The sequence below is a fragment of the Sphingomonas sp. BRN-1R genome (assembly GCF_057748035.1).
Genome location: NZ_CM173236.1, coordinates 1290001 through 1347671, shown reverse-complemented (window position 1 = coordinate 1347671; position 57671 = coordinate 1290001). Strand labels below are relative to the sequence as shown.

The following is a 57671-nucleotide window of genomic DNA, read 5'->3' as shown; positions in this document are numbered from 1 at the left end:
TCGGTCGGCATGGCAATATGAGCCGGTTCGCGGGCGGAGCAGCATAGGTTTCCGGCGATGCGCAGCATCGTTGGAAAGGCTGCGGAGGGAGGACGATGCTGTGCGTGAGCGTATGCGTGAGATCACGAACGAGAGTCGCCGGTTCGGCTATCGGCGGCTGGCGATCCTGCTCAGGCGAGAGGGGAAAGGCATGAACCTAAAAAAGGTGTACCGGCTGTATCGCGAGCGTCTGGGGTGCGTAAGCGTGGTGGCCGGAAGCGCGCGCTCGGCACGCGGGCACCGATGGCGATCCCGCAGGAACCCAACCAGCGCTGGAGCCTCGACTTCGTGTCGGATGCATTGGCCTGTGGCCGGCGGTTCCGCTTGCTCAACGTCATCGACGACTATAGCCGAATGCTTGGCCTGCATCGTCGACACCTCGCCGTCAGGGCGGCGGGTCGTTCTTGAGCTGAGCGCCATTGCCGAACGTCGCGGGCCGTGCACGGGTGGTCAGCGATAATGGTACGGAGCTGACCAGTCATGCGGTGCTCGCGTGGTGCCAGGACACCGGGGTCGAGTGGCATTGAATCGCGCCGGGCAAGCCGCAGCAGAACGGCTTTGTGGAATCGTTTGATGGTCGCTTGCGCGACGAGTGCCTGAACGAACACCTGTTCCCATCGCTGGCTGCGGCGAGACGGATCATCGAGACATGGCGGACGGACTGTAACACCGTGCGTCCGCACAGCAGCCTTGGCGGGCTGGCACCCGCCGAGTTACGAACCGCCCCCGCCACGGGCATAAGGACACCGAAGCTAACTTATCAGCGGCCTGAAAACGGGGAGCAGGTTAAGGTCACCCCAGATCGCCTTCAGCGCCACCTTCACCTTGGACTTGCCCGTACATGTCTTCCGCGTCATCCTCATTGCCGTTCACCCCTCAACTCAGGGATCGCTTAGCCTCCGGCTTCGATTCACGGGACCACCTCACCTGCCTTAAAAAGACGCGTTGAACCGAACCCCTTGCTCCGCGCCGATCAATTCGTTCATGCCGCCTCATCAAGCCGGTCAGAACGGCTTGGCCATCTTAACAAGCGCCTGCCAAAATTGCGGGTGATGCGTTTCATCGTTGCCGTTGGTGAACTCGGCATCCTTGAAGCCGATATCCGAAGCCCAGAACCGGATCCAGTCGCGATGGAGGAATGTGTCGAGCGTGTTCGCCCAACCATGTTTGCGGAATGCCTCGGCGCGATTTCGAAAAACGCCATGGTGTTTAAGGTCTTCAAACTCCAAAAACGAAAAGATCAACGTTCCGCCGGGTTTCAATGCTCGATATGAATCGTACATGTAAAGATAGCATTCTTCAGGATAAAGATGCGTGAAAACCGACCAATGAAATATCATGTCGAGTGACGCATCCGGTGCGGCCACCGTTAACTCGCGGTGCACGACGGCTTGGTAACCCGGGTTCTTGGACTTCAGGTATTCGACCAATGGCTTGACGATATCTGCGCCTTTGTACTGCCCTCTCCAGCCGGATCGTTGCAGCGCCATTGCGGTACGACCGGATCCGCAACCAAGGTCGTAGATCGACATTCCGTCAGTCAATCCGTGATGGCGCAGCACGGCGACGTGGCCATCACCCTGCTTCACGAACTCTTCCGGCGAAACCGCACCGATCGCCGCCATCATCGCCATATCATAGTCTCCGGGATACCGCCGACGCAGGCGAGCCACCAGCGCGTTGTAGGACCGCACCGAATGCCAGCGATTAGCTCGAAACAGAATTTTCTCGATTGTTCTGCTCACGCGCGCCCCCCACCAAAGCAAAAAGCCGCCCCTTCTTGAACAGCAAATCGGAAGTCAAGTCCGCAAGAAGGATGCGCCTCGGCGCATTCATACCCCATGTCGGATGAGGCTTGCCGAGGCTCCTGCGTGGACCTCAAGCAGCTTGCGGTCACGGGCCGATCGTAGGTTCCGGGCTGCACAATTCAGCGTCCTGATAAGGGGCAAGACCCAGGGTCAGGCACGCGCGACCACACGAACGGGCGGGCAGGCAGCGACGCCAGGTGCGAACGCCACTCCGGCGCGGAGAAGATCCACTATGGCAGAGCGCCGCTCGCCGCGTTAGTGAATCGGCATCTTCGCCGTGCGAGCGGCGAAGCCCCCACCCGCGTCCTTCCAGGAAGCTGCCACCCACTTGCGAGCCGCAGGCGAAAGATACAATGGCCAATATCAGACGTAAGATCAAAAACTTCGTAGGCCCACTCAATCCCAAAAAGCGGCAAGCAAGAGCGAAGAAGAAGCGAGACTATGAGGAACTTCGGAGCCTCGTTATCACAAGTGAAAACCGCGAACTCGGGCTGTTCGACGCCAATTGGTATCATTTTCGAAATCACGACGTTGCCGCGGAAGGCTTTGATGCATTCGATCACTATCGCCTGCATGGCCATCTCGAGTCGCGTGACCCGGGCCCGCAGTTTGACACCAACTTCTACAGACGAACCTACCCGGACGTTGTGGCGGCAGGCGCCAACCCGCTGATACACTATCTACAAAAAGGTCGCGCAGAGGGCCGGATTCCAAATCCGCACAAACTGCCTCCCTCGCAAACGCAGCACGTTCCAAACGGCAACGACGTGCGACACGTCATCGTCAAAGAAATTACCCTGAGACCTAACATGGACGTGGCAGTTCTGGTCACCCATGCACCCGCCGGTCGTCTTAAGCCGCATGTTTTACCGTACATGCAGTTGCTGAACAGCTGCGGTTTCACCGTGTTGCTGGTCGCAGTTGTCGATCAGCCGCTGGAACTGCGCGACGAGGAGCTGGAGACTGCCGCCGGCATCATCGTACGCGATAATGGCGGTTATGATTTTGGTGCTTGGGCGCACGCTTTCAGGCTCGTGCCCGCATTGTACGGTGCGAGCTTGCTGGTCATGACGAATGACAGTGTCATTCCAACTGCTGACACCAAGGTGTTTGCAGCCATGATAGCGCGAACTCGCAATCACCCGGCTGACATCGTCGGCCTTACTGCTAGTCACGAATATGGCTGGCATATTCAAAGCTACTTCCTTGCTTTCAAGCCAAAGGCGCTCAGTTCCTGGGGCTTCCAGCACTTCGTTCGAGACATTCGTCGGATAGACGACAAGGATGAGGTTATCCGCACCTACGAGGTACCGTTTGCAGGTCACATGAAGGCAGCAGGGCTCAGCGTTGCAGCACTCTACACGGGCGTATTTTCCGCAAATCCTACATTCTTCAGCTGGCGCGACCTGATTGAACAAGGTTTTCCGTTCATCAAGCTGCTTATGTTGCGTAAGGAGTTTGCTATCGTTGCTGACTGGCCGGAAGTTCTCCGCGAAGTACAGGAACAATGGCCAGAAGTTCTGGAGAAGGCAGGCTTCGACGTTGGCCTCGTGCGCGCGTCGCTTCGCGCAGCAGAGATTTCGTCTGTCCCGCCCGGTCCTGACCGGGGGCTGCTAGTCGATTCTACTCGGATCGACGCCGTCGCCGACGATCATCCGCTGCGCGTGGCCTACTTCGGTCCGTGGAACTATGACAATGGCCTTGGCTCGGCGAGTCGCGAACTGCTTTGCGCCTTGCGACATACCGACGTGCAGCTCAACGCCTACCCCGTCATGAAACCTTTCCACATTCATCGCCTGATTTGCCCGGCGGTGGAAACAATCGATTTCGCTGGCCGCGCGGATGTCGCCATTGTTCACCTTAATCCCGACTCTTGGAATGTCCTAACGGAGGAGCAGTTGGGAATTATCCGGTCGGCAAAGCGGCGGATCGGATACTGGGTGTGGGAAACCGACAGGCTTCCCCCCGCCTGGCAACAAGAACTGCATTCGGTCGATCGGATCTGGGCGCCGAGCCAATATTGCGCCGACGTGATCGCCCCTGAAGCTCGCGTTCCGGTGGATGTCGTTCGGCATCCCGTTCGCGTACCTGCAAGAATTTCCTCAGATCGGGACAGCGTGTGGCGCCGCTTCGGCGTCGATCCCGCTCAGCGCGTCATTCTCTACATCTTCGACGGCGCGAGCTATCTCGTGCGGAAAAATCCGGAAGCGCTCATTCGCGCGTTTTCAGCCTCCGGTCTCGCGGCGCGGGGCTGGGCGCTGGTGCTCAAGACCAAACACCTCCATGATCGCCCGGAAGCCGGCAGGGCTCTGTCCGCCCTGGTCGAGGCGACACCGGGCGCGCGTATCCTCGAGGTGTCCCTGCACGCTGATGAAGTGGCGAGCCTGATCGCAGCCGCCGACATCTACGCGTCGCCACATTGTTCAGAAGGGTTCGGACTGACCGTTGCCGAGGCGATGGCGGTCGGGAAACCGGTCGTCGCCACCGATTTCGCGGGCACGCGCGATTTTCTCGATGCGAGCTGTGGCTACCCGGTTCTGGCGCATCACTGGACTCTGGAAGAAGATCACGGCCACTATCTCGCCGGGCACTCATGGGCAAAGATTGACGAGCCCGCGTTCGCCGAAGCGCTCGTTCGCGCGGCTGACGCGATCGACGCAGGCGACACCTCGGTCGGGGCCGCAGCAACGGCCAACATCGCGCGGCTGCTGTCCTACGAAGCCATCGCCGACGAGATCAGGGCCAGCATGGCCACGCTGATCGACCCGGCGGAGCATACGGCCGCCATCACGCCCGCAACCCGGTCGGCCGTCACCCCGCCTCCCCCGCCTCAGTTCCCGACCAACCTCAGGGCCGCTCAACGGTTCGAGCAATTGGCCGCTGCTCACGGCGTCATACCCGTTCCTGTCGCGGCCGATCTGTCGTGCGCCGAAGCGGCGATCCCAGCGGGCGAACTCAACGACTGGCTGTTCTTCGCGCCACGCGGCGCAAAAGTGTGCCCCGGCGCGATCAACTTCGTTCTCAGCGCCTCCTCGCAGCGGCCCGATGCGGTCCTGTTCTACGCAGACGACGTTGCCGGCGACGGCGAGTTGCTCGATCGCGTCCGCCTCAAGCCCGATTTCGATCGGACGTTATTGATCGCGCAGGATTATATCGGTGCGCCCGTGATAGTCCGTCGCAAGACACTCAACGATGTCGGCGGCCTCAACACCGCCATGGACACCGCGACCCTGTACGATCTCGTTCTACGGATCGCCCAGGCAGGTGGAACGATCAGCCGCATCCCGCACACTCTGATCGGGTTTGAAGGCCAACGGCCGATCGCGGATGAAGCTGCACGCCGCCGCGCGCTACTTGCGCAGCCGTTCTCCGGTAATGTCGAACTCGTCAGTGGCGGCGCACCGGGATTATTGAACCAGCGCTGGCGTTACCCGAACGGCGATCAGCCGGCGGTCACGATCGCCATACCGACCCGCCGGACGACCCGTCCCGGCGCGCGCGAAGCCTATATCGAGACACTGCTGGAGAACATTGCGCTCGCAAACTGGCCGATGGACCGCGTTACAGTGATCGTGGGCGACGATGTTGCAGGACAACCGGAATGGGCGATTGCCACGTGGCCGTTCAAGCTCAAGCGGGTCGAAACAACGCGCCCCTCGGGAGAGGCATTCAACTACGCAGCTAAGATGAATTCGCTTTGGCGCATGGCCGAGGACGAACAGATTATCCTCATGAACGACGATGCCGTCCCTACCGGTCCCGACTGGCTCGCGGCGCTGGTCGGATTCGCAAGCGATGGCAGCGTCGGGGGGGTTGGTGCGCGGCTCTATTACGAGGACGGGTCGATCCAGCACGCGGGCATGTTCCCCTCGCTCCGCACGATCGTTCATGCTTGGCTGAACTGGCCGGCAGATGCGAAGACGTACCAGGACTGGGCGCTCGCGCAGCGCGAATGGTCGGTCGTCACCGGGGCCGTGTTCGCTACCCGCCGCTCGATCCTCGATCAGGTAAACGGCTTTGACGAGCGGTTCAGCCTGGAGTTCAACGACGTCGATCTGTGCCTGCGCATACGCAATCTCGGTTATCGGATCGTCTATAATCCGGACGCACAGTTCACCCATGCGGAGAAGGCATCGCGCGGCGAGACCATACCGCCGGGTGCGGAAGTGTCGTTGTTCCTATCGCGGTGGGCGCGGTGGCTCGACAACGATCCGGCGTCTCATCCCCAGCTGGGCAAAAACCGGATGGATCTCGTACCAGTGCCTGAACGGGACGCATGGTATCTGGCATGATGGACGTCTAACTTCAGCCATGAACGTACCTAGTGTAAGAGTTCGCATCGCCAGGGAGAATGCAAGTGGAACGACGCTTTCCAGCATTGGCATTCGACGCGAACTTTTACACGGGCACGTTTAGCGACTTAAGCGGCATGAACTCCGCCGAGGCAGCCGCTTATTTTGTGCAGTTCGGCATCAGTGAAGGGCGGCAGGGTCACCCACGCGGATCGCGTCCCACCTTTACCGATTACAGCCGTCGTTTTAACTCGATCCTGGAAATCGGTCCGTTCGCAATCCGACCGTGCGCGGTGAGCATGTTGAGTATCTCGACATGCTCGATGCGGAAGGGTTGCGGGCGCGCGCCGCTAAGCTCGGCATCGACGACAGTGGTTGCCCCGATCGCATCCATTATCTCGGCGACCTTTCCGCCGTCACGCGAACCTTCGACGCGGTCGTGAGCAGCCATGCCATCGAACATCAGCCGGACCTGATTCACCATCTCGCCGGAGTCGCCAACGTGCTGTCGCGCGGCGGACGCTATCTCATGTTCGTACCGGACAAGCGGTACTGCTTTGACCATTTCATTCCCGAGTCGACGTTCGCGGAGGTCGTTCAAGCCCATCGGGAGCGGCGAACGAAACATGTTCTGCGCAGCGTTATCCAGCATCACGCGCTGAACACCCATAACGATCCAGCCCGTCATTGGGGTGTGACCACGAGGTTCAGCATGGCAAACCGCTACCGGACCGAATCCACGACGCAATTAACCTTCACGATAACAGCGAAGGGTACATCGACGTGCACGCCTGGTACTTCACGCCGACGACGTTCGCCACGATCATGAGCGCGCTTGAGGACTGCGGACTTTCGAAGCTGAAGCTGGCGGAAGTCCACGCAACGCGGCGTGACGAACTCGAATTTGTTGCGATCCTGGAACGCCTGTGACCCCGACTATGCAGAAGCAGCCCGACCGTTCGGGGATAGATTGAACCCCGCGACGGGCGCTGCTATGGCGCCTCAGCCATTGCCGGCGACCTCCACGCCCAAGCGGCCAGAGGCAGCTCAGGCACGGGGTCAACACTTCGTTTGAATTGACTATTTTTGCACCCGCCATCATCCAGCCGCAGCGCATGCGGCGTAATTATCAACAAAATAACTACAGAGCCAGGCATTCTGAATGACACATTTCAAGTTACCGCGCCTGCGTTCTTGGTTTACGCTGTTCGTGGTGGTTCCGGTCGCTTTGGCGATCGTTTACTACGGGTTGATCGCGTCAGATCAATACATCTCGGAATCGCGTTTCGTGGTCAAAGGGCGCTCAGATCGACCTAACCAACTGTCTGGATTGGCGAGCCTGGTTCAGGTTAGCGGTCTGTCGTCCGGTCAGGAACAGACCAACGAAGTTATCGACTACATGAAGTCTCGAAGCGCGCTCCAGGCTTTGCAGCATCGTGTCGCTTTTCAGAACAAGTATGCGCTATCCGGAACGGACGCCCTGTCGCGTTACCCGATGTTCTGGCGAAGCGATCACTTTGAAAATCTGTTCATGTATTATCAGAACAAGATCACCACGAAGGTCGATTCCGAAAGTGGCTTGGCCATCTTGACAGTGAAGGCGTTCACGCCCGCGGACGCACAGAAGATCAACTCGACCTTGCTCGATCTGGGTGAGGCGCTGGTCAACCGCCTTAATGCGAAAGCGCGGGATAAGGCGATCTCAGAAGCAGAGGGGCGTGTCGCGGATGCACAGGACCGCGTACGGCGCGCACGGCTTGCCCTGGCTCAATATCGCAATAGCCAGCAGCTTATCGATCCGTTGAAACAGGCCAGCGGCGTCCTCGCGATTTCAGACAAGCTGATTTCGGAACAGGCCGCATTGCGGGCGCAACTCGAACTGATGCTGCGCGTCACGCCGCGCAACCCATCCATCCCCGCCCTCCGCGGGCGGATTGCGGCGATCGGCGAGGCGATCGCGGCGCAAAATGGTCGCGCAGTGGGCAATCCATCCGCTCTATCGTCCAAGATGAGCGGGTACGACGGGTTGCTGCTGGAGCAGGAGTTTGCCGCACAGACTTTGACCGCCGCCAGCGCCGCACTTGAACAGGCGCGCACCGAAGCGCAGAGCCAACAATTCTATTTGGAGCGTGTTGTTGAGCCGAATGCACCGGATATGTCGCGCTATCCGCAACGTTTGTGGCAGATCCTCACCGTTGCCGGCGTTGCGCTGTGCCTCTATTTCATCGGTTGGATGCTTGTGGTCGGCATCATAGAACACTCGCCGGACAACTGATCGATGGCCTCGCTGCAAACCGGTTGGCGCATCCAGACGCGCGTGATCAGGGCGCTGATGATCCGCGAGCTGATTACGCGCTTTGGCAGAGAGAATATCGGCTTTCTCTGGATGATGGTCGAACCGCTGCTGTTCGCAGTGCTGGTCGGCATCATGTGGAGCGTGTTGCGTGCGGACGAACATGGCGTGGCCGTGGTCGCCTTCGTGGTAACGGGATACTTGCCTCTCACGCTGTTCCGCCACGCGGTAGCGCGATCGGTGAAAGCGTTTTCGGTGAATGGCAGCCTCTTGTATCACAGACAGATCAAGATGCTTGATTTCATCGTCGTCCGGTTTGCCATTGAGATGATCGGCGGCATGATGGCCTATGTGTTCATTGCGACCGTTTTGATCGCGCTGAACATGTTCCCGGTGCCCGCCAACATTCTTTACCTCATTCTCGGGTGGCTGCTGTACTGCCTGTTCACCTTCTCGCTGTGTCTGATCCTCGCACCGCTGTCTGAAGTCTCTGAGGTTCTCGAGAAATTTATCCCGGTGACGACCTACATCATGATTCCTTTCTCGGGGACGTTCAACATGATGGCATGGCTGTCGCCGAAGCTGCGCGACGTGCTGTACTGGTCACCGCCGGTCAATGCGATGGAGATGATGCGGTATGGCGTCTTTGGAGATCAAATCACGCCATATTACGACCCGGCAGTGCCGATCGGCGTGTCTCTTGTATTGTTGCCAATCGGGCTGGCACTTTGCCGCCGTATCCGGCGTAGCTTGGTAGTCGAATGATTCATTGCGAGAAACTTTGCAAATCCTACCCGATGGGCCACGGAAAGAAACGTGTGCTCACCGACCTGACTTTCGACGTCAAGCCGGGCGAGCGCATTGGGGTGCTCGGCCGCAATGGCGCGGGCAAGTCGACGCTTATCAAGCTGATCGGCGAGGTCGAACTGCCGACCTCAGGGCGTATCACCCGCAATATGCAAGTATCCTGGCCGCTGGGTTTTTCAGGAGGCTTCCAAGGCAGCCTCACCGGGTATGACAACGCGCGCTTCATCGCCCGGATTTACGATCGAAACTATGCGGAACTCCGTGACTTCCTGGAGGATTTCACCGAGCTTGGTCGCCAACTCAAAATGCCGGTCAAGACTTACTCCTCGGGCATGCGGGCACGGCTTGCCTTCGGACTTTCGTTGGCGATCGAGTTTGACTGCTACCTGATTGACGAAGTCATTCTGGTCGGCGACCAAAATTTCCATCGAAAATGCCATTACGAACTGTTCGAGAAGCGAAGCGATCGCGCACTCGTACTAGCGTCTCACAGCACCGAGTTGATACGAGACGTGTGCAACCGGACCATTTTGCTCCGCGACGGCAAAGGCGAGGTTTACGAAGACGTCAACGAAGGACTGGAGCTATACAACGCCTTGTAATCCGGGCGGCGCCTGCTCTTCAGGTCGCTTTCCGGTACGGCCGCCCCTCGTGTTGCCCGAATTCACGATAATGTTCGCCCGCGTCCATGCCCGAGGCGGCGACGTCCGGATGTAGCCGGTGATATTCGCCACTATCGAAATCCGCGGGGAGCGCCACGGCTTCGGCTTGCGCTTCGTCGCGCCGAAACATGCCGCGCAGACGCTTGAAGCTCTTGGCGCGCGATTTACGCGTTGCGGAACGAACCGCCGGTTCGCCGAGCAACACATTCGGCTCGACCTCCCCATTCGAAACATTGACGATCGACCGGAGGTCAAGTCGGCCGAGCGGCTCGTCTGAGAACGCCGGCGTGTAATAGATACAATCCTTGAAGTAGTAGTGCGTTACCTGCGACCACCGCGTCAGGGTCGGATCGTTCTGCCGACTTCCCCCGTGCAACAGGTTCGCTGCCCAGATGAGCGCCTGTCCCTTTCGTGCGAAAAACAGTTCGGGTTGCACATCAAGAGCGTCGATCATCGCGCGCCAGACGGGCTCGAAGGGAGTCTGTGCGGACGGAGCCTCGCTCCCCCACCCGCGCCGACCGATCATCGCATTGGAAAGGATCGGCCACTTGTGCGAGCCGGGATAATATACCAGCGGGCCGGCATCCGGGTGCATGTCTTCGAACGCCAGCCACACGCCACACATGAAACGCTCGGGCTGGCTGGAGAAATGAACCGCATCGGTGTGTGGGTGTTGCTCCGTTCCGACCGGAAAGTTCAACGTCTGGAACGGGAATGCCTCACGTCCGTACAGCTTCCCGAGCAGCGCCAGCACGCCTGGGTTGGCGGCGATTTCCTTGACATCGGGATCGTTCTTCCACGCATCCTGAACGCGCAAGGCGCCTGGGCTTTTGTGAGACGTTGCATCATTTAAATCGACGCCGAAGTTAGCGGTCAGACGCGCCCTGATCCGATCCATACGCGCGTGGATCTCCGGGTCGGGGAAATCAATAACTGCGTAGCCGCGTTCATGAAGACTGCGCGCGATCTCCACCTCCTGTGCGGTGAAGCCGGCGGCCTCGACCGATGCCGAGAAAAGATGCGATTCAACCAGCGGCACCCCGGGGAGCAAATGCAAAGACGTCGACATTGAAAATGAGCCCCTCTTAAAGCCAGATGCGATACGTCTCGCTGGCACGATCCAGACGAGGGTGGTGCATCGGATCAACAACATCCTTCGTGCCCCACCGCTGCTGGAGCACCGCAAGTTCCCGCCGATACCGTTCGATATGTTGCTGCGACATGTCCAGCCCTCGCGACTTACTCTCGTGATGAACCAGCACGGCCTGGGGCGCATAAACGTTTCGCCACCCCGCGCGGATCAACTTGAGGCAGAAATCGACGTCGTTATAGGCGATTTGCAAGTCTGCCTCGTCCAGCCCGCCCACGGCTGCAAACTTTTCGCGCGCGACGACGAGACAGGCCGCCGTAACAGCGCTGGCGTAATGCGCAACGTGCGCCACCGCGAAATAGCCTTGCTCATGATCCGGCAGGGCGCGATGAGCGTGTCCCGCTGCGTTGCCAAGCCCAGTGACGACACCGGCATGTTGAATGCTACCGTCCGCATAGAGCAGCTTGGCACCCGCTGCCCCGACGTCAGGGCGCACCGCGTAGCGCATCAACGCGGTCAACCAACCCCCATCGGCGATCTCGGTGTCGTTGTTGAGCAGACACAGATAGTCCCCATGCGCTTGGGCAGCTGCATAGTTGTTTATTGCCGAGTAATTATAGGGGTGGTCATAAGCAAGGATGTTGACGCGAGCTTCTGCCTCCATCGTCCGGAACCACGCATGCGTCTGCGGCTCCACGCTGCCGTTGTCGACGATGATGATGTCGTAATTAGGATAGTCCGTTTCCCGTAGCAGACTACCGACACAGGCTTCGAGCAAATCCACTCTGTCGCGGGTCGGGATGATAATCGTTACTGGAGGAGCAGGATCAGGCAAAGGCCAGTGCACCCGCGTGGTTCCGAACGGCCCCGCCTCTACCGCCGCGCCCATTCGCGCGACGTGCCGCGCCACCACGCGCCGGTTTGCGGCCACATCGCTCGTCTCGCCATCCGACGGCATGTGGCAGAGGACGTGCGGGATGTGATGCACCACCGCCCCCGGCATGCTCGCGGCGGCCAGCACCATGGCGTAGCCAGGACGATCCTCTAAATTTCCAGCCGCGACAGCGGCCGCACGTGCGAGCGGTGTCGCGATCGAGCATGCATGCGATATATAGTCCTGCGCGAGGATCATCTCGGCGTTCCACTGCGGCTTGAACCACGGCTGCTGTCGCCGCCCGCGATGGTCGATCGTGTCCTCGTCGCCGTAAAAGATGATGTCGGTCCGGCGCTCGCAAGCGGCTTCGCGATAACGCGCGATCGCCCAATGCGGCAGCACGGCACCCGGAGGCACGATTATAATGAAGTCGCCCGCCGCCTCGCCGAGGGCCGATTGCCAGAGAGGCTCCGCACCCGAGCCAGCGTCTAAGACAAACCGCTCGGCCCGATGCGCCGACGCGACATCGGGCGCATCCCCCAGGACAATGAGTTCATCGCCCGGCCCAAGCTGCGCGCGTATCGATGCAAGCGTTTCGGCAAGCGAGAAATGAGCTCTCCAGCCTGGAGCATGAACCACTACGCTGAACGTTGCTTGGCCCGGTTTGTCCGGCGTGTTCTGCCGTAGCTTGCGCACCTCGCGCTGCTCGACAGCGCCGACCCAGATCTTGTAGACTTCGGGGAGCGCCGACGCGGCCTCGCGCAAGCGGTTGCCCGCGCGCACCCGACGCCGCGTGAGATACCAGTAGGTGACCGCGACCGCGCGATCCGGTCGGCGGCGCGCAACACCCAAAAACAAGAGCAACCAGCTTGGCAACACGCTACGTCGATATCGATGATTATGCATGCGGCTTGGCGATTCATGGTTGGCTGCCAAGGCTGGTCGAAGCCCGAGCAGCCACATTTAACATCAGCGCCCCATAGCCAATTGGCATCGGCGTGCAAAGCCGGTGCGGTGCGATTCACACCGCCCTCCCGGCCTTGCGCGTTGTTGCTTCGGTGCAGCGGTGAGTGTAGGGGCTTCGCCTGCGAAGGCTCGCTTACTGGATGACCGCGACCACATGAACGTTTTCTCGAGTTTCGAAGTTGCTTGCAAGTTCAGGAGCATTTTGCCGGCAGTCGTCGGCGCGATCAGCCTCTCTGCCTGTGCGACCTTGCCATCAAGCGGGCCGACCGGAAAGCAGATCCAGAAGTCGATCACGCAAGCGGGTGGGGAAGAGTCCATCCACTTGGTCGAGCTGACCGACATCAATTCCTTGCCTGTGCCGCATGCACATGCCGCCTCCGTTCTGACGAACTTGGCCCCGCCCCCGACGGATATGATCGGACCGGGGGATGTTCTTGACATCGCGATCTACGAGTCGGGCGTCACGCTGTTCGGCGGCGCGAGCAGATTGTCTGCGGAAACGCCATCGTTCGACTCTTCGGCAAAGGCAGAGAAACTCGCCGGCAATCGCGTCGATGATGCCGGCAACATCTTCGTGCCCTATGCTGGCCGACTGCATGTTGCCGGGCGTACCACCAGTGAAGTGGAAGGCCAGATACGCGCCGCCTTGCGAGGCTATTCGCAGAACCCGCAGGTTATTGTCGGCATCGCTCAGGTCATTACCAATAGCGTGATCGTAGCCGGCGAGGTCGGCAAGCCGGGTCGGCTGGTGCTGCCTACCAATCGCGAAACCGTTTCGGATGCGATCGCGCTTGCCGGCGGCTATCGCGGCGAGATGAAGGATCTTTCGGTGCGTCTGCAACGGCAGGGCGTTACCGACGAGTTCCGCCTGAGCGATGCGATGAACGGCGATCGGGATACTCTGCTGGTATACCCCGGCGATCGTCTGTCGTTGGTACGCTCGCCGCGCTCCTTCTCGGTCATGGGAGCGCCAGGCAGAGTCGATCTCCTCCCATTCGGCGCGGCAAACGTTTCGCTGACCGAGGCAATTGCGCAGGCGGGCGGTTCCAATCCGAACTTCGGAGATCCCCAGGCTATCTTCGTGTTCCGGTATGTTGTCGACGACAAGGGCATCGCTCAGCCGGTTGTCTATCACATCGACATGATGAAAGCAGGCGCCTACCTTCTGTCGCAACGGTTCGTCATGCAGGACAAGGACGTGCTGTATATCGGCAATGCTCGCGCGAACCAGCCGAGCAAGCTTGTCCAGATCATCAGCCAGTTGTTCTCGCCAATCGTCACCGCGACAAGCGCCGCCCAAGCGCTGCGGTAAAGGAAGTGATTGCTGGTGTCGGTCGCACTATCGGTTTCGCTACCGATCGTGCGACCAGTCTGTTCTCGTCGAACCGTCCGGCAAAGGACCTCCGATTAGCCCATGTGGATGACGGCTCAGCGGCTCGCTTCGTTCGGCTCGGGGCAAAGTGCGGTGTTCCGTTCCTGCCAAGCGCATCTTCGCCCGGCATGCAGCGCGCGGGCCGGCGGCAATCAGTTCCGGGCGCCTGGAGGCAAGCATCGCGCAGCTTTCATCCGCGCCCGGCGAACCAGTCGCGCACCGCACTCGTCGGTCGTTAGCGTCTAGAGCTGTGCCCGCCTCACCCACCGGAACCGTACCGCGCGCCTGGCGTACCGTGCTGCGTCTCGCCCTTGCCGCCAACCCTGCGGAAACCTTCCGCAGCTTGGCAACGCTATTGCGCGGACGGAAGGTTCGCGCTTGGAATCATCTCGCTTTGGCCGCCGCTCAACATCCTGCATGGTACGAGGCATGGATCAAGGCTGCCGAGCCGGCACTTCTTACCGCCGGACGCGATCAGGCGCATGAAGTTGGAGTCGTGCTGCTCGATGGTGACACGACTTCGATGCGCGCCACGATCGCGGCGGCTCTCGGGCCGAACGTTCCTGTCTTCGATGGCACCACGGCCGTGCCGTTGGCCAACCGCCCCAAATGGTTGCTGCCGATACGCGAAGGTGACCGTCTGTCGCTTGCATTGGCAACGGTCCTGTCCGAGCGACTGAACGATTGCGCCGCCCCCCTTGTCTATTGGGACGAGGATTGGCAAAGCCATCACGGGCGCGCCGAACCTTGGGTCAAGCCGAGCTGGGATCCGGTGCTTTTCGGCAATCATGATGGTTTGGTCGGCAGTTGTCTGTTGCGCGCCGATCTCGTGCCCGGGGATGTCATTAACGATTGGGCATCGCTGGGTCACAGCTTGGCGAGTGAGGGCGGTGCGCTCCACATTCCGCTGATCCTCACCCATCGCTTCCATCGTCGCACGGCCCGCCCGCGACCTTCCACTACGGCAGTGAAGACCACGATCAGCGTCATCGTGCCGACGCGCGATCGCGCCGACCTTCTGGAAGTGTGTCTCGAAGGGCTGGCGAAGACGGACTGGGTGGGCGGCCTCGAGATCCTGATCATCGACAACGATAGTCGGGAGCCGCGCACCGCAGCACTTTTCGATCGCATCGAGGCATCAGGACGTGCCCACATCATCCGCCATCCCGGGCCGTTCAATTTCGCGGCACTCGTCAACGCGGGTGTGGCGTCGGCGCGCGGTGATCTGGTCTGCCTGCTCAACAATGACATCGAGATTATGAAGTCCGATTGGCTGATGCGGATGGCAGAATTCGCGCAACGGGACGAAGTCGGCGCAGTGGGCGCACGGTTGCTGTATGCCGACGGCGCAATCCAGCATGCAGGCGTAGCGCTCGGCATCGGCGACGCGGCCGGCCATGTCGACAAAGGCGTGATGCCGGTGGCCGGCAATTTTGCGCCCTGGCACGCGGAAACGCGTACGGTCTCCGCCGTTACTGCGGCCTGCCTGCTCGTTTCTCGCGCCAAATTCGAGGCGGTGGGCGGAATGGACGCGCAAAGTTTCGCGATCGACTTCAACGATGTGGACCTTTGTTGCCGCCTGTCCTCTCGCGGCTGGCGTACGATCTACTGCGCTGATGCGATCCTGATCCACCATGAGTCGCGCTCGCGGGGAACGAAGCGCAAGGGCGCCGATCTCGCACGGTTCGAACGCGAACTCGCTACATTGCGGTCCCGGTGGCGGACGATTGGCGCTGTTGACCCCTACAGCAGCCCGCTGTTCCGGCGCCTGTCAGAACGATGTCTGCTGACGTTTTGACGATCAACCTTCCGGACGTGACGCTGCTCGCCGTCACGGATGTCGCCATCGTGGCAACTGCCCGCGCGCTGGCGCGCTCGCAACGCGGCATCTGCTTCGGCGACGTGCGCTTTCTCGGGCAGCGGCCGCCGCCGCCCGGAACACCTGCGGAATGGCATCCCATTCCGCACCTCGGTTCGCGGGCAGCGTATTCGACATTCATGCTGCATGATCTCGCCGCGCATTTCACCACCAGTCACGTGCTTTGCGTGCAATGGGACGGATATGTTCTGGATCCTTCAAGGTGGGAGCCAAGCTTTCTCGATTATGATTATATCGGTGCGCCGTGGCCGCATTTCGCCGACCATATGCGGGTCGGCAATGGCGGCTTTTCGTTGCGGTCTCGACGCCTTGTGGAAGCGTGTCGGACCCTTCCCACGCCGGAGGAGGCGGAGGACGTCGCCATATGCCGCACTCATCGGCGGATTTTAGAAGATCGATTTGCGATTCGGTTTGCACCCGAAGACGTGGCGCGACGCTTTGCCTATGAACGCCATGCGCAGAGCGGCCACGAATTTGGTTTTCACGGCGCGTTCAACATGGTTGGTCGAGTTCCTTCCGCCGAACTCGTTACACTTTTGCGAGGTCTCGAGCCGGGCTTGCTCAGCCGAAGGGAACATCGGGAAATGTATTGGTCGGCCATACGAAACGGCGATTTGAAACTCGCCATGATGCTCTGGAAACGGCTACGCCACCCTGCGGCGCGGCGCTAGCAACCGCAAGCTTCGCGCCTGTCCTGCTAGAAGCTTGGATGCGCAGCCTGCCTGCCGTGTCCTAGCTTTTCTTTCTCAGGCGGCATCGCTGGAATCGCCAGCGGACTCGCCGCCTCCAGCCGCGCGACGACGCCCTGCGTCACTTTGTCGAGCGCCTCGTCGGAGAAGAAACCGCCTGCCACGAGGCAGCGGTCGATCAACACGCGGCGGAAGGCGGCGAACGTCTCGGCGTCTGGCCGGCCGGGGTTGCGCCAGAAATCGTCGAGCCGGCCTTGGAAGGTCACGTCGGGGATGTCGTACACCGCCTGCCCCAGCGCGATCACCGGTACGTCGAGCGCGAGCGCGAGCGTGCCGCTGGTGCTGTTGATCGTCACCACCCCGTCCGAGTCGCGCGCAACCGGCACGATATCGCCCGTTTCGAGATAATCGACGCGCTCGCCGATGGCGTGGAGCCGGGCGAGCGCGGCGGTTTCCATCCGCCAGTCGCGCACGCCGTTGTCGAGCGGATGCTCCTTCACCACCAGCCGCATGTCGGCGGGGGCATGGCTCGCGAACGAGGCGATCACCATGCGCAGCGCATCGGCGATGCCGGCGAAGGAGGAGTGCAGCCGGATCTGCGCGTCCGAATCGAGCTGGAGCGGGAACAGCATGTAACGCGGCCGCGCGCTCGCGAGCGCAGCGAGCACCGCCTGCGAGCGCGCTGCGGCGGCCTTGCGACGGGCGAGCCGGCGCACCCAGCCCATCCCCTCGACCAGCGGGTGCCAGGGGCGATGCGTCTCCCAGAACGGGTAATGCCAGCGCGTCAGCACGTCCGCGACATTGTAGGCGAGCCCCTCCAGCGCGCGACGGCGGAAGGAGGAGGGGACCGGATGATGTTCGGGCGCGGGCGGCAGCGCCGCCGCCTCGCTGCGATACCATTCCGGATCGCGCGGCAAGGTCGAATGGCCGTTCACCCCGCCCAGTTCGAGCGTCACCCAGTCGGGCCGGATATAGCCTTCCTCGAAGACGTGGACCGGGATGTGCAACTCGCGGCACACGGCGGTCGCGGCGATGTGCAGCGGGCGACAATCGCCGAACAGCACGACATCGGTGATCTCGCGCTCGGCGATCAGCCTCGTCAGCGCAGCGGGCCAATCCTCCGCGCTGCCGCGATAGTCGATGCCGTTGGGTAGCCGCCAGAACAGCCGGTCGCCGCCGTTGAAGTTCACCTTGTGAACACCGTAGCCGTCGCGCCTGAGCGCCATGCCGACCCGGCGGAACAGCGGCCCCATCAGCCCTTGCAACAGCAGGACGTTGCGGTTCGCCAGCGGCTGCGCGGCACCGGGAGCCGCGACTTGCGGCATCACCACCGGCCCCCCGGCCAACAGCTTCGACATGCGGCATTCCTCATTCATCGTCGACGAGTCCGACTACACCCGGCTCGCCATATCGGGGCTGCAATATAGATCGCGCCGGGTCTTTCAAGCGCGAGCGGTGACAGTCCCGCCCGCGCCCGCTATAGCCGCCGCGTCGCTTCTCTCCTGTGGACGCGCGGCGTGGCGTAATCGAGGCAAGCAACGCATCCCATTGTGGCGAAGATCGTGATTTCCCTACTGGCGACGCTGATCGTGTCGCTGTTGCTCGACGCGGCCGTTCAGCCGCGCAAGGCGCTGGTCCGGCAAGGGCTGGGCGTGGCGCTCCACCTGCTGGTGATGACGTGCGTGTTCGCGCTGTTCCTCTCCGCTGCCGGGAATGCGGTGATGGCGGCGGTGCTCGCGAGCGCGCTGATGGCGATCTTCACCGCCGCCTCCAACGCCAAATACGCGACCCTCGGCGAACCGGGGGTGTTCTCCGATCTTGCGATGCTTGTGGCGATCGTGCGGCATCCGCGCTTCTATTTCACCGCGATCTCGGTCCGGCAGCGCTGGTTGCTCGGCATCGGGGCGGTTGCCGCGACGGCGATCCTGGTGTCGCAGGTCTCTCCGCGCCTCCCCGCGCATCTCGCCGGCGCGGCGCTGCTGATCGTCGCCGGCGGCGCGCTATGGCTGACGCTGCGCAGCCGATGGGTGCGCAGGGCGATGCAGGCGCCGGATCTGGAGGCGGACGTGGTTCGCTACGGGCTGCTCGCGACGCTGCTGGTGTACCAACGGCGCTGGCGCGAGACCGCCGATCCGCCCGCGCGCACTCCGATCGTGGCGGTGCCCGCGAATCCAGCCCCGCCCGAAATCATCGTTGTCGTGCAATGCGAATCGTTCGCCGATCCGGCCGCGTTGACCGGCGATGCGGGACTGGTGCTGCCGAACCTCGACGCCGCGCGCGCGGCGGCGTGGCAGCAGGGCGAACTGGCGGTCAGTGGCTTCGGCGCGTACACGATGCGGACCGAATATGGCGTGCTGTTCGGCCGCAGCGAGGCGGCGCTCGGCTTTCGCCGCTACGATCCGTTCCTAAGCGCGCATGGCGAGGCGTCCTATGCGCTGCCGGCGCGGCTGGCAGGCTATCGCTCCGCCTTCGTCCACCCGCACGACATGCGCTTCTACGGGCGCGACCGGCTGATGCCCGCGGTCGGCTTCGACCGGGTGATCGGCGAGGAGGCGTTCGCGCCGGTTCCGCCTGATGGGGGCCGTTACATCGACGACCGCACGCTCGGCGCGGCGCTGGGCGATCTTGCCCGCGCGGCGGCGGAGCCGACGTTGCTCTATGCGGTGACGATGGAGAACCACGGACCCTGGGATACCGACCGTGATCGTGGCTTGCCCGGTGGCCTCGACGGGTATCTGCGCCATCTGCGCAGCAGCGACGCCATGCTGGGCGACCTCGCCGCGCACCTCGCCGCGGATGGGCGGCCAGCGCTGCTGGTGTTCTTCGGCGACCACCGGCCGAGCATCCCCGGCGTCAGCATGCCCGGCGGCGCGCGGCATACGCCCTATGTGATGCTGCGGTTCGATTCGGGCGGGGTGCCGGTCGGCAGCGGAGCAAGGGTGGACCTCGCGCCGGCCGACCTGCACGACGCGATCCTCGCCTGCGTGGCGTAAGCCTCAGCGCCCGGGCGGGACGAACGAGCGCAGCAGCCGATCGCGGAGCGCGCCGGGCAGCAGGCGATCGAACCAGCGCAGCACGTTGAACTGCCACGGCATCACGACATGCCCCCGCCCCCCCGCCGCCGCGCGCGCGATACGCGCCGCCGCGACGTCCGCGCTCATCACGAACGGCCGCGCTCCGGGCGTCGCACGGCTCGCGGGCGTGTCGATGAAGCCGGGCGAGACCAACGTCACCGCGACGCCATGGGGCTCGACGCCGATCCTCAGCGCATCGGCGAAGCGCGCCAGCCCTGCCTTCGATCCCGCATAACTGCTCGCGAACGGAAGCGCGTGGAAGGCGGCGGCCGAGCCGACCAGCACGATCCGCCCCGTCCGCCGCTGCGCCATCCGTGCCGCGAGCGCCGCCGCCAGCGCGCTCGGCGCGACGAAGTTGACCGTGCCGAGCCGCGCGACTTGCACGGCATCCTCCACCAGCGCGCCGGGCGCGCGGACATCGCCGAGCCCGGATGCGAACACGGCAAGGTCGATCGCTTCGGCCGCATCATCCGCCAGTATCGCGGCAATCGCTGCGGTGACATCGGAGAGGTCGAGCATGCGGATGCTCGCTTCCGCGCCGGCCGCGCGGCACGCGGCGGCGACCGCGTCGAGCCGGGCGCGATCCCGCCCCCACAGCAGCAGCGTCCGCCCCGGCGCGGCGTATTGGCGCGCCAGCGCGCTCCCCAATCCGCCCGATGCGCCGGTGATGAGGATGCGAGTCATGAAGCCGCAACCTGTTTGTGGCTAAGCGCCGTTGAACTGTGGCTTTTGTGCATTCCGTCACGGCCTTATGGGGTTGCGCCGGATTCTGCTGCATTGCAGCTTGACAGAACCATGGGGGCGATGGCCATACCGTCACCTTGCGTTTGCGTCGATCCGGGAAGAGCGAAACTGTCGATGATGAAGTCCGGGGCCGGCCCGCAACGTGTAAGACTGTTTCGCAACGATCTGCTGGAACGGTTCACCTTGATCTCACCGGTCGCGTTCGCGCTGACTTGGGCGGTGTTCCTCGCGATCACGCTACGGGCGAGCTGGGGCGTGACCGGGCTGCTGCCCTCGCTCGGTCTGGTGTTCGCCGGGCTGCTAATCTGGTCGCTGTTCGAATATGCGATGCACCGCTTCCTGTTCCATCTGAAGCTCGAGTCGCGGCTCGGCAAGGCGCTGATCTTCCTTACCCACGGCAACCATCATGTCGTTCCCAACGATCGGATGCGCAACATCATGCCGCCGATCGTCAGCGTGACGATCTCGTGCGGGGTGTGGGCGCTGCTGTATGCGGTGTTCGGACCGGCGGGAACGGTGATCTTCCTCGGCTTCGGCATCGGCTATGTCGTGTATGACAGCGTGCATTACGCCTGCCACCAGTTCCCGATGCGCGCGCCGGTGCTGCGGCAGTTGCGGCGCCACCACATCCGCCACCATTATGCGCGGGAGGAAGGTAATTTCGCGATCACCGCGATCTTCTGGGACTGGGTGTTCCGGACCGAGGTTCCCGCCAAGCGCCGCTGAGCGTCAGCGCTGGACGGCGCGGATCGCGTCGCACACGATCACGATGTGATCCGACCAGCTCGGCGGTGTCCATGCGGACAGGCGCTGCATCTGCGCGGCGTACAGCGGACCGGTGCGCTGGTGATCGAGGATCGCGGCGCGCCACCCCGGCCCGTCGAGCGGGTCGAGGAAATCGGGCGCGTCGCCGCCCGCCTCGCGCAGCGCGGGCAGATCGCTACAGATCACCGGCGTCCCCACAGACAGCGCCTCGGCGACGGGCATGCCGAAGCCTTCAGCGAACGACGGCAGCAGCAGCGCGCGGGCACCGCGCAGCAGATCGCGCAAGGCGCGGTCCGAACAGCCGTTACGCTCCTCGACATGGCCGACCAGCGCGGGGCAACGCTCGAGCATGTCGATCACCTGCTCGTTCTCCCAACCGCGCCGGCCGACGATGACGAGCTTGGGCACCGCCTCGGCCGGCATCGACTCCGCCATTGCGCGCCAGAGGTTGAGCAGGAGGAGATGGTTCTTGCGCGGCTCGATCGTGCCGACGCACAGGAAATAGGGAGCGGCCGGCACCTGCGTCTGCGGTGCGCCGGGTGGCATGTCGTGCGTGCCGAGCAGAGCGACGCGGATATCGACCGAGCGGCCGGTCTTCTCGACCCAAGGCCGCATCGACGCGGCGGTCGCGGCGGAATTGGCGATGATCCCGTCCGCCAGTCGCGCCACCGTTTCGATCCGCCGGCGGTGCAGCGCCGCGCCATCCGGACGGGCATATTCGGGATAGTCGATCGGGATCAGATCGTGGATCAGGCACAGGAATCGCGCCTGCTCCTGCCGCAGGATACGCGCGACCAGATCGGGTTTGGTGAGGTGATGCGGCGAGGCTTGCACATAGACGCTGCCCGGTATCGCGCGCGACGCCTCAGGCAGCAGGCCGAGCAGCGCAGGCAGCACCTGCGGGATCGAACGTGGCCGATCGTCGCCATCCTCCTCCGCCCAGCGCGCTTCGAGCAGATCGAGGAAGCGGAGCGCCTTGTCCGCCGGCAGCCGGCCGTAGCGCCCGAACGGATGGACCAGCGCAAACCGCAGATCCGCGCCGTACCGCGCATGCAGCCCGCGCGCATAGGCCATCTCGACGCGATCGACGCCCGAGGGCGTGTGATGCCGCGCGCGCGACACCAGCCGCGAAATGTCGAGGATCACCGCTTCGCTCACGTCCGCCGCTTCATCAATCGGCCCTGAACCTGCTTCACCCGCGTCACCCAGCCGAGCCGGTTATGCGCCGCGCCGCCTTCCATGCGCCGGATCAGCATTTCGGGCGCGCACGGCAGCCCCGTCACCGGATCGAGGTAGCGCGGATAGGCGATCAGCACGCCCGCGACGAGCGCATCGAGCGCCAGCCGCCGCCCGCGCCGTTCGGGCACGGGCGCGAGATCGCGGGTCAGCCCCCAGCCGGCGTAGAAGGGTATGCCGTGACAGGTCACGTCCCGCCCGCGCAGCAATGCCTCGAAACCGGTGAGCGAGGTGAGGACATGCACCGCATCGACCCGGTCGAGCAGCGCCGCCATGCCGCCGCCGCGCACGATTCGGTCGGCATGGAGCAGCGCATCGGCATCGCGCACCGCGCCGACGCGGTGGCCGGCATCGACATCGGGATGCGGGCGGAACCAGATCTCCGCATCGGGCTCGAGCGCGCGCGCGCGGGCGAGCAGTTCGAGATTGCTGGCCAGCCCCGCCCCGCCCAGCCGCACCGACATATCGTCCTCGACCTGCCCCGCCACCAGCACGAGCGGGCGGTCGCCCGCGCGTTCGGGGAAGACGTGCGCGCCGCCGCTGGCATATTTGCTGATGCCCGCGCGCACGATCGTCTCGCGCAGCCGCGCGGCGCGTTCGAGCAGATCGGGTGGGAAGTCACCGTCGGCCAGCAACGCCTCAAGGTCGCTCGGCCGTGCCGGATCGTAGTGGATGCCGCGCCGGTCGACCGTCACCGAGGAGGGCGGCACGAGGTTGCTGCCCAACCCGACCGAGCGCACGAACCCGTCCTCGACCCGCACCAGCGGCACGCCCTCAGCGGCGGCCTGTGCGATCATCGCCGCCGAGACACGCGAAGGCCATACCGCCACCGCGCCGCCGCGTTTGCGGGCATGTGCCAAGGCATGCCGCTCCGAGCGAAAGAAGCGCAGCGGTTGCGCAGGCGTCCACAGGAAGCGAGCGATCTCGCGGCGTTTCCACCAGCTAAAGCCGCAGCCGGCGACGATGCCGCGATTGTCTTCAAAGATCCCCCGCCAGTCGGCGAGCAGCGCGACCGTCGCGTCGAGGCTCGCGTCCGCGCCGGTGTAGGGATCGCGGCAACGCATCGACGTAAGATCGGCAGCGACGCGCCGGCGCAGCGTGGCCGTGTCCTCCCCCGGCGCGCCGAACCGCCCCGCCGACAGGATGCGCACCGTGCAGCCCGCGATGACGGCGAGCGCGAGCCACGCGTCGTCGCCGTGCGCGACCAAGGTTACGCCTTCACGCATCAAGGACCACGGGTCGATCGCGCCCGACTGCGGCACCACCAGTGCGGCATGGCGTTCATCATCGACAAGGCCCGCCGCATCGGCGCGCGCGCGCACGATCAGGGTCGCGTCGGTACGGGTGGCGGGGGCCGCCCAGAACGCACCGCCGATCCGCGCCGTGCGAATCGCGGCAAACAGCCGCTCGATCGCGTCGGGCGCAAGCTCCGCCGCCGCCCCCCTCCCCGGGCGGGTGACAGCAGCATCGATCCCCGGAAAGGGCGGCGCGCGAAGCAGCGGTGCGTCCACGTGGAGGCTAGGCAAGACGGACGCGGATCATCGCCAGCGCTTTCGAGCAAGCGCCGCCGCGATGCAAGCGCAGCATCACGGCCGCCGGTCCCACTCGATCAGGCGCAGGCCGTCCGCGCCCCGCGCGATCACCCCGTAAGCACCGGTGCGCAGCTTGAGCGACGGCAGCGCCGCCGCCTGCGCCTGCAAGCTCGCATCGGAGCGCAGCGCGAAGCGCGCCGCGCCGTTGCTGGTGACGATCAGCACCCGCCCCGCCCCGCCCGTCCACAGCGCGCGCCAGCCGTTCAGGCGGCGCTCGGCATCGACGATCCAGCCTTCGGGCGCGCATGCCTCGGCATCCCAGGCCGCGAGCGCATCCGCACCGATCCGGGCGATCACCTCGGGCTCGGTGCGGTTTTCGTCGGGACCATGGTCGATCTCGGTCAGCCAGTCCGCCGCCTCGATCGTCGGCGCATCCGGCTGGGCGGCGAGGATCGCCTCGGCAGTCGCGCGCGTGCGCAGCAGCGGCGCGGCCAGCACGCGGTCGAAGCCGCCGAGCACCGCACCCAGCGCCTCCGCCTGCGCAAGCCCGCTGGCGACGAGCGGCAGATCGGTGCGCGCGCCGATCCGGCGCGGCGCTTCGCCGGGCTTGAACGTGTTGCCGTGGCGGACGATCGTGACGATCAGGTCCATGCGAGCTGCGGCTCACCATGCGCGGCGATCAGCGCTTCAGCCATCGCGACATCCTCGGGCGTGTCGATCCCCGACATGGCGTGGCGCGGCGGCGCGACCGTCACCGTCAGGATCTCCTCGCCCGATTCGAGGAAGCGGAGCTGTTCGAGCCCTTCCAGCACCTCATAGGGCGTCGGCGCGGTCTCCTCGAAACGACGCAACGCCTCGAACCGATATGCGTACAGCCCGATGTGGCGCAGCACCGGCGACAGCGCGTCGGTCTCGCGCAGCCTCGCTTCGCCGCGGATCGCGGGGATGACATTCTTGGAGAACCACATGGCGCGGTCGTCGGCGCGGCGCACGCAGGTCGTGCCGCTGAACGGCGAGGCTTGCTTGTGCGCGCGCAACGCATCGAGCGCCGGCCAGTCGAGCCGCACCACCGGCGTCGCCACCGCGCACGCCGATCCGCGCAAGGCATCGATCAGCGCCGCGATCATCGACGGCGCGGCGAACGGCGCGTCGCCTTGCAGGTTGACGACGATCGGCGGCGGCGTCGGCCGGTCGCGCGCAACCGCCCAGGCCCGCCCGGAACCCGAACTGATCGCAGCGTCGGTCATCACCGCCTCGCAGCCGAGGTCGCGGGCATGGTCGGCGATACGCGCGTCATCGGTCGCGACCACCACATCGGCATTGCCGACCCGGGCAGCGCCCTCGCGCGCGATCGCGACGACGCGCGACAACAGGCTCGCCCCCGCGATCGTAATCAACGGCTTACCCGGCAGCCGGGTCGAGCCGTAGCGCGCGGGGATCACGATCAGGTCGGGGGCAACGCCCTCAGGCAACGCCCGCCCGCAGGATGTCGTGGAGGTGGATCGCACCGACCAGCCGCTCGTTCTCGCACACGAACAGCACCGACACCGCGCGCTCGTTGAGGATGCGCAAAGCGTCGGAACTGAGCGTCTCGGGCGCGATCGCGATCGGGGTCGCGGTCATATGGTGGCGGATATCCTCGCCGAGGTGGCGGCTCGCGAAGCTTCGCCGCAGATCGCCGTCGGTGAACGCACCGACCAGCCGGTCGTCCTCATCGACCACGGCGGTGCAGCCGTAGCGCTTGCGACTCATCTCGATCGTCGCGTCGACCAGCGTCGCGCCAAGCCGGACCACCGGCACATCCTCGTCACGCGCCATCAGTTGCGCGACGGTCGCGAGCTGCGCGCCGAGTCGCCCGCCCGGGTGGAAGGTGAGGAAGTCCGACCGGGTGAAGCCGCGCCGCTCGATCAACGCGACCGCGAGCGCGTCGCCCATCACCACCTGCACGGTGGTGGAGGAAGTCGGCGCGAGTTCGTTCGGGCAAGCCTCGCGCACCTGCGGCAGCGCGAGGCAGATGTCCGCCGCGCGACCCGCGGTGCTGTGCGGATGCGCGGTGGCGACGATCAGCTTGACCCCGAAGCGCCGGCAGTACGCGATGATGTCGCCCAGCTCGGTCGTCTCGCCCGACCAGCTCAGCGCCAGCACGGTGTCGTTATGGCCGATCATGCCGAGATCGCCGTGGCTGGCATCGCCGGGGTGGAGGAACATCGCCGGCGTGCCGGTCGAGGTCATGGTCGCGGCGATCTTGCGCGCGACGAGGCCGCTCTTGCCCATGCCGGTGACGATCAGCCGGCCGGCATGCGCGGTGATGACACCGACGGCGGCGACGAAGCTCTCGCGCAGCGGCGGCATGCGCAGCGCATCGGACAGCGCGCGCAGCGCGTCCATCTCGATCCGTGTGGTGCGCAGCGCGGATAGCAGGCCGGATTCTTCGAACTCGTCGGGTGCCGTCGCCTGCATACTCACCTCACCACACATGCCCGCCGGCACGACTCATACTCTAAAACGGCATTGCATTGACTTCCAGCGCTTTCGCGGCGCAGGGAATCACACGCGTCGTCGCAGTCCTAAAGCGACGGAGCTCTCGATATTGCAAGTGCGAAGGGGTGAAAATGCGTCTGTGTGACACGGAAATCGGTCCGGATCGGCAGATGTTCTTCATCGCCGGCCCGTGCGTGATCGAGAGCGAATCCTTCGCACTGGCCACCGCGACGCGGCTGCGCGCGATCGCCGATCGGCTCGGCGTGCTGCTGATCTACAAAAGCTCGTTCGACAAGGCGAACCGCAGTTCGGGCACCTCGTTCCGTGGACCCGGCATCGACGAGGGTCTGCGCATCCTCGAAAAAGTGCGCGCGGAAACCGGCATGCCGGTGCTGACCGACGTGCATGACGAGACGCAGGTGCGCGCCGTCGCACAAGTGGTCGACATGCTTCAGACCCCCGCCTTCCTCGCGCGGCAGAGCGACTTCATCGCGGCGGTGGCGGCGTGCGGAAAGCCGGTCAACATCAAGAAGGCGCAGTTCCTCGCTCCCGGCGACATGGTCCACGTCGTCGCCAAGGCGCGCGCCGCCGCCGAAGCGGCTGGGGTGCCGACCGACGCCTTCACCGTGTGCGAGCGTGGCGCGAGCTTCGGCTACAACAATCTCGTATCGGACATGCGCGGGCTGGCGATCATGCGCGCGACCGGCTGCCCGGTGGTGTATGACGCCACCCATTCGGTGCAGTTGCCGGGCGGTCAGGGCACCACCTCGGGCGGGCAGCGCGAGCATGTGCCGGTGCTGGCGCGCGCCGCCGTCGCGGCGGGCATCTCCGGCCTGTTCATGGAGACGCATCCCGATCCCGCCAATGCCCTGTCGGACGGCCCGAATAGCTGGCCGCTCGACCGGCTCGAGCCGCTGCTCGAACGGCTGCTGGCGATCGACGCGGTGGTGAAAAGCGCGCCGTTCGAGGAAGCCACGCTCGGCGGCTGAGCATGTTCGCGCACGTCCCCGTCTCGATCGGCATACAACTCGCCTGTTGGGCGCTCGGCCGGCGACTCGGCGCGTCCACCAAGGCATCGCTCTGGCTCGGCTGTTTCGCCGCGGCGGCGGTGTGCATCATGCGCGAGATCACGCAGCGCGAATACCAGTGGATCGAACAGTTCGGCGGCGGCCGCCGCGCCAACATGCCCGGCTATGCGGGGCTGGAGGTGTGGGACTGGAACGCGCACTCGCTGTCCGAGACGGTGGTCGCGATCGTGGCTTCCGTCGTACTGGCAGCCGTGGTGACGCGCAGGCGCGGGCTATAACGCATCGCCGTCAGACGCGAACGGGGATCACCGGTGCGGCCGCGAGAACGTCACGTTTCGCACCCGCACATGGCTCCATGTCGTGCGCAGGCCGAAATGGCCGCTGGTGTAGGGCTGATCGTCGGCCAGCGTGAACAGCCGCGCGCCGTCGCGTTCGACCGCGATCGTCTTGCCGTCCGCGATCAGGCGGATGTGCGTCCACACATTGGCGCGCAGCATGTCCCCTGCCCCGCGCCGGTCGTCCTCGGGGCGTAGCGGGCGGTCCCCGGGGCGGCCGATGTAGCGGCGGAAGCGCGTGGTCGTGTTGCGGTTGCCGCCGATGCCGACGTAATAGGTTTCGAGATCGTCATACGCCGCGAACGCGCCGCTGCGCGGATGCGCCAGCACCGACGCGCCGCCGACCTCGCGCGCCATCCAGAAGGCGTTGAGATCGCTCACCTTGTCGTTCGGCCCGCTGGCATCGACCATCATCGCGTCGAACGCGATCACCACCGGCGACGTGAGCGGCTTGCGCCACCACAAGGTGAGGCCCTTGGGCGTGTCGATATCGATGATGCCGTGCCGCTCGCTCACCTTGGCGGGCGATTCGGCTTCGATCGTCCAGTCGGCGAGCTTCGCCTGCCCGGTGACCGGCGCGATTACCGCAGCAAGCGCGAGCCCGGCGTGCAATGCTCTCATGCCATCCTCCTCAAGTCCGCTGGCTGCTTAACGCATTGTGACACGATATTCCACGATATGGTTGTTGTTGCACCTGCCGCTACGATCCGGCACTCTGCGGACAACGACCGCGGAGGATGCATGATGGGTCACATGGCATGACGAGCCGGCGCATGGTGCTGGCCGGCGCGATGGCGGGGCTGCTGCCGATGCCGCTAAGTGCCGCCGACGACGCAGGGCTCACCGTCGAGCGCTTCCCGCTTTGGCCCAAGGCACCGCCGGGTGGCGAGGGCCTGACCGTCGCTGATCAATGGGTGCAGCGATCCGCCACCAAACCCGACCCTGAGGATATCGCCTGGCCGCACGTCGCCACGCCGATGCTGACGGTGGTCAAGCCCGCGCGGCCGGGCGGCGCGGCGGTGCTGATTTGCCCGGGCGGCGGCTATGCGCGCGTCGCGGTCGGGCGGCTGGGCAGCGGCATCGCGCGCGACTTCGCGCGGCGCGGCATCACCGCGTTCGAACTGCTCTACCGCTTGCCCCACGACGGCTGGGCGGCTGGCCCCGACGCACCGCTTCAGGATGCGCAGCGCGCGATGCGGGTGATCCGCGCGGGCGCGGGCACGCGCTGGACGATCGATCCGGCGCGGGTCGCCGTCACCGGCTTTTCCGCCGGCGGTCACCTCGCCGCGCACCTCGCCACACGCTCGGCGCAGGCGGTGTATGCGCCCATGGATGCCGCGGACCGGCTGCCGGCACGGCCGGTGGCGGCGGGGCTGTTCTTTCCGGTCATCACCATGCTCGATGATGGTGTTCACGCGCAATCGCGCCGCGAGTTACTCGGTGCGCATGCGGGCGATGCCGAGTGGCAGCGCCGCTTTTCCGTGCAGCTCGACCTGCCCGCCGACATGCCGCCGACCTGGGTAGCCTGCAACGGCGACGATCCGGTCGTGCCGATGCGCAACAGCGTGCTGATGTACGAGGCGCTCCACGCCGCCAAGGTGCCCGCCGCGCTGACCGTGTACGAACATGGCGGCCACGGCCCGCCCGCCGCGCATAAGGACGGCACGGCGATCGACTGGATGGGCGCGTTCCTCGGCTTCACGCGCGATCACGGCTGGCCGGGCTGAGCCTCCGGTTACGCGACGATGCCGCCCGCGCGCAGCCGCGCGATCTCTTCCACATCCATGTCGAGCACATCGCGCAGGATCGCATCGGTATGCTCGCCGAGATCGGGCGGCGCGTGGGGCGGCGCCATCGCTTCGCCGGGAAACCGGAACGGCCGGTTGACGATCGGAATGCTCCCAAGCGTGCGATGCTCGACCTCCACCACCATCTCGCGCGCGACCGCCTGCGGCTGCGCGAGCGCCTCGGCGATGCCGAGAATCGGCGCGTGCGGCACCTGATGCAGCGTGAACAGCTCGGCCAGCTCGGCGACGCTGTGCCGCGCGGTGAAGTCGCCGATCAGCGCGTTGACCTCAGCCCGCGCATCGCGCCGCCGCTCGGCCGTGTCGTAGCGCGTGTCGATCGCCAGCTCGGGCCGGCCGAGCGCCGTGCAGATCCGTGCCCAAAAAGCATTGGTAAGGCAGGCGATGATGATCGACCCATCATGCGCCGGAAACGCGCCATAGGGAACGAGGTTGGGGTGTTGCGAGCCTTGCGGGCTCGGGTCTTCCCCGGTGAAGAAGGCGAGTTGCGCGAGATAGCCGAGCATCCCGACCAGCCCGTCAAGCAGGCTGATATCGATCAGCCGCCCCCGGCCGGTGGCGTGGCGTTCGTGCAGCGCGGCGAGAATCGCGATCGGCCCGTTGATCCCGCCGACCAGATCGCCCATCGGCAGCCCAAGCCGGCTCGGCATCGCACCGGGCTCGCCGTTGATGCTGAGCGCGCCCGACAGCGCCTGCGTGACGATATCGAACGAAGGCTTGTCGGCGAGCGGCCCGGTCATTCCGAAGCCCGAGATCGCGCAATAGATCAGCCCGGGGTTGATCGCCGCGAGCACATCATAGCCAAGCCCGAGCCGATCCATCACGCCGGGACGGTAGTTCTCGATGAGGATGTCGGACTTCGCCGCGAGCGCCTTGGCGAGCGTGACGCCCTCCTCGGTTTTGAGGTCGATGACGATGCTGCGCTTGCCGCGATTATAGGCGAGGAAATAATGGCTTACGTCGTCGCGCAGCGGCGGGAAGCTGCGGGTGTCGTCGCCGGTGCCGGGCGGCTCGACCTTGATGATCGTCGCGCCGAGATCGGCCAGCGCCATCGATGCGGCCGGACCGGCGAGCACGCGCGAGAAATCGAGCACGGTGACGCCCGCGAGCGGGCCGGGCCAAGGGGGCTGCGGATCAGTCATCATCACCGCCTAGCACAGCCACGCCGGCGTCGGGGAGAGGCGCCGCATGTCGCACCCGGTCGCGCGAGTCCCGCGTTGCGCAGGGTATGACAGACTTCATCGTCCAGTTCATCGCGCGCAGCGGCTATCTCGGCATCTTCCTGCTGATGGCGCTGGAGAACATCTTTCCGCCAATCCCGTCCGAGGTCATCATGGGGCTCGGCGGCATCGCGGTCGCGCGGGGCAAGATGGCGATGGTGCCGCTGATCGTGTCGGGCACGCTCGGCACCACCGCCGGCAATTACGCGTGGTATGCGCTCGGCCGCCACTTCGGCGTCGCGCCGCTCAGGCCCGTGGTCGAGCGCTGGGGCCGCTGGCTGACGATCGAATGGCGCGATGTCGAGCGCATCCACGCCTTCTTCCAGCGCCACGGCGAATGGGTGGTGTTCGTGTTCCGCTTCATGCCCGCGTTCCGCACGATCGTCTCGCTGCCCGCCGGCATGGCGCGCATGCCGCGCTGGAAGTTCCTGGTGTGGACGACGGCGGGTGCGGCGATCTGGAACACGCTGCTCGCCTGGGCGGGCTGGTATCTCGGCGCACGCTTCCGCGTGTTGGAAACGTGGTTCGGCCCGGCGAGCGTGGCGATCATGGTCGCGGTGGCGCTGGCGTACCTGTGGCGCGTGGTGACGTGGAAGCCGCGCGGAGATTAGGCCCCGCGCGTCACCTACCGCGCCCTTCGACTCGCCCCCGGCAACCCGCCCCGCATCTTCTGGCTCTTGCCATACCGAGTCTTGCGCGTCCCCGGTTTGCCTTCGTTACTCCGCCCCATGATCGGCGCGACCGGCCGTTCGGCACCCGGCAACCCAAGTTCCTCCGCCTCCAGCGAACGGATCTCGTCGCGCAAGCGGCCGGCCTCCTCGAACTCGAGGTCGGCGGCGGCGGTGCGCATCTTCTTCTCCAGCTCCTCGATATAGGCGCGCAGGTTGTGGCCGACCATGTGCGGGCGGTCCTCGTCGATCTCGACCGTCACGCCGTCGCGGTTCGACACGTCCTGGATGATGTCGCCGATGTTGCGCTTGATCGTCATCGGCGTGATGCCGTTCTCGAGATTGTACGCGCGCTGCTTTTCGCGGCGGCGATCGGTCTCGTTGATCGCGCGCTCCATACTGCCGGTCATGCGGTCGGCATAGAGGATCACCCGGCCCTCGACGTTGCGGGCGGCGCGGCCGATCGTCTGGATCAGCGAGGTTTCCGAACGCAGGAAGCCTTCCTTGTCGGCATCGAGGATCGTCACCAGCCCGCATTCGGGAATGTCGAGCCCCTCGCGCAGCAGGTTGATGCCGACCAGCACGTCGTACACGCCGAGCCGCAGGTCGCGGATCAGCTCGATACGCTCGAGCGTCTCGACGTCGGAGTGCATGTAGCGGACCTTCAGACCCGCCTCGTGCATGAACTCGGTCAAATCCTCCGCCATCCGCTTGGTCAGCGTGGTGACGAGCGTGCGATAGCCGAGGCCTGCGGTCTTGCGGGCTTCGTTGATGCAATCCTGCACCTGATCCTCGACCGGTTTGATCTCGATCGGCGGGTCGATCAGGCCAGTTGGGCGGATCACCTGCTCGGTGAACACGCCGCCGGTCTGCTCCATCTCCCACGTGCCCGGCGTCGCCGAGACATAGGTGGTCTGCGGGCGCATCGCGTCCCATTCGTTGAAGCGCAACGGCCGGTTGTCGATCGCCGAGGGCAAACGGAAGCCATATTCGGCAAGCGTCATCTTCCGGCGGTGATCGCCGCGCGACATGCCGTTGATCTGGCCGATCGTCTGGTGGCTCTCGTCGATGAACAGCAAGGCATTATCGGGCAGATATTCGAACAAGGTGGGCGGCGGCTCGCCGGGCAGACGACCGGTGAGGAAGCGCGAGTAATTCTCGATGCCGGCGCACGAGCCGGTCGCGGCGATCATCTCGAGGTCGAAATTGGTGCGCTGCTCCAGCCGCTGCGCTTCGAGCAATTTGCCCTCGGGGATCAGCTCCTTGAGGCGCTCGGCCAGCTCGTGCTTGATCGCCTCGGTCGCCTGCTTGAGCGTCGGCCCGGGCGTGACGTAGTGCGAATTGGCGTAGATGCGGATCGAATTGAGGCTCGCCACCTTCTTGCCGGTGAGCGGGTCGAACTCGGTGATCTCCTCGATATCGTCGCCGAAGAACGAGATGCGCCACGCGGTATCCTCGTAGTGCGACGGGAAGATTTCGAGCGTGTCGCCCTTCACGCGGAAGTTGCCGCGCCCAAAGGCGGCGTCGTTGCGCTTGTATTGCAGCGCGACCAGCTTGCGGACGATCTCGCGCTGATCGACCACCTGGCCCTTCTTGAGATCGAAGATCATCGCCGAATAGGTCTCGACCGAGCCGATGCCGTACAGGCACGACACCGAAGCGACGATGATGACGTCGTCGCGTTCGAGCAGCGAGCGGGTGGCGGAATGGCGCATCCGGTCGATCGCCTCGTTGGTCGAGCTTTCCTTCTCGATGTACGTGTCCGATCGCGCGACATATGCTTCAGGTTGATAGTAATCGTAATAGCTGACGAAATATTCGACCGCATTGTCCGGAAAGAACGACTTCATCTCGCCATAGAGCTGCGCGGCGAGGATCTTGTTGGGGGCGAGGATGAGCGCGGGGCGCTGCACCGCCTCGATCACCTTGGCCATGGTGAAGGTCTTGCCCGATCCGGTCACGCCGAGCAGCACCTGATCGCGCTCGCCGCTTTCCGTCTGCGCGACGAGTTCGGCGATCGCGGCAGGCTGGTCGCCGGCGGCGGTATAGTCGGAGACGAGCTTGAACGGCCGCCCCCCTTCCGCCTTGGGCGGCCGCGCGGGGCGGTGCGGGATGAAGCTCTGCCCGGTTTCGGGTTCGTCCAAGGTCGTGCGAATCTGGATTGCCATAAGCGGCAATATGGGTTGTAGAGCGCCCAGCCGCAACAAAGCGGGAACGGTCGCGCTCAACAATCTGTCACAGTCCTTGCCTGGGGAATGCGTTCATGCGCCTGTTCATTACCGCCGCCGCCCTTCTGCCGCTCGCCGCCTGCGGGCCGTCCAGCCAGCCGACCGTAACGGCGACCAACGCCACCGCCGCCGAGGTGCAGCAGAAGGTCGCCGCCGCGACCGGGGACAAGGCGCTCGTCAAGCCCGGTCGGTGGGAAGGCACGATGACCATGCACGACATGCAGCTGAACGGCCTGCCGCCCGAGGTGCAGCAGCAGATGACCGCGCGGATGAGCGAGCCCCACCCCTTCACGAGCTGCGTCACGCCCGAGGACGTGAAGGCCAACCGTGGCTTCTTCACCGGCTCCAAGGACAATCATTGCAGCTACGACCATTTCAAGATGTCGGGCGGCAAGATCGACGCGGCGATGGTCTGCAAGGAAGCGGTCGGCACGATGAAGGCGACCATGATCGGCAACTACGCGCCCGACAGCTACCATTTCGACATGCATTCGACCGTGGAGGCGCAGGGGCCTGCGGCTGCGCAGAAGATGACGATCTCCATCGACGCAAAGCGAACCGGTGCCTGTCGCGGCGACGAGGACGGCGCCAAGCCGAAGCGCTAGCAATGCGATGAAGCGAGCGGCGCAAAGCGCTACGGAGCCGGAACGACACCCGGAGATGCGCGTTTTATGGCCTCCTGTTTCAAAAGGAGGTTGTATGCGTAAACTTCTTACCGCGACGCTCGCGATCGGTGTCGCGCTGTCGGCGGCGTCCGCCGCTGAAGCGCGTGAGGGCTGCGGCCCCGGCGGCCATCGTGGGCCGTACGGCCATTGCCGCCCCAATCGCGGCGGGCCGGTCGTGGTTGCGCCCGGCGGGCTCGTGGTCGATCGCTACTACGAGGGCCGCGGCTATTGGGACGGCCATCGCTACTGGCACCATCGCGACCGTTGGCACGGCGGCTGGCGCTACCGGTAAGCCGGGCCATCTTCGGCCTGAAGACCTGATCCGGCGTCGCGCGGGGGCACCGCGCGGCGCCGGACGCGTTTCGAAGGGCAGTTGCGTGTCGCCCTTCCCCGCTCGAGTGCAGGCTCAGCGTGCGCCCGCCAGCGCGAGCACCACGCCGACCGCGACGATCAGCAGCCCCGCCACCTCGCTACGGGCCATGCGTTCGCCGAGGTAGAAATGCGCGAAGCCCATCGTGAAGGCGACCTCGACCTGGCCGACGATCCGCACCAGCGCGACCGGCGCGCTCGCGAAGCCGGTGAACCAGCATGCCGAGCCGACCGAGGACAGCAGCCCGACCTGCCCCGACACGCGCCAGCTCCGGAAGACGCGCACCATCTCGGCGGGCTCGCGCAACAGGACGTAGCCGCCCTGCATCACGGTCTGCACGACGACGGTCGCGACCAGGGTCACCAGCGCGGCGAGGATATGGTCGGGCGTGGCAACCTCGAACGTGGTGCGCCGGATCGCGATCACCGCGAGCGCGAACACCGTGCCCGACGCGATGCCGTAACGCGCCGCCCGATCGCCGAGCGACCGCATCAGCGCAAGCGGGCCCATCCGCCGCCCGCCGGTCGCCAGCACCATCACCCCGACCACGCCGAGCGCGACCCCTGCCCAGGTGAGCAGGCTGAGATGATCGTGGAGCAGCACCGCCGAGAAGATCGCCGCCTGTACCGCCTCGGTCTTCGAGTACGCGGTGCCGACGACGAAGTTGCGCTCTCCGAACGCCATCAGCAGCAGGTTGGTCGCGACGATCTGGCCGAACCCGCCGAGGAGGCAGAACAGCCAGAACTGATGCCCAAGAGCCGGCCACGCCCCCGGCGCGAGAATCGCATGATAGCCGACGAGCATCGCCACCGCGAACGGCAGCCCGTAGAGATAGCGCACCAGCCCCGCCGCGTTGATCGACAGATCGCGCGCGGCGCGGCGCTGTACGGCGGTGCGCCACGCCTGCATCGCCCCCGCCGCCAGCGTGGCGGGGAGCCAGATGGAGGCGATCATGGCGTCAGAACCCACAAGCACGTCGCCCCGGCGCAGGCCGGGGCCGCTGCGTAATCTGGCGAGCCGCTCGTACATAACCCAACGGCCCCGGCCTGCGCCGGGGCGACGGCTATTGGTTGATGGTTTCCCACAGATCGTCCCAGTTCGGATTGGCTTCGGCGATCAGGCGGCATTTCCACGAGCGATTCCAGTCTTTCAGCCGCTTCTCGCGCAGGATCGCATCCTCGATCCGGTCGTGAAGTTCGATCAATACGAGGCGGCGGCAATCCCATTTCTTCGCGAACGCCGACCCGCGTCCCTCGCGGTGCGCCTGGATGCGCGCAATGTCGGAGGTGACGCCGACGTACAGCACGCCGAGCGGTTTGTTCGTCATGATGTAGGTGTAACCGCCCACGCCCCCTCCCGTCGTCCCGGCGCAGGCCGGGGCCGCTATGTTTGGTGCGAACCGCTCGCCAAATTACCCGGTGGCCCCGGCCTGCGCCGGGGCGACGGTATCGGGTTAAGCCAGCAGCTTCTCCTGCGCGATCTTCTCCTTCCACACGAGCGGCGCGAGCTGGTGGACGTTGGCGCCACTCGAATCGACCGCCACCGTCACGGGGAAGTCCTGCACTTCGAACTCGTAGATCGCCTCCATGCCGAGATCGGCGAAGCCCACCACTTTCGAACCCTTGATCGCGCGCGCCACCAGATACGCCGCACCGCCGACCGCCATCAGATAGGCGCTCTCATGCTCGGCGATCGCCTGCGTCGCGGCCGGCCCACGCTCGGCCTTGCCGACCATCGCGAGCAGGCCCTGTTCGAGCATCATGCGGGTGAACTTGTCCATCCGCGTCGCGGTGGTGGGGCCTGCCGGACCGACCACTTCTTCGCCGACCGGATCGACCGGGCCGACATAGTAGATCACGCGGCCCCGGAAATCGACCGGCAGTTCCTCGCCCGCATCGAGCATGTCCTTGATGCGCTTGTGCGCGGCGTCGCGGCCGGTCAGCATCTTGCCGTTGAGGAGCAGCCGGTCGCCCTGCTTCCAGCCCTTCACATCTTCGGGCGTCAGCGTGTCGAGATCGACGCGGATCGCGGCGGCGTCGGGCTTCCAGTCGACCTTTGGCCATTCGTCGAGCTTGGGCGTCTCGAGGAACGCAGGCCCCGAACCGTCAAGCGTGAAATGCGCATGGCGCGTCGCAGCGCAGTTCGGGATCATCGCGACCGGCTTGCCCGCCGCGTGGCACGGCGCGTCGAGGATCTTGACGTCGAGGATGGTCGACAACCCGCCCAGCCCCTGCGCGCCGATGCCGAGCGCGTTGATCTTGTCGAAGATCTCGATGCGCAGCCGCTCGATGTCCGTTTTCGGCCCGCGTGCTTTCAGCGGCCCCATGTCGATCGGCTCCATCAGCGCCTGCTTCGCCAGCAGCACGCAATGCTCCGCCGTCCCGCCGATGCCGATGCCGAGCATGCCGGGCGGGCACCAGCCCGCGCCCATCTGCGGCAGCATCTCCAGCACCCAGTCGACGATCGAATCGCTCGGGTTCATCATCTTGAACTTCGATTTGTTCTCGCTGCCGCCGCCCTTGGCCGCGACGTCGACCGACACCTTCGCGCCCGGCACCATCTCGACGTGCAGCACGCACGGCGTGTTGTCCTTGGTGTTGCGGCGCGTGAAGGCCGGATCGGCCAGCACCGAGGCGCGCAGCTTGTTCTCCGGGTTGAGATACGCCAGCCGCACGCCCTCGTCGACGATCTGCTGGAGCGAGCGCGAGGTGTCGTCGAACTGGCACTCCATGCCCCATTTCACGAAGACGTTGACGATTCCGGTGTCCTGGCAGATCGGCCGGTGCCCCTCCGCGCACATCCGCGAATTGGTGAGGATCTGCGCGATCGCATCCTTCGCCGCCGGGCCCTGCTCCGCCTCGTACGCGTCGCCGAGCGCGCGGATATAGTCCATCGGGTGATAGTAAGAGATGAACTGGAGCGCATCGGCAACGCTCTCGATCAGGTCGGCTTCGCGGATGATGGTGGTCATGGCTGCTCGCTGAAAGACAAGGTACAGAAGGGCGCACTAGACCAGTTGCCGCGCCGAGGGAAAGACCTGGGCCGACATCTACGGTCTGCGGCTGCTCGGTGACGATCGGCGGAACTGGTAAACACGCCGCTCACCACGGTTTTTCATCCGGTACGGTCGTTTCGGCAGCGTCTCGCAAGCAATTGGCAAGGATCGGCGGCTAGTGTGCCCCACATGGTCGCACCGTTCAGCCGCATTCGTATGGCAGCACTTTGCCTGTGCATCGCGGCGGCGATCGCGCTGACGGTGGAGAGCCGCGCGTGGGGGATCGCGGTGGCCGCGCTCGCGTTGGTCGCGAGCAGCGCGGCGCTGCTGTTCCTGACCGGGCGCGGCACCCGCCCCGTCGCCGCAGCCGACCCCGGCGGCACCGAACGGATCGCGGTGCGGCTGGTGCGCGAATTCGAGGAACAGGGCACCGGCTGGTTCTGGCAGACCGACGGCGAAGGCAATGTCACCTATCTGTCCACCAAGGTCGCAGCCGAACTCGACAGCCCGCATGCGCGTGCCATCGGCGCGCCGCTCACCGCATTGTTCCGCGTCGATGCGAGCGCCGCCGAGACCGAGCGCACGATCGCCTTCCACCTCGCCTCGCGCACCGCATTCTCCAACTACTCGGTGCGACCTGCCGTTCCGGGCAAGCTCGATCGCTGGTGGTCGATGACGGGGCGGCCGATCGCCGATGCCGATGGCACGTTCCTCGGCTTCATCGGCAACGGCAGCGACCTGACCGAGCGCCGCCGCGCCGAGGCCGAGATCGCGCGGCTCGCGCTGTTCGACAGTCTCACCGGGCTCGCCAATCGGCAGCGCATGAAGCAGTGGCTCGACCAGACGCTCGCGCAGGCGAGCGGGGCGCGCGGCACCGGCCTGTTCCTGCTCGATCTCGATCGGTTCAAGGCGGTCAACGATACGCTCGGCCACCAGACCGGCGACGCGCTGCTCAAGCAGGTGGCGCAGCGGCTGGTGCGCGCGATCGGCGACAACGGGCTGGTCGGGCGGCTTGGCGGCGACGAGTTCCAGGTGGTGCTGCCCGGAGAGACCGATCGCGACACGCTGAGCACGATCGCGCGGGTCGTCATCGAATCGCTGTCGCAGCCCTATTCGATCGACGGTTCCTCGATCTCGATCGGCTGCTCGATCGGCATCGCGCTCGCGCCCGAGGACGGCACCGACGCGGAAACCTTGGTGCGCAACGCCGATCTCGCGCTGTACGGCGCCAAGGGCGACGGGCGCGGCATCCATCGCTTCTTCAAGCCCGCGATGCTCGACGGCGCGCGCAGCCGCAAGCAGATCGAAGACGATCTGCGCCATGCGCTTGCCGCAAGCCAGTTCCACGTCGCCTACCAGCCGGTCGTCAGCACCGCGAGCGAGCGGATCGTCGGCTATGAGGCGCTGGTCCGCTGGGACCACCCGACTCGCGGGCCGATCAGCCCGGCCGAGTTCGTGCCGGTGGCGGAAGATTGCGGGCTGATCGAGGCGATCGGCGAATGGGTGCTGCGCACCGCCTGCATGGAGGCGGCCGCTTGGCCGGGCGACGTGCGCGTCGCGGTCAACGTCTCGCCGATCCAGTTCGCCAATCCGGGGTTGCCCGCCGTCGTCACCTCCGCGCTGGCGAAATCGGGCATCGCGCCCGGCCGGCTCGAACTGGAGATCACCGAGGGCGTGTTCCTCGATGAGACCGCCTCGTCCGAACAGATGTTCAAGACGCTCAAAGGTCTCGGCGTGCGGCTGGCGCTCGACGATTTCGGCACCGGCTATTCCTCGCTCGGCTATCTGAAGAAGGCGCCGTTCGACAAGATCAAGATCGACCAGAGCTTCGTGCGCGGCGCGGCGATCGCGGGCAACCGCAACGCCGCGATCATCCGCGCGATCGTCACGCTCGCCGACGCGCTCGGCATGGAGACGACGGCGGAAGGCGTCGAAACGCATGACGAGATCGACCTGATCCGCGATCTCGGGTGCAGCCACATCCAGGGCTGGGTCTATGGCAAGGCGGCGCGCGCGGCGGAAGTCCGGGTCCAGCTTGCGGAAGGCGGCAAGGCGCTCGCCTCGGGCCATCGCAAGAGCCGTCCGGTGCGCCATGCGATGATCCGCACCGCGCAGATCCGCGTCGGTGAGGAAATCGGCGAGGTCCGCATCCGCAACATGTCGCCAAGCGGCGCGATGATCGACGGCATCGAGATCGACGGCGATGCGGCGGGCATGGCGGTGATGATCGAGCTGATCGAAGACGAGATGTTCCCCGCCACGCTGCGCTGGGCCGCGGAGGGTCGCGCGGGGCTCGAGTTCGCGCAACCGTTCAACATGGAACGGCTCAATGCCACGCCCGTGACGCAGCCGCTGCGCAAGGCCGGATAACGGCGCGCGGCGACCGCCGGCGCTTCCGCCCACCAACGAGTCGATGCCGGCGCGATGGCGCGGCGCAAAGAAATTTCTGTGGATTGCGGGGTCTGGCTCTTGCGTTTCGCGAAGCCCGCGCAAGTCCACGCGTCGCGCTTCCTGCCGTACTCCCGTGTGCCGTCCGCCGCATCGAAACTGCGACGAACGGAGTCGCTGATGTGTCATTTACCGTCTTGCGAACCGCGACGATAAGGCACAATCTGTAGGGGTAAGGTTCACGGGCGAGCCCCAGAACTGGTAGAACGAACGAACCGACCCCATATTGCGCAGGTGCCTTTCGGCGCTGCTTGCCTGGGTGCGGTCTCATTTTGTTCTCCCGGGCAAGCGCCCGAAACGCTATGATGGGGGCCAGCCCCCGATTCGAACGGACCGGGAACACGGTCCGCATGCAGACGGATGGAACAGGGGCGATACCGATGGACTTCAGGGACAGCCAGGAAGCGAGCGAAACAATGGCGACCGACACGATCGAGGCGACCAAGGTCGACACCAGCGGCGCGGAGCGCAAGCTCTCCGAACGCGGCGATTCGAAGGCGGTGAAGCCGCAGCTCTATCCGGTAGAGGTCGACCATTCGCGCGATGCGTTGCTCACCGATTTTGGCAAGGAGACGCTGACCGACCGCTATCTGCTGCCCGGCGAACGCTTCCAGGATCTGTTCGTGCGCGTCGCCTCGGCCTATGCCGACGATGCCGCCCATGCCCAGCGGCTGTACGACTATATCTCGCAATTGTGGTTCATGCCGGCGACGCCGGTGCTGTCGAACGGCGGCACGGGCCGTGGCCTGCCGATCTCGTGCTTCCTCAACTCGGTGCCCGACAGCCTCGGCGGTATCGTCGACACCTGGAACGAGAACGTCTGGCTCGCCTCGCGCGGCGGCGGCATCGGCACCTATTGGGGCAATGTGCGCGGCATCGGCGAGCCGGTCGGGCTCAACGGCAAGACCAGCGGCATCATCCCGTTCGTGCGCGTGATGGACAGCCTCACGCTGGCGATCTCGCAAGGCTCGCTGCGGCGCGGGTCCGCCGCCTGCTATCTCGACATCTCGCACCCTGAGATCGAGGAGTTCCTCGAAATCCGCAAGACCTCGGGCGACTTCAACCGCAAGGCGCTCAACCTGCACCACGGCGTGCTGATCCCCGACGCCTTCATGGAGGCGGTTCGCGACGGCAGCGACTGGGATCTCAAGAGCCCCAAGGACGGCTCGGTGCGCGGCACGGTCAACGCGCGCGCGCTGTTCCAGAAGCTGGTCGAGGTGCGGCTGGCGACCGGCGAGCCGTACATCGTCTTCGCCGATCATGTGAACAAGAACATGCCCAAGCACCACCGCGAGCTTGGCCTCAAGGTGTCGACCTCGAACCTGTGCAGCGAGATTACCCTGCCGACGGGTAAGGACCACCTCGGCAACGATCGTACCGCCGTGTGCTGCCTGTCCTCGCTCAACTTCGAGACGTGGGACCAGTGGAAGGACGAGAAGGGCTTCATCGAGGACGTGATGCGCTTCCTCGACAATGTGTTGCAGGACTTCATCGACCGCGCCGAGCCGGGCATGGAGCGCGCCGCCTATTCGGCGATGCGCGAGCGGTCGGTGGGTCTCGGCGTGATGGGCTTCCACTCGTTCCTTCAGGCGCGCGGGCTCGCGTTCGAAGGCGCGATGGCGAAGTCGTGGAACCTGCGCATGTTCAAGCACATCAAGGCGCAGGTCGACGAGGCGTCGATGCACCTCGCGGTCGAGCGCGGGCCCTGCCCCGACGCCGCCGATCGCGGCGTGATGGAGCGGTTCTCGTGCAAGATGGCGATCGCGCCGACCGCGTCGATCTCGATCATCTGCGGCGGCACGTCGGCCTGTATCGAGCCGATCCCGGCCAACATCTACACGCACAAGACGCTGTCGGGCAGTTTCTCGATCAAGAACCCGTATCTCGAAAAGCTGCTGATCGAGAAGTCGAAGAATTCGGACGCGATCTGGAACTCGATCCTCGAACGTGGCGGTTCGGTGCAGCATCTCGATTTCCTCTCCGCCGAGGAAAAGGACTGCTACAAGACCAGCTTCGAGATCGACCAGCGCTGGCTGATCGAGCTTCAGGCCGACCGCACGCCCTATATCGACCAGTCGACCTCGCTCAACCTGTTCATCCCCGCCGATGTCGAAAAGTGGGATCTGCTGATGCTCCACTTCCGCGCGTGGGAACTGGGCATCAAGTCGCTCTATTATCTGCGTTCGAAATCGGTGCAACGCGCCGGCTTCGCGGGCGGAGTCGAGGCGGACAACACGATCGACGCGCCCAAGTTCGAGCTGGGCGAGAGCACGGACTATGACGAATGCCTGGCGTGCCAGTGAGGTGAACTGAGGTCCCTCTCCCGGCAGGAGAGGGAGGGAGCCGCGCAGCGGCGGAAGGGTGAGGGTGTATGCGCACCTATCGAAATCAGCCTGCCGGAACAGTTGAGCGTGCGCGCGAGCTACGACGTAACGCAACCGACGCGGAGAAAGTCTTGTGGCGCGCGCTGCGGGAGGGCTTGCCCGCGCTGAAATGGCGCCGTCAGGTTCCGCTTGGCCCGTATATCGCGGACTTCCTGTGCGTCTCGGAGCGGCTGGTGATCGAAGTGGATGGCGGCCAGCATGACCAAACCGCCGCTTACGATGCGGTGCGCACGCACTTCCTAGAAGGTAAAGGCTACCGCGTGATCCGCTTCTGGAACAGTGACGTTCTGAGCAATATCGACGGCACCGTCGCTGCCATCGCAAATTCCCTCTCCCGGCGGGAGAGGGAGGGAGCCGCGCAGCGGCGGAAGGGTGAGGGCGACACGGCGGACGTTCCACCCCCGCCCTCACCCCGCGCGGCTACGCCGCTTGCCCCTCTCCCGATGGGAGAGGGGGTATGAGTTCACGCTTCCTCTTCGAACGTCACCGCCACGTTGGCGTTGGCGCTGAGGCGGACCTGATCGCCCTCGACATCGGCGACGAGGCCGAGCGAGATGAAGTGGTGGTGCCCCTCATGGCCACCCGAACCTTCGTTGACCTGCGCGCCGCTGTCCTTCTTGGTCAGCTTGATGCGGTCGCCCTGGACATGGTCGACGGTGCCGACATGGACGCCGTCCGCGCCGATGACTTCCATATGTTCCTTGATTGCGCTTGCGTCGGCCATTGGGATTGCTCCTGCTTTGTGGTTGCCGGGGGTGAACGCATACGCGGCCGAAACGATGCACGCGAGGGGGTATGATGAAACGGCTGCTGTCCATCGGCGCGCTCGCCCTCACGCTGGCGGCATGCGCGCATCAGGTGCCGAGCGTGGTCGATCACGGCGCGGACACGCCGGGCTTCCTGCTGGGCGTGTGGCACGGCTTCATCTTCCCGGTGGCGTGGGTGCTGTCGCTGTTCGTGCGCGGGGTGGCCGTCTATGCGGTGCCCAATCAGGGCGGCTGGTACGATTTCGGCTATTTCATCGGCATCGTGTTCCTCGGCGTCGGCTCGCACCGCACGCGCACCGTCTATGTGACGCGGGTGGTGCGGCGGTGATGCCGCGCGCGCTCCTCGCGATCGACGCGTGCGCGGGCGGCGCGTTCGTGTGCGGCGTGGCGCTCGCCGCGCGGCCGGTGTTGCGGCCGATGAGCGCGCCCGCGACCTACCGCGCGCGCATCACCGGCGCGATGCTGGCGGCGGCGGCGCTGTTCCTCGGCGGCTTTGCGACGATGGCTTGGGTGACCGCGTGAGCGCCCGCCCCTCTTTTCTCATTTCCTGATTTCAGACCGAAAGGCGTAACCCATGTCCCTCCTCGAAGCCCGCAAGCAGTACAAACCCTTCGAATACCCCTGGGCGTTCGAGTTCTGGAAGCGCCAGCAGCAGATCCACTGGATGCCCGAGGAAGTGCCGCTCGGCGAGGATTGCCGCGACTGGGCGCAGAAGCTGTCGGACCATGAGCGCAACCTGCTCACGCAGATCTTCCGTTTCTTCACGCAGGCCGATGTCGAGGTGCAGGATTGCTACCACGAGAAATACGGCCGCATCTTCAAGCCGACCGAGATCAAGATGATGCTCGCCGCCTTCTCCAACATGGAGACGGTGCATATCGCCGCGTACAGCCATCTGCTCGACACGATCGGCATGCCCGAGAGCGAGTATGGCGCCTTCCTCGAATATAGCGAGATGAAGGACAAGCACGATTACCTTCAGAACTTCGGCGTCGACACCGACGAGGACATCGCCAAGACGCTGGCGATGTTCGGCGGCTTCACCGAGGGGCTTCAGCTGTTCGCCAGCTTCGCGATGCTGATGAACTTCCCACGCTTCAACAAGATGAAGGGCATGGGGCAGATCGTCACCTGGTCGATCCGCGACGAGAGCCTGCACTGCGAAGGCATCACCAAGCTGTTCCACACCTTCGTGCGCGAGCGCGACTGCTTCACCAAATCGGTCAAGTCGGACATCCGCGACATGTGCCAGACGACGGTGCATCTCGAGGACAATTTCATCGATCTCGCGTTCGAGATGGGCCCGGTCAACGGCATGACGCCCAAGGAGATCAAGAAGTACATCCGCTACATCGCCGACTGGCGGCTGGGGCAGCTCGGCATGAAGCCAATCTACATGATCGACGAGCATCCCCTGCCCTGGCTCGCGCCGATGCTCAACGGCGTCGAACACGCGAACTTCTTCGAACAGCGCGCGACCGAATATTCGAAGGCGGCGACGCGCGGCAACTGGAACGAAGTATGGGATTCGTTCGACAAGCGCCGCAAGGCCAAGGCCGGCCCGGCCGCGAACGAAGACCCGGGTGAGGAAGGCGACATGTTCGCGCGCGCCGGCGTGGCGGCAGAGTAAGCGCGCGGGGGTGGCGCTGTCGCCACCCCCCGCCCTCAGGCGGCGGCGCGCGCCTGGAACAGCCGCCCGCCCTCGGTCCACAGGATCAGCGCCAATGTGGCGACGCCAATGCCGAGATAGCCGAGCGCGAGCGGCAGCGTCGTGCCGTTATAGGCTTGCCCGATCACCGAGGCGACCGCCACCGCGCCGACGCTGCTGATGAAGCCCTGTACCGACGATGCGGTGCCGGCGATATGCCCGACCGGCTCCATCGCCATCGCACCGAAATTGGTGCCGCACAAAGCGATGCACGTCATGCTGAGCGCCTGGAACGGGATGTAGGTGTAGAGCGTCTCGTGCCCGCTCGCGATCACCGCGACATGCGCGAGCGACAGCGCGATCAACCCCAAGACCGCGCTCTGCGAGATGAGCCGCATGCCGAGCCGCTCGACCAATCGACTGTTGGCGAAGGCCGCGCACCCCATCGAAAAGGCGCACACCGCGAACAGGACGGTGAACTTGGACCCGGCGTGGAACTCGTCGACGAAGATCTGCTGCGAGGCGGACACGAACGCGACGATGCCGCCGAAGGTGAGCGCGCCGCACACCGCATAGCCGAGCGAGAAGCGGTTGGTGAGCGTCAGCCGGTACGACTGGCGCAAGGCGGCGAACGAGATCGGGATGCGCCGCGACACCGGCAACGTCTCGGCGAAGCGCAGCAGCATCCACGCGAACACCAGCACTGCATAACCGGCGAGCGAATAGAAGATCAGCCGCCACGGCCCGAACGCGAGCACCGCGCTACCCAGCGTCGGCGCGAGGATCGGGAAGATGAAGAAGATCATCTGCGCGATCGACAGCGTGCGCGCCATCTGGCGGCCGGAGAAGCGGTCGCGCACGATCGCCACCGACAGCACGCGCGACGAGGCGGACGTCACCCCTTGCAACACGCGCGCGCCGAGCAGCGCGACGAACGACGACGAGCCCGCCGCGAACACCGCCGCCGCGACGAACGCCGCCAGCGCGAAGCCGAGCACGCGTTTGCGCCCGAAATGGTCGGCGAGCGGGCCGTAGCCGAGTTGCCCCAATCCAAAGCCGAAGATGTAGGCGGTGACGATCCATTGCCGGTCGTTCGCACTCGGGATCGCCAGATCGCGACCGATATCGGCAAGCGCAGGCAGCATCAGATCGACGCCCAGCGCGTTGACCGCCATCAGCGCGGCGATGAACGCGACGAACTCGGACCCGCTCATCGGGTAGCGCGCTTCGGGCGCGGAGATCGCTTCGGCCACATCGACCCTTTGGTATAAGCAAACAGAGGGCCGCCCCATCCGGGACGACCCTCCGCGTCTTTCGTCGTGTGGCCGCGCTTTTACAAGCGGACCGGAGATTTCACCGTCAGAACTTGCCGCTCAGCTGCACGCCGACGATGCGCGGATCGTTGAACACCGCCGCATTGTAGTTGTCGAGCACGCCCTTGAGGTTCTTCTCGTTGGTCACGTTGCGCGTGAACACCGCGATCTCATAGGCATTGTCCGGCGCGGTATAACCCGCCTTCAGGCCCGCCTCGAACGTGCCGTCGGTGGTGTATTCCACCGTCTTGTACGGCACCAGGCTGGTATAGCCCTGAAGCGTCACGTCGCCGCCGACGAACAGCTTGCCGCCATTGGGCAGCGGGAAGTCGTAGCGGGCGTTGCCGTCGAGCTGGTACTTCGGTGCGTTGGGCAGCGCATTGCCGTTGATCTGCGCCAGCACCGCCGTCGTCGCACCGGCCGCGTTCTTCACCGCGATCGTCGGGTTGAGCACGGTGCAGGTGACGGCCCCGTTGAGGAAGCACACCGGCGTATAGACGCGCGTGTCATTGATCTCGGTGTGCAGCACGCTCGCGCCGAGACCGGCGGTGAAGTTCGGCACCGGACGCCACGTCAGCTCGGCCTCGCCGCCCCAGGCCTGCGCCTGATCGGCGTTGAACAGCAGGCCGTTGTTGTTGGCATCATTGCCGTTCAACTGGATGTTGTGGACTTTGTAGTAGAAGCCGGTTGCGTTGAAGCGCAGCGTGTTGCCGAGCAGGTTCGACTTGAAGCCGGCTTCATACGACGTGATCGTCTCCGAACCCGCCGTGACGAACGCCGAGCTGAACACCGCGTTGCGGCCCTGGATGGTCGGCCCGCGGAAGCTGTGCGCGACGCGTGCGAACACGCTCACGTCGTCGCTCGCCTGATAGCGCAGAGCGACATCCCAGCTCGGCTGCGTATCGGACAGGCGAACTAAGCGCGCTGCGGTCGCGGGGAAGGTCACGACGCCTGCCGCGTTGCGCGGCGGGATGACGAGCCGGGTCGACTTGGTGTCGTTGGTCACGCGCACGCCGCCGGTGACGGTCAGCTTCGGGACGATCTCGTAGCTCGCCTGACCGAAGCCGGCATAGGACGTGTTGGTGTTGCGCAGCAGCACATAGTTGTTCGGGTTGGGCTGCGTGCCGTTGGCATCCGGGCGGATCAGGAACACGCCGCGCTGGTCGAACTCGGTATTGTCGCGCGAGTAGAAATAGATGCCGCCGATCTGCCACTTGAAGCGGCCGGTGCCGTCGTTGGCGAGGCGGACTTCCTGCGTCAGCTGGTCGAGATCGCGCACGCGGCCCTGGCTTTCGCCGAAATAGCGGTTGCCGGCGTAGTTGGTGGCGATGCCGCCGTCGGTGTCGCCGCGGCTGTAGCCTGAGGTGGTCTCATAGGCGCTGATCGAGGTCAGCGTGACGCCGCCGAAATCGTTCTTCATGTTCCACGAACCGCCGTAGGTCTTGTAGGCCTGCGGGTTGCCCGCGCCCTCGTCGAGACCGACGAACGCGCGCGGCGTGTTGCTCACGTCATTGCTGCCCTTGATGATGCCGCCACGGTGGAAGATCGTGGAGTCACCCGAATAGTCGCGCATGTGCGCAGACAGCAGGCCGGTGAAGCCGGTGTCGGGCGGCGTCAGCATCAACTGGACGCGCAGGTCCTTCTCGTCGAAGCCGCCCAGCGTGTCCTTGCCGCCGGTGGTGCCATCGGCGCTGTTGGTGCCGGTGTAGGTGTTGGTAATCCAGTTGTCGCGGTGCTGGTACAGGCCCGACACGCGGAACGACAGCACGTCCTTGACGATCGGCCCGCCGACGCCCGCGTCGAGCGTGACGGTGTTGTACGTGCCGTAGGACGCGGTGGCGCGGCCGGTGAACTCGTTGGTCGGCTTGTTGGTGTCGAACTTGATGATGCCGGCGGTCGAGTTACGGCCGAACAGCGTGCCCTGCGGCCCGCGCAGCACTTCGATCTGGTTCACGTCGAACACCGGGTTCGACTTCAGGACGACATGCTCGAGCACCACGTCGTCCTGGATGATCTCGACCGGCTGCGACGCGCCGAGGTAGAAATCGATATTGCCGAGACCACGGATGTAGAAGCGCGGGAAGATCTTGCCGGTGGTCGTTTCGGCATAGAGGCCGGGCACGCGGTTGGCGAGTTCGAGCAGCGTGTCGCCGCCGCCTGCCGTGTAGGTGCGCAGATCGTCGCCTTGCAGCACGCCGACGGAGATCGGCACCTTCTGGAGGTTCTCGCTACGACGCTCGGCCGTCACGACGATGTCACCGAGCGAGCCGTCGGCCGGCGCGGCTACGGTCGTGGTCGCATCGGCGGGCGCATCCTGCGCCGAGGCGGCAGCGGCGAACGTCAGCGCGACGGTCGCGCAGCCGATGAACAAGAGCGGACGAATGGCGAAGTTGGACACGAAAACCCCCAAGTGAGACGGCGATGCCGCCGAAGCCGTATGACGATGCGCACGACACGCCCCGCGTACCCGCGGAACAACGATATTCAGACTGTGTCGCTTGCCCCTGTCGCGGCGGCTAGGATCGGTTTGTGTCCTTATGATGACACAACCAGCATCTTCGCGAGCGCACCGCCGGTTGCGGATCGTCCGACGTATCGCGTTGTATGTAGAAGATATTTTCTGGAGAGACGGCAGCGCTTGTCGGGCGCGAGAGGCCGATCCACGGCCGCAAAGCGGCTGCCGCGGCAGGATTACGCCCGGGTGTGATATTCTTCACACACCGCCCCCCGCCCTGTTAACCGCAGGCGATTTGGTGCAGGAGGCGGCGAATGTACCGCTTGCCCGCCATGCCCGAATGACACCGACCGTCCTCAACATAACCCGCTCGATCCTCGGCCAGCCGTGGCGCTGGCGGATGCTGGCGGCCGACGCGCGCGATCCTGGCTTCGCGCCTGACGATCTCGTCACGCAATTGCTCCTCGCACGCGGTTGCCCCCGCGAAGACCTCGACGCGCACCGCACACCCAGCATCCGCGCGTTCATGCCCGATCCGTCGATCTTCCAGGACATGGATCGCGCCGCCGACCGCCTCGCCGATGCGGTGCAGGCGGGCGAGGCGGTGACGATCTTCGGCGATTACGACGTCGATGGTGCGACCTCGGCGGCGCTGCTCATCCTGCTGCTGCGCGATCTCGGACTGGAGGCGCGCGCCTATATCCCCGATCGGCTGATGGAAGGCTATGGCCCGTCGGGCGAGGCGTTGGTGCGGATCGCACAGGAGGGCGCACGGCTGATCGTCACGGTCGATTGCGGCGCGCAGGCGTTCGAGGCGCTGGAGATGGCGCGTGTCGCGGGGGTCGACGTGATCGTGGTCGATCACCACAAATGCGCGTCCGCCCTGCCCCATGCGCATGCGCTGGTGAACCCCAACCGGCTCGACGAGGCGGAAGGCGCGGCGCACGGCCATCTCGCGGCGGTCGGCGTGGCGTTCCTGCTCGGCGCGGCGCTGGTGCGGACATTGCGCGCGCGCGGCTATTTTGCTGGCCGCGCGGAGCCGCGCCTGCTCGACCTGCTCGATCTGGTGGCGCTCGGCACCGTCGCCGATGTCGCGCAACTGAAGGGGCTCAACCGCGCGTTCGTCGCGCAGGGGCTCAAGGTGATGGCGCAGCGCCGCAACATCGGCCTCGGCGCGCTGGCGAGCGCCGCGCGGATGAACCGCGCGGCGGTATGCTCGGATCTCGGCTTCGCGCTCGGACCGCGTATCAACGCCGGCGGGCGGGTCGGCAAGTCCGATCTGGGCGTGCGCCTGCTCACCACGCGCGACCCGGCCGAGGCCGAAGCGATCGCCGCCGAACTCGACCGGCTCAACGAGGAACGCCGCGCGATCGAGGCGCAGGTGCAGGAAGCGGCCGAGCAGATCGCCGTGTACAAGGGCAATCGCGCGGTGATGGTGGTGGCTGGGCGCGGCTGGCACCCCGGCGTGATCGGCATCGTCGCCGGGCGCCTGAAGGAGAAATACGGCCGCCCCGCCATCGTCATCGCGCTGGACGAGGATGGCGTCGGCAAGGGCTCGGGCCGTTCGATCGCCGGGGTCGATCTTGGCGCCGGGGTGCTCGCCGCGAAGGACTCGGAGCTGCTGGTCGCAGGCGGCGGCCATGCGATGGCTGCCGGGCTCACGATCGCCGAGTCGCAGGTCGACGCGTTCGCCGACTTCCTTGAGGAACGCCTCGAAGCGGCAGTGACGCGCTCGATCGGCGACCGCGCGCTGCTGGTCGACGCGCTGCTCGCCCCCGGTGGAATCAACCCCGCGCTGGTCGAGGCGATGGAGGCGGGCGGCCCCTACGGCATGGGCTGGCCCGCGCCGCGCATCGCGGTCGGGCCGGTGCGGATCGTCAAGGCCGATGTGGTGGGCAACGGCCACGTCCGCGCGATCGCCAGCGGCGACGACGGTCGTCCGTTGAAGACCGTCGCCTTCCGCGCCGCCGATACCTTCCTGGGCCAGGCGCTGCTCGGCGCCCCGCCCCACCGGCGCCTGTGGCTGGCCGCTCGCGCCAAGATCGACGACTGGGGCGCGCGCCCCGCCGCCGAGCTGCATCTCGACGACGCGGCGTGGGTGGAGTGATTTTCACAAAAGAGAGGCTTGACCTGACGCCGCTCTTTCCCTAGCAGCGCCCAACGCTCACCCGATACCGGGCATGGCCCCTTCGTCTAAGGGTTAGGACGCGGCCCTTTCACGGCTGAAATACGGGTTCGAATCCCGTAGGGGTCACCATTCGTTGTTTTTCAACAACTTAGACGGTGCAAGCGACGTAAAATCTCACAGTTTTGTCTCACGGCGACAGCTAGAGCGGTTTTCGATCAGTCTGCATCGTAGCCGCAGGCGGCGAAGTAGTTGGCACATTCCTGGGGCGAGTAGAGATCGAGGATGCGACCGATGGCGTTCCATAGGCCATGGACGGTCCGCTCGGCCGCTTTTCGCAGGTGCGCCTTCAGCTTGGAGAAGGCCTGCTCGATCGGGTTGAAGTCTGGGCTGTAGGGCGGGAGGAAGAGGAGCGTTGCGCCAACGCTTTCGATGGCGGCTCGCACGGCCGGCGCCTTGTGGCTCGACAGGTTGTCCATCACGACCACGTCACCGCGGCCGAGTTCCGGCACGAGCACGCGCGTGACGTAGGTGAGGAACGCATCGGCGTTCATTGGTCCGTCGAGCACCCAGGGTGCTACCATGCCCGTGCGGCGCAGGCCGGCGACGAAGGTCGTGGTCTTCCAATGTCCGAAGGGGATGCCGGCGCGCAAGCGCTGGCCCCGCCGGCAGCGACCATGGCGCCGCGCCATGTTGGTAGACGCCCAGGTCTCGTCGATGAAGACCAGCTTGTCGGGGTCGAGATCGAGCTGGCCCTCGAACCACTCCTCGCGACGCTTCAGGACGTCGGGACGATCTTGCTCCGTCGCGTGGCCGGTCTTTTTTTGCGCGTGATCCCGTGGCGGGCGAAGAAGCGCCAGAGCGTGGCGATGCTGACGCTCACGCCACGCTCGGCCAGCATCCCACGAAGCTCTGCCAGCGTCGGATCCGGCTGCTGCTCGATCGCCTCCAGAATGAAGGCGGCATGGTCCTCAATCTTGGGACTTCGGCGATCACCGCCCTGCGGCTTGGCCGCCGGCGTGCCATGAGCGAGCACCAGCTGTCGCCAGCGGATCGCGCTTGCCGCGCTGACGCCGAACCGCTCTGCCGCCTGCCGGCAAGACACCCCGCTTTCGACAGCAGCGATGACACGATCCCGAAGATCACGCGATAACGCTCGGCCCATCCATCCCGGCCTCCTTCGCCAGCACGGATCGTGAATCAGAAAACGGGTGCCGTGTGAATCCCCAACGATTCAGCCCCGACGAAAACCGCTCTAGGGCTGCCGATCATCCGCTCGTTGCTCCAGGCACACCACGGCACGATCCTGCTCGCGCAAAACGACGGCAGAGGTGCGACCTTCCTCGTCACGCTTCCAGCATACGCCGCTATGCCGATCCGGGGAGCATAAGCGGTACGCGCAGCTGAGGCCCGCGTGGATCGGCATTGTCGCGCCGACCGCGCTGCCCGCCTCCGATCGCTGCGGCTTCTTCGCGGAAACACGCATGCTACAATCTGGTTGCATGCGCAGCGCCATGAAACACGCACATAGCCATAATCTCGCCGACGATCTCCCGCGTCTGCACACACTGACGACGCGACGCGGCGCGATCGCCGTGGGGTGCGTCGGTGTCGCAGGTGCCGCGGTCGCGGTGATCGGTCACCAGATGGGGCCGCGTCGCCAATCCCCTCCGCACCAGATCGGCGGCCTGTTCGCCGACCCTGAGGAAACCGCCGGCCCGTTCCCGGCCGACGGAACCAACCGTTCCGACGGGTCGATCTCGAATGCGCTCGTCGCCAACGGGATCGTCCGCTCCGATCTGACGAGGAGCTTCATCGGCTCGACAGCCAAAGCCAGCGGCGTCCCGCTCGACCTCGAACTCACACTGCGGTCCGTCGATCGCGGCGGAGCGCCGCTGTCGGGCTGCGCGGTCTATGCGTGGCATTGCGATGCTCGCGGACATTATTCGCTCTACGGCGATGCCGCTGCGGAGAGCTGGCTGCGCGGGGTACAGATCGCCGATGCGGCCGGGCGCGTCGCCTTTCGCACGGTCTATCCTGGCGCGTACGACGGTCGCTTCCCGCATGTGCATCTCGAAGTGTACCCGTCGCTTGGTGCAGTCGGGCAGGCAGCGCGCCCGCTGTTGACCACCCAACTCGCCATGCCTGCGGATGTGTCGCGCAAGATCTATTCGAACAAAGCGATCTACCCGGAAAGCCTCGACAATCTCAGGCGGATCGACCCCGGCCACGACTTCGTCTTCGGCGACAACTCCCCCGGCGAGATCGCGCAACAGACGCCCGATATTCGTATCATCGACGGCCGGCTGGTAGCGCGCGCGCAAGTCGGCCTGGCGGGATAACCGATCTCCGGCCGTTCGAGCGGCGTTGCCGGCACGCATCGCTCCGTGCCCCCTTGAGCGGGGTCGAGTGTCTCCTTGGATTACAGAACAAGAGGCGGAGTGCCGCTGGCGGAACGCGAAGCTACCCTTGTATGAACGATACGGAGGACAGCACGCATGGACATGCCGGACAAGCAAGCGGTAACGACGCTCACCGACCCTCGCTGGGCGCGCATCGTCGCGCGCGACAGGACCGCTGACGGCGCGTTCTGGTACACGGTCGACACGACGGGCATCTATTGCCGCCCTTCCTGCCCCTCGCGCGTGTGCAATCCCAGGAACGTCACCATCCACGACACGCTGGAGAGTGCGTGCGCAACGGGCTTCCGCGCCTGCAAGCGATGCAAGCCCGACGGCCCTGCCACAGCGGCCGTGACCGCCGCGATCGTGACGAGAGCATGCCGCATGATCGAGGATGCTGTGGAAACACCGTCCCTGAGCGACCTTGCGGAGGCGCTTGGCCTGAGCCCCGGCTATGTCCATCGTCTGTTCAAGGCACATACCGGCCTGACGCCGAAGGCCTATGCGGACGCCTGCCGAGCCGGGCGCATGCGCGCGGCGCTGGCCAGCGGCGGCAGCATCACCGAAGCGATCTACGACGCGGGCTACAGCTCGAGCGGCCGCTTCTACGAGGCGTCCACGTCCACGCTCGGCATGACACCCTCGGCTTTCCGCAAGGGCGGACCGAACGAGGAGATCCGCTTCGCGATCGGCGAGACGACGCTCGGCGCGCTGCTGGTCGCGTCGAGCACCAAGGGCGTTGCGGCGATCCTGCTGGGCGACGATCCGGAGGCGCTCGCGCGCGATCTTCAGGATCGCTTCCCGAATGCGACGCTGATCGGCGCCGATGCCGGCTACGAAACGCTCCTCGCCACGGTGGTCGGTTTCGTAGAGGCGCCGCAGATCGGCCTCGACCTGCCGCTCGACGTGCGCGGCACCGCATTCCAGCAGCGGGTCTGGCAGGCGCTGCGCGAGATCCCGCCGGGCCGGACACTGTCCTATACCGAGGTGGCCGAGCGCATCGGCGCGCCGACCGCGACGCGCGCGGTGGCAGGCGCGTGCGCCGCGAACACGCTGGCGGTCGCGATCCCCTGCCACCGCGTCGTCCGCAGAGGCGGCGCGATCTCCGGCTATGCCTGGGGCGTCGAGCGCAAGCGCGCGATCCTTGACCGCGAGGCGGCAGCGGTCAGCGTGCCCCGCAAAGCGACGCTGGATTAGACCGGCGACTGACCTGTGGCGGTTTCCTGAGCCATTCTTGGCTGGGAAATTCCAGTTATGATGGAGGGTATAACCCCTCGCCATCGGTGAGCTTGTAATCCTTCGAGCGTTTGGTGGCGTAGCGCGCTTCAAGTTCCTTGAGAGCCATGGGGGTACTCCTGCCGAGTTGGCGGGCATTACCCCTGAAAGTACCCCCAAATGCAAATCGACGTCATGGCATCCAGCGACATTCAGCGAGACGCTTGCGAAGCCGGTGAGACGAGGCAAACGATGGAAAGAAGGCAATAAAAAACCGCCTCGGGGGTATCCTGAGACGGTTTGGAATATGGGAGTTTGGTTGCGGGGACAGGATTTGAACCTGTGACCTTCAGGTTATGAGCCTGACGAGCTACCGGGCTGCTCCACCCCGCGCCGGGATCCTCCTTTTGGGGAGGGGACAAGTGAATGGGTTCTTGTATTGTGACACGCACGCGCACGGGCTTCAATGCCTGGCGACGACCTACTCTTCCATCGCTTAAGCGATAGTACCATTGGCGCAGACTGGTTTCACGGCCGAGTTCGGGATGGGATCGGGTGGTTCACAGACGCTATAGCCACCAGGCAATGGAGCCGGTGCGCGTGGGTGTTTGGTTGGTTTAAAATCGGTGCCGTGCATATGTGTGTTGGGTGTTTGTATCAGGCGTTGGCATTTGATCATCTGCCTCGCCGACGTGGCTGGTATCCAGCATTGTCATTGATGGCGGGACTCTCAAGCGCGAATAGAGCAATTAGTATCGGTTAGCTCCATGCGTTACCGCACTTCTACATCCGATCTATCAACGTGATGGTCTTTCACGGCTCTATGAAATCTTATCTCGAGGGAGGCTTCCCGCTTAGATGCTTTCAGCGGTTATCCCGTCCGTACATAGCTACCCTGCTGCGCCGTTGGCACGACGACAGGTACACCAGAGGTACGTTCAACCCGGTCCTCTCGTACTAGGGTCAACTCCTCTCAAATTTCGACGCCCACGGCAGATAGGGACCAAACTGTCTCGCGACGTTCTGAACCCAGCTCACGTACCACTTTAATTGGCGAACAGCCAAACCCTTGGGACCTGCTCCAGCCCCAGGATGTGATGAGCCGACATCGAGGTGCCAAACAACCCCGTCGATATGAGCTCTTGGGGGTTATCAGCCTGTTATCCCCGGCGTACCTTTTATCCGTTGAGCGATGGCCCTTCCACGAGGGACCACCGGATCACTATGACCGACTTTCGTCTCTGCTCGACTTGTCAGTCTCGCAGTCAGGCGGGCTTATGCCATTGCACTCTAACAGACGGTTTCCAACCGTCCTGAGCCCACCATCGCGCGCCTCCGTTACTCTTTAGGAGGCGACCGCCCCAGTCAAACTACCCGCCACAGAGGGTCCCTGATCCAGTTTCATGGATCGAGGTTAGACATCAGAAAACAACAGGGTGGTATTTCACCTATGGCTCCACGTCAGCTGGCGCCAACGCTTCAAAGCCTCCCACCTATGCTACACAGTTCTTTCCTAATGCCACTCTGAAGCTGCAGTAAAGGTGCACGGGGTCTTTCCGTCTAACCGCGGGAACCCCGCATCTTCACGGGGAATTCAATTTCGCTGAGCATGTCCTGGAGACAGTGGGGAAGTCGTTACGCCATTCGTGCAGGTCGGAACTTACCCGACAAGGAATTTCGCTACCTTAGGACCGTTATAGTTACGGCCGCCGTTTACCTGGGCTTCATTTCAGAGCTTGCACTCCTCCACTTAACCTTCAGGCACCGGGCAGGCGTCAGGCCCTATACGTCGTCTTGAAGCCGACTTAGCAGAGCCCTGTGTTTTTGCTAAACAGTCGCTACCCCCTGGCCTGTGCCCCCTCATACTGCTTGCGCAGAGTGAGGGCCTCCTTCTTCCGAAGGTACGGAGGCAATTTGCCGAGTTCCTTCAGGACACTTCTCTCAAGCGCCTTGGTATACTCTACCTGACCACCTGTGTCGGTTTCGGGTACGGTCTATACGGTGGGGCTATTTCCTGGAACCTCTTCGAAGCCCTCCCAATCCAATAAGGGAGAACAACACACGAGATCCGTCACACACCACCAGGCCCACGAATATTAACGTGGTTCCCATCGACTACCCCCTTCGGGCTCGTCTTAGGGGCCGGCTCACCCTGCGCGGATTAGCCTTGCGCAGGAACCCTTGGTCTTTCGGCGAGAGGGCATCTCACCCTCTTTATCGCTACTCATGTCTGCATTCGCACTTCCGATACCTCCACGGCCCATTACCAGACCGCTTCACAGGCGTACGGAACGCTCCGCTACCACGTGGATAAATCCACATCCTAAGCTTCGGTGCATCACTTTAGCCCCGTTACATCTTCGCCGCAGAACCTCTTGTTTAGACCAGTGAGCTGTTACGCTTTCTTTAAAGGATGGCTGCTTCTAAGCCAACCTCCTGGTTGTTTTGGAAGTTCCACATGCTTTCCCACTTAGTGATGACTTGGGGACCTTAGCTGTAGGTCAGGGCTGTTTCCCTTTTGACGACGGACCTTAGCACCCGCCGTCTGTCTCCCGGATATCACTCCTAGGTATTCGGAGTTTGGTTAGAGTTGGTAGGTCTCGCGACCCCCGCATCCATCCAGTGCTCTACCCCCTAGGGTGTCCATCCGAGGCACTACCTCAATAGTTTTCGCGGAGAACCAGCTATTTCCCGGCTTGATTGGCCTTTCACCCCTAAACACAACTCATCCGGTAACTTTTCAACGTTAATCGGTTCGGACCTCCAGTGCGTGTTACCGCACCTTCATCCTGGTCATGCCTAGATCGCCGGGTTTCGGGTCTAATACACCAAACTTAAGTCGCCCTATTCAGACTCGCTTTCGCTGCGCCTACACCTATCGGCTTAAGCTTGCTTGGTACATTAAGTCACAGACCCATTATGCAAGAGGTACGCTGTCAGGGCTCAAGACCCCTCCAACTGCTTGTAGGCAATCCGTTTCAGGTACTGTTTCACTCC

General features: G+C 64.7%; 46 protein-coding genes, 2 tRNA genes, 2 rRNA genes and 1 pseudogene (2 of these 51 only partly in view). 27 read left to right on the top strand and 24 right to left on the bottom strand.

Annotation, left to right across the window (positions count from 1 at the left end; genetic code table 11):
- A pseudogene (locus AC3ANX_RS06090) lies at nucleotides 1-752 on the top strand (IS3 family transposase); its annotated part reaches 317 nt to the left of the window's first position; the annotation flags it as partial.
- Nucleotides 753-1043: 291 nt separating this feature from the next.
- Here AC3ANX_RS06090 and AC3ANX_RS06085 read toward each other — a convergent pair.
- Entirely contained in the window at nucleotides 1044-1784 is a 741-nt protein-coding gene (locus tag AC3ANX_RS06085) for a class I SAM-dependent methyltransferase (RefSeq protein WP_488336121.1), read from the bottom strand.
- Between the two features lie 416 nt (nucleotides 1785-2200).
- Between AC3ANX_RS06085 and AC3ANX_RS06080 the strand changes: the two genes are divergently transcribed.
- Nucleotides 2201-6139, top strand: coding sequence for a rhamnan synthesis F family protein (locus AC3ANX_RS06080; RefSeq protein WP_488336120.1), 3939 nt, complete (start codon nucleotides 2201-2203; stop codon nucleotides 6137-6139).
- Between the two features lie 232 nt (nucleotides 6140-6371).
- Here the strand turns inward: AC3ANX_RS06080 and AC3ANX_RS06075 are convergent, their stop codons facing one another.
- Complete coding sequence (locus tag AC3ANX_RS06075) at nucleotides 6372-6827, bottom strand: hypothetical protein (RefSeq protein WP_488336119.1); 456 nt, start codon at nucleotides 6825-6827, stop codon at nucleotides 6372-6374.
- 95 nt (nucleotides 6828-6922) lie between these two features.
- Here AC3ANX_RS06075 and AC3ANX_RS06070 point away from each other — a divergent pair, with 95 nt between their 5' ends.
- The 4 genes from AC3ANX_RS06070 to AC3ANX_RS06055 all read left to right on the top strand — a co-directional run bounded on the left by AC3ANX_RS06070 (nucleotide 6923) and on the right by AC3ANX_RS06055 (nucleotide 9841).
- Complete coding sequence (locus tag AC3ANX_RS06070; protein WP_488336118.1) at nucleotides 6923-7069, top strand: hypothetical protein; 147 nt, start codon at nucleotides 6923-6925, stop codon at nucleotides 7067-7069.
- Nucleotides 7070-7301: 232 nt separating this feature from the next.
- The gene (locus AC3ANX_RS06065; protein ID WP_488336117.1) at nucleotides 7302-8414 is read left to right on the top strand and encodes a KpsE/RkpR family capsule polysaccharide export protein; all 1113 of its coding nucleotides are present in this window, start codon (nucleotides 7302-7304) and stop codon (nucleotides 8412-8414) included.
- 3 nt (nucleotides 8415-8417) lie between these two features.
- Nucleotides 8418-9197 carry an ABC transporter permease gene (locus tag AC3ANX_RS06060; protein ID WP_488336116.1) on the top strand — a complete coding sequence of 260 codons (780 nt, stop codon included), beginning with the start codon at nucleotides 8418-8420 and terminating at the stop codon, nucleotides 9195-9197.
- Nucleotides 9194-9841, top strand: coding sequence for an ABC transporter ATP-binding protein (locus AC3ANX_RS06055; protein ID WP_488336115.1), 648 nt, complete (start codon nucleotides 9194-9196; stop codon nucleotides 9839-9841). The genes AC3ANX_RS06060 and AC3ANX_RS06055 overlap by 4 nt, the downstream gene beginning before the upstream one ends.
- A gap of 19 nt (nucleotides 9842-9860) precedes the next feature.
- Here AC3ANX_RS06055 and AC3ANX_RS06050 read toward each other — a convergent pair whose 3' ends face one another.
- A complete protein-coding gene (locus tag AC3ANX_RS06050) occupies nucleotides 9861-10970 on the bottom strand; it encodes a phytanoyl-CoA dioxygenase family protein (RefSeq protein ID WP_488336114.1) in 1110 nt (369 codons plus the stop codon).
- A 16-nt stretch (nucleotides 10971-10986) separates the two neighbouring features.
- Nucleotides 10987-12801, bottom strand: a complete 1815-nt coding sequence (locus AC3ANX_RS06045) for a glycosyltransferase family 2 protein (RefSeq protein WP_488336113.1) — start codon at nucleotides 12799-12801, stop codon at nucleotides 10987-10989.
- A gap of 184 nt (nucleotides 12802-12985) precedes the next feature.
- Here AC3ANX_RS06045 and AC3ANX_RS06040 point away from each other — a divergent pair, with 184 nt between their 5' ends.
- The 3 genes from AC3ANX_RS06040 (at nucleotide 12986) to AC3ANX_RS06030 (ending at nucleotide 16753) form a co-directional block, all read left to right on the top strand.
- Nucleotides 12986-14143, top strand: coding sequence for a polysaccharide biosynthesis/export family protein (locus AC3ANX_RS06040; protein ID WP_488336112.1), 1158 nt, complete (start codon nucleotides 12986-12988; stop codon nucleotides 14141-14143).
- A 355-nt stretch (nucleotides 14144-14498) separates the two neighbouring features.
- Nucleotides 14499-16001, top strand: coding sequence for a glycosyltransferase family 2 protein (locus AC3ANX_RS06035; protein WP_488336111.1), 1503 nt, complete (start codon nucleotides 14499-14501; stop codon nucleotides 15999-16001).
- A complete protein-coding gene (locus AC3ANX_RS06030) occupies nucleotides 15998-16753 on the top strand; it encodes a DUF5672 family protein (protein WP_488336110.1) in 756 nt (251 codons plus the stop codon). The genes AC3ANX_RS06035 and AC3ANX_RS06030 overlap by 4 nt, the downstream gene beginning before the upstream one ends.
- 26 nt (nucleotides 16754-16779) lie before the next feature.
- Here the strand turns inward: AC3ANX_RS06030 and AC3ANX_RS06025 are convergent, their stop codons facing one another.
- The gene (locus AC3ANX_RS06025) at nucleotides 16780-18129 is read right to left on the bottom strand and encodes a capsule polysaccharide biogenesis protein (RefSeq protein ID WP_488336109.1); all 1350 of its coding nucleotides are present in this window, start codon (nucleotides 18127-18129) and stop codon (nucleotides 16780-16782) included.
- 204 nt (nucleotides 18130-18333) lie between these two features.
- Between AC3ANX_RS06025 and AC3ANX_RS06020 the strand changes: the two genes are divergently transcribed.
- Entirely contained in the window at nucleotides 18334-19764 is a 1431-nt protein-coding gene (locus tag AC3ANX_RS06020; protein ID WP_488336108.1) for an LTA synthase family protein, read from the top strand.
- Between the two features lie 3 nt (nucleotides 19765-19767).
- On the opposite strand, the gene AC3ANX_RS06015 is transcribed toward AC3ANX_RS06020, so the two are convergent.
- Complete coding sequence (locus AC3ANX_RS06015) at nucleotides 19768-20529, bottom strand: SDR family NAD(P)-dependent oxidoreductase (protein WP_488336107.1); 762 nt, start codon at nucleotides 20527-20529, stop codon at nucleotides 19768-19770.
- 174 nt (nucleotides 20530-20703) lie between these two features.
- Between AC3ANX_RS06015 and AC3ANX_RS06010 the strand changes: the two genes are divergently transcribed.
- A complete protein-coding gene (locus tag AC3ANX_RS06010; protein ID WP_488336106.1) occupies nucleotides 20704-21315 on the top strand; it encodes a sterol desaturase family protein in 612 nt (203 codons plus the stop codon).
- A 3-nt stretch (nucleotides 21316-21318) separates the two neighbouring features.
- Here the strand turns inward: AC3ANX_RS06010 and AC3ANX_RS06005 are convergent, their stop codons facing one another.
- The 5 genes from AC3ANX_RS06005 to AC3ANX_RS05985 form a co-directional block, all read right to left on the bottom strand.
- Nucleotides 21319-22512, bottom strand: a complete 1194-nt coding sequence (locus AC3ANX_RS06005) for a glycosyltransferase family 4 protein (RefSeq protein ID WP_488336105.1) — start codon at nucleotides 22510-22512, stop codon at nucleotides 21319-21321.
- Complete coding sequence (locus AC3ANX_RS06000) at nucleotides 22509-24101, bottom strand: capsular polysaccharide export protein, LipB/KpsS family (protein ID WP_488336104.1); 1593 nt, start codon at nucleotides 24099-24101, stop codon at nucleotides 22509-22511. Before AC3ANX_RS06000 ends, AC3ANX_RS06005 begins: the two co-directional genes overlap by 4 nt.
- 75 nt (nucleotides 24102-24176) lie before the next feature.
- Nucleotides 24177-24773, bottom strand: a complete 597-nt coding sequence (locus tag AC3ANX_RS05995) for a histidine phosphatase family protein (protein WP_488336103.1) — start codon at nucleotides 24771-24773, stop codon at nucleotides 24177-24179.
- Entirely contained in the window at nucleotides 24764-25594 is an 831-nt protein-coding gene (locus tag AC3ANX_RS05990; protein WP_488336102.1) for a 3-deoxy-manno-octulosonate cytidylyltransferase, read from the bottom strand. The genes AC3ANX_RS05995 and AC3ANX_RS05990 overlap by 10 nt, the downstream gene beginning before the upstream one ends.
- Nucleotides 25587-26582 (bottom strand): KpsF/GutQ family sugar-phosphate isomerase, encoded by a 996-nt coding sequence (locus tag AC3ANX_RS05985; RefSeq protein ID WP_488336101.1) that lies wholly within the window; start codon nucleotides 26580-26582, stop codon nucleotides 25587-25589. The genes AC3ANX_RS05990 and AC3ANX_RS05985 overlap by 8 nt, the downstream gene beginning before the upstream one ends.
- 152 nt (nucleotides 26583-26734) lie before the next feature.
- Between AC3ANX_RS05985 and kdsA the strand changes: the two genes are divergently transcribed.
- Entirely contained in the window at nucleotides 26735-27592 is an 858-nt protein-coding gene (gene kdsA / locus AC3ANX_RS05980) for a 3-deoxy-8-phosphooctulonate synthase (protein ID WP_488336100.1), read from the top strand.
- A 2-nt stretch (nucleotides 27593-27594) separates the two neighbouring features.
- Complete coding sequence (locus AC3ANX_RS05975) at nucleotides 27595-27909, top strand: hypothetical protein (protein ID WP_488336099.1); 315 nt, start codon at nucleotides 27595-27597, stop codon at nucleotides 27907-27909.
- Nucleotides 27910-27936: 27 nt separating this feature from the next.
- Here the strand turns inward: AC3ANX_RS05975 and AC3ANX_RS05970 are convergent, their stop codons facing one another.
- Nucleotides 27937-28587: a DUF6250 domain-containing protein gene (locus AC3ANX_RS05970; protein ID WP_488336098.1), complete on the bottom strand. Its 651-nt coding sequence runs from the start codon at nucleotides 28585-28587 to the stop codon at nucleotides 27937-27939.
- 137 nt (nucleotides 28588-28724) lie between these two features.
- Between AC3ANX_RS05970 and AC3ANX_RS05965 the strand changes: the two genes are divergently transcribed.
- Complete coding sequence (locus AC3ANX_RS05965) at nucleotides 28725-29693, top strand: alpha/beta hydrolase (protein ID WP_488336097.1); 969 nt, start codon at nucleotides 28725-28727, stop codon at nucleotides 29691-29693.
- Nucleotides 29694-29701: 8 nt separating this feature from the next.
- On the opposite strand, the gene AC3ANX_RS05960 is transcribed toward AC3ANX_RS05965, so the two are convergent.
- Nucleotides 29702-30913, bottom strand: a complete 1212-nt coding sequence (locus AC3ANX_RS05960) for a CaiB/BaiF CoA transferase family protein (RefSeq protein ID WP_488336096.1) — start codon at nucleotides 30911-30913, stop codon at nucleotides 29702-29704.
- An 86-nt stretch (nucleotides 30914-30999) separates the two neighbouring features.
- Here AC3ANX_RS05960 and AC3ANX_RS05955 point away from each other — a divergent pair, with 86 nt between their 5' ends.
- Nucleotides 31000-31602: a DedA family protein gene (locus tag AC3ANX_RS05955; RefSeq protein ID WP_488336095.1), complete on the top strand. Its 603-nt coding sequence runs from the start codon at nucleotides 31000-31002 to the stop codon at nucleotides 31600-31602.
- A 14-nt stretch (nucleotides 31603-31616) separates the two neighbouring features.
- On the opposite strand, the gene uvrB is transcribed toward AC3ANX_RS05955, so the two are convergent.
- Nucleotides 31617-33827 (bottom strand): excinuclease ABC subunit UvrB, encoded by a 2211-nt coding sequence (uvrB, locus tag AC3ANX_RS05950; protein WP_488336094.1) that lies wholly within the window; start codon nucleotides 33825-33827, stop codon nucleotides 31617-31619.
- 95 nt (nucleotides 33828-33922) lie between these two features.
- On the opposite strand from uvrB, the gene AC3ANX_RS05945 reads away from it, so the two are divergent.
- Both AC3ANX_RS05945 and AC3ANX_RS05940 read left to right on the top strand, forming a co-directional pair.
- The gene (locus tag AC3ANX_RS05945; protein WP_488336093.1) at nucleotides 33923-34492 is read left to right on the top strand and encodes a DUF3617 domain-containing protein; all 570 of its coding nucleotides are present in this window, start codon (nucleotides 33923-33925) and stop codon (nucleotides 34490-34492) included.
- A gap of 94 nt (nucleotides 34493-34586) precedes the next feature.
- Nucleotides 34587-34844 carry a GCG_CRPN prefix-to-repeats domain-containing protein gene (locus AC3ANX_RS05940; protein WP_488336092.1) on the top strand — a complete coding sequence of 86 codons (258 nt, stop codon included), beginning with the start codon at nucleotides 34587-34589 and terminating at the stop codon, nucleotides 34842-34844.
- Between the two features lie 114 nt (nucleotides 34845-34958).
- On the opposite strand, the gene AC3ANX_RS05935 is transcribed toward AC3ANX_RS05940, so the two are convergent.
- The 3 genes from AC3ANX_RS05935 to AC3ANX_RS05925 form a co-directional block, all read right to left on the bottom strand.
- Nucleotides 34959-35876: an EamA family transporter gene (locus AC3ANX_RS05935; RefSeq protein ID WP_488336091.1), complete on the bottom strand. Its 918-nt coding sequence runs from the start codon at nucleotides 35874-35876 to the stop codon at nucleotides 34959-34961.
- Between the two features lie 109 nt (nucleotides 35877-35985).
- Nucleotides 35986-36270, bottom strand: a complete 285-nt coding sequence (locus AC3ANX_RS05930) for a GIY-YIG nuclease family protein (RefSeq protein WP_488336090.1) — start codon at nucleotides 36268-36270, stop codon at nucleotides 35986-35988.
- A gap of 105 nt (nucleotides 36271-36375) precedes the next feature.
- Nucleotides 36376-37893, bottom strand: coding sequence for a fumarate hydratase (locus AC3ANX_RS05925; RefSeq protein WP_488336089.1), 1518 nt, complete (start codon nucleotides 37891-37893; stop codon nucleotides 36376-36378).
- A gap of 240 nt (nucleotides 37894-38133) precedes the next feature.
- Between AC3ANX_RS05925 and AC3ANX_RS05920 the strand changes: the two genes are divergently transcribed.
- The 3 genes from AC3ANX_RS05920 to AC3ANX_RS05910 all read left to right on the top strand — a co-directional run bounded on the left by AC3ANX_RS05920 (nucleotide 38134) and on the right by AC3ANX_RS05910 (nucleotide 43210).
- Nucleotides 38134-40287: a putative bifunctional diguanylate cyclase/phosphodiesterase gene (locus AC3ANX_RS05920; protein ID WP_488336088.1), complete on the top strand. Its 2154-nt coding sequence runs from the start codon at nucleotides 38134-38136 to the stop codon at nucleotides 40285-40287.
- Between the two features lie 458 nt (nucleotides 40288-40745).
- Nucleotides 40746-42668, top strand: coding sequence for a ribonucleoside-diphosphate reductase subunit alpha (locus AC3ANX_RS05915; RefSeq protein WP_488336087.1), 1923 nt, complete (start codon nucleotides 40746-40748; stop codon nucleotides 42666-42668).
- Between the two features lie 68 nt (nucleotides 42669-42736).
- Nucleotides 42737-43210 (top strand): endonuclease domain-containing protein, encoded by a 474-nt coding sequence (locus AC3ANX_RS05910; protein WP_488336086.1) that lies wholly within the window; start codon nucleotides 42737-42739, stop codon nucleotides 43208-43210.
- Nucleotides 43211-43212: 2 nt separating this feature from the next.
- Here AC3ANX_RS05910 and AC3ANX_RS05905 read toward each other — a convergent pair whose 3' ends face one another.
- Nucleotides 43213-43473, bottom strand: coding sequence for a DUF2171 domain-containing protein (locus AC3ANX_RS05905; protein WP_488336085.1), 261 nt, complete (start codon nucleotides 43471-43473; stop codon nucleotides 43213-43215).
- A 71-nt stretch (nucleotides 43474-43544) separates the two neighbouring features.
- Here AC3ANX_RS05905 and AC3ANX_RS05900 point away from each other — a divergent pair, with 71 nt between their 5' ends.
- Genes AC3ANX_RS05900 through AC3ANX_RS05890 form a run of 3 tightly spaced genes read left to right on the top strand, consistent with a single transcriptional unit; the run spans nucleotide 43545 to nucleotide 45146 of the window.
- The gene (locus tag AC3ANX_RS05900; protein WP_488336084.1) at nucleotides 43545-43844 is read left to right on the top strand and encodes a hypothetical protein; all 300 of its coding nucleotides are present in this window, start codon (nucleotides 43545-43547) and stop codon (nucleotides 43842-43844) included.
- A complete protein-coding gene (locus AC3ANX_RS05895; protein WP_488336083.1) occupies nucleotides 43844-44038 on the top strand; it encodes a hypothetical protein in 195 nt (64 codons plus the stop codon). The genes AC3ANX_RS05900 and AC3ANX_RS05895 overlap by 1 nt, the downstream gene beginning before the upstream one ends.
- Before the next feature lie 52 nt (nucleotides 44039-44090).
- Nucleotides 44091-45146 (top strand): ribonucleotide-diphosphate reductase subunit beta, encoded by a 1056-nt coding sequence (locus tag AC3ANX_RS05890; RefSeq protein WP_488336082.1) that lies wholly within the window; start codon nucleotides 44091-44093, stop codon nucleotides 45144-45146.
- Nucleotides 45147-45181: 35 nt separating this feature from the next.
- Here the strand turns inward: AC3ANX_RS05890 and AC3ANX_RS05885 are convergent, their stop codons facing one another.
- Nucleotides 45182-46417 carry a multidrug effflux MFS transporter gene (locus tag AC3ANX_RS05885; RefSeq protein ID WP_488336081.1) on the bottom strand — a complete coding sequence of 412 codons (1236 nt, stop codon included), beginning with the start codon at nucleotides 46415-46417 and terminating at the stop codon, nucleotides 45182-45184.
- Between the two features lie 106 nt (nucleotides 46418-46523).
- Complete coding sequence (locus AC3ANX_RS05880) at nucleotides 46524-48875, bottom strand: TonB-dependent receptor (RefSeq protein ID WP_488336080.1); 2352 nt, start codon at nucleotides 48873-48875, stop codon at nucleotides 46524-46526.
- A gap of 397 nt (nucleotides 48876-49272) precedes the next feature.
- Between AC3ANX_RS05880 and recJ the strand changes: the two genes are divergently transcribed.
- Nucleotides 49273-51039 (top strand): single-stranded-DNA-specific exonuclease RecJ, encoded by a 1767-nt coding sequence (gene recJ / locus AC3ANX_RS05875; RefSeq protein ID WP_488336079.1) that lies wholly within the window; start codon nucleotides 49273-49275, stop codon nucleotides 51037-51039.
- A gap of 75 nt (nucleotides 51040-51114) precedes the next feature.
- Nucleotides 51115-51189: transfer RNA gene (locus tag AC3ANX_RS05870), tRNA-Glu, on the top strand.
- Nucleotides 51190-51275: 86 nt separating this feature from the next.
- Here AC3ANX_RS05870 and AC3ANX_RS05865 read toward each other — a convergent pair.
- Nucleotides 51276-52222, bottom strand: a protein-coding gene (locus AC3ANX_RS05865) for an IS630 family transposase (protein WP_488334225.1) whose coding sequence is annotated in 2 segments (ribosomal slippage) — nucleotides 51276-51886 and nucleotides 51886-52222 — 948 coding nt in all. Because the reading frame shifts where the segments join, the coding sequence is not laid out codon by codon here.
- A gap of 349 nt (nucleotides 52223-52571) precedes the next feature.
- Between AC3ANX_RS05865 and AC3ANX_RS05860 the strand changes: the two genes are divergently transcribed.
- A complete protein-coding gene (locus tag AC3ANX_RS05860) occupies nucleotides 52572-53399 on the top strand; it encodes a dioxygenase family protein (protein WP_488336078.1) in 828 nt (275 codons plus the stop codon).
- Nucleotides 53400-53555: 156 nt separating this feature from the next.
- Nucleotides 53556-54656, top strand: coding sequence for a bifunctional DNA-binding transcriptional regulator/O6-methylguanine-DNA methyltransferase Ada (gene ada / locus AC3ANX_RS05855; protein ID WP_488336077.1), 1101 nt, complete (start codon nucleotides 53556-53558; stop codon nucleotides 54654-54656).
- A gap of 334 nt (nucleotides 54657-54990) precedes the next feature.
- Here the strand turns inward: ada and AC3ANX_RS05850 are convergent.
- The 3 genes from AC3ANX_RS05850 to AC3ANX_RS05840 form a co-directional block, all read right to left on the bottom strand.
- A tRNA-Met gene (locus AC3ANX_RS05850) sits at nucleotides 54991-55067 on the bottom strand.
- Nucleotides 55068-55142: 75 nt separating this feature from the next.
- Nucleotides 55143-55257 (bottom strand): 5S ribosomal RNA (gene rrf / locus AC3ANX_RS05845).
- 146 nt (nucleotides 55258-55403) lie between these two features.
- Nucleotides 55404-57671 (bottom strand): 23S ribosomal RNA (locus AC3ANX_RS05840) (it continues 553 nt past the right edge of the window).

Excerpts from the sequence above, each read along its gene's own strand:
- AC3ANX_RS06010 (WP_488336106.1), top strand. The coding sequence starts at position 20,704 with ATGATGAAGTCCGGGGCCGGCCCGCAACGTGTAAGACTGTTTCGCAAC.
- AC3ANX_RS06050 (WP_488336114.1), bottom strand. The coding sequence starts at position 10,970 with ATGTCGACGTCTTTGCATTTGCTCCCCGGGGTGCCGCTGGTTGAATCG.
- recJ (WP_488336079.1), top strand. The coding sequence starts at position 49,273 with ATGACACCGACCGTCCTCAACATAACCCGCTCGATCCTCGGCCAGCCG.
- AC3ANX_RS05975 (WP_488336099.1), top strand. The coding sequence starts at position 27,595 with ATGTTCGCGCACGTCCCCGTCTCGATCGGCATACAACTCGCCTGTTGG.
- uvrB (WP_488336094.1), bottom strand. The coding sequence starts at position 33,827 with ATGGCAATCCAGATTCGCACGACCTTGGACGAACCCGAAACCGGGCAG.
- AC3ANX_RS05955 (WP_488336095.1), top strand. The coding sequence starts at position 31,000 with ATGACAGACTTCATCGTCCAGTTCATCGCGCGCAGCGGCTATCTCGGC.
- AC3ANX_RS05895 (WP_488336083.1), top strand. The coding sequence starts at position 43,844 with ATGCCGCGCGCGCTCCTCGCGATCGACGCGTGCGCGGGCGGCGCGTTC.
- AC3ANX_RS06025 (WP_488336109.1), bottom strand. The coding sequence starts at position 18,129 with ATGTCGAAGCTGTTGGCCGGGGGGCCGGTGGTGATGCCGCAAGTCGCG.
- AC3ANX_RS05900 (WP_488336084.1), top strand. The coding sequence starts at position 43,545 with ATGATGAAACGGCTGCTGTCCATCGGCGCGCTCGCCCTCACGCTGGCG.
- AC3ANX_RS05960 (WP_488336096.1), bottom strand. The coding sequence starts at position 30,913 with ATGACTGATCCGCAGCCCCCTTGGCCCGGCCCGCTCGCGGGCGTCACC.
- AC3ANX_RS06080 (WP_488336120.1), top strand. The coding sequence starts at position 2,201 with ATGGCCAATATCAGACGTAAGATCAAAAACTTCGTAGGCCCACTCAAT.
- AC3ANX_RS05940 (WP_488336092.1), top strand. The coding sequence starts at position 34,587 with ATGCGTAAACTTCTTACCGCGACGCTCGCGATCGGTGTCGCGCTGTCG.
- AC3ANX_RS05910 (WP_488336086.1), top strand. The coding sequence starts at position 42,737 with ATGCGCACCTATCGAAATCAGCCTGCCGGAACAGTTGAGCGTGCGCGC.
- AC3ANX_RS06060 (WP_488336116.1), top strand. The coding sequence starts at position 8,418 with ATGGCCTCGCTGCAAACCGGTTGGCGCATCCAGACGCGCGTGATCAGG.
- AC3ANX_RS05925 (WP_488336089.1), bottom strand. The coding sequence starts at position 37,893 with ATGACCACCATCATCCGCGAAGCCGACCTGATCGAGAGCGTTGCCGAT.
- AC3ANX_RS05945 (WP_488336093.1), top strand. The coding sequence starts at position 33,923 with ATGCGCCTGTTCATTACCGCCGCCGCCCTTCTGCCGCTCGCCGCCTGC.
- AC3ANX_RS05995 (WP_488336103.1), bottom strand. The coding sequence starts at position 24,773 with ATGGACCTGATCGTCACGATCGTCCGCCACGGCAACACGTTCAAGCCC.
- AC3ANX_RS06040 (WP_488336112.1), top strand. The coding sequence starts at position 12,986 with ATGAACGTTTTCTCGAGTTTCGAAGTTGCTTGCAAGTTCAGGAGCATT.
- kdsA (WP_488336100.1), top strand. The coding sequence starts at position 26,735 with ATGCGTCTGTGTGACACGGAAATCGGTCCGGATCGGCAGATGTTCTTC.
- AC3ANX_RS05890 (WP_488336082.1), top strand. The coding sequence starts at position 44,091 with ATGTCCCTCCTCGAAGCCCGCAAGCAGTACAAACCCTTCGAATACCCC.
- AC3ANX_RS05915 (WP_488336087.1), top strand. The coding sequence starts at position 40,746 with ATGGACTTCAGGGACAGCCAGGAAGCGAGCGAAACAATGGCGACCGAC.
- AC3ANX_RS06075 (WP_488336119.1), bottom strand. The coding sequence starts at position 6,827 with ATGACGGGCTGGATCGTTATGGGTGTTCAGCGCGTGATGCTGGATAAC.
- AC3ANX_RS06055 (WP_488336115.1), top strand. The coding sequence starts at position 9,194 with ATGATTCATTGCGAGAAACTTTGCAAATCCTACCCGATGGGCCACGGA.
- ada (WP_488336077.1), top strand. The coding sequence starts at position 53,556 with ATGGACATGCCGGACAAGCAAGCGGTAACGACGCTCACCGACCCTCGC.
- AC3ANX_RS05985 (WP_488336101.1), bottom strand. The coding sequence starts at position 26,582 with ATGCAGGCGACGGCACCCGACGAGTTCGAAGAATCCGGCCTGCTATCC.
- AC3ANX_RS06065 (WP_488336117.1), top strand. The coding sequence starts at position 7,302 with ATGACACATTTCAAGTTACCGCGCCTGCGTTCTTGGTTTACGCTGTTC.
- AC3ANX_RS05920 (WP_488336088.1), top strand. The coding sequence starts at position 38,134 with ATGGCAGCACTTTGCCTGTGCATCGCGGCGGCGATCGCGCTGACGGTG.
- AC3ANX_RS05970 (WP_488336098.1), bottom strand. The coding sequence starts at position 28,587 with ATGAGAGCATTGCACGCCGGGCTCGCGCTTGCTGCGGTAATCGCGCCG.
- AC3ANX_RS05905 (WP_488336085.1), bottom strand. The coding sequence starts at position 43,473 with ATGGCCGACGCAAGCGCAATCAAGGAACATATGGAAGTCATCGGCGCG.
- AC3ANX_RS05860 (WP_488336078.1), top strand. The coding sequence starts at position 52,572 with ATGAAACACGCACATAGCCATAATCTCGCCGACGATCTCCCGCGTCTG.
- AC3ANX_RS05965 (WP_488336097.1), top strand. The coding sequence starts at position 28,725 with ATGACGAGCCGGCGCATGGTGCTGGCCGGCGCGATGGCGGGGCTGCTG.
- AC3ANX_RS05935 (WP_488336091.1), bottom strand. The coding sequence starts at position 35,876 with ATGATCGCCTCCATCTGGCTCCCCGCCACGCTGGCGGCGGGGGCGATG.
- AC3ANX_RS06015 (WP_488336107.1), bottom strand. The coding sequence starts at position 20,529 with ATGACTCGCATCCTCATCACCGGCGCATCGGGCGGATTGGGGAGCGCG.